Origin of the sequence: Mycobacterium colombiense (assembly GCF_001665835.1) — a bacterium.
GTDB lineage: Bacteria > Actinomycetota > Actinomycetes > Mycobacteriales > Mycobacteriaceae > Mycobacterium > Mycobacterium colombiense_A.
The window spans coordinates 1-56,516 of record NZ_LZSX01000003.1 but is presented as its reverse complement, the minus strand read 5'-3'; the positions used below and the strand labels follow the sequence as shown (position 1 = coordinate 56,516).

Here is a 56,516-nt window from a genome sequence, read left to right as displayed (position 1 = left end):
GCCGCCTCGCCCACTCCCGCCGATACCCCGGGGACGCCCGGGCCCGCACCCGAGCCCGAATTCACCAGAGCCGACCCGGAGGTGCCCGCTCCGGCAAGACCCGCCGCCGCGGCCGGTGGCGCGGAAAGCGAATTGACCAACGGGTTCCAGGCCGCGGCGACCGGCGGTGCGAGGGTCAGCAAGGTACCGGAGGCGTCGAAATTCAAACCCTCGGAAAGGATTTGGTAGCCGATGGTGTTCTCGCTGAAGTTGTTGAACAGATCCAGCAGCGAACCCGACCCGGAAGACCCTCCGGACGTCCCGGAGGCCGGGCCCGCCGTAACGTTCTGCAGCAGGTTGGGCACGCTGGACAGCGTCGATTGGGTGCTCTGGCCGGTTGCTGACGCGGCAGCCCTGTTGACCGCCATGCTCTGGTTGGTATTTGCCGTCGAGTTGGTGGTCTGGGGCGGTGAGGTGAACGGCGTCAACCTGGTGGCCGCCGCCGAGGCGCCCGCGTAGCCGTACATGGCTGCGGCGTCTTGAGCCCACATCTCGGAGTACTGCGCCTCGGTGGCCGCGATCGCCGGGGTGTTCTGCCCAAAAGCATTGGTGGACACCAGCGAAGACAACAGCGCGCGGTTGACCTCGATCTGCGCCGGGGGCACCGTGGCGGCGAAGGCCGCCTCATAGGCGGCCACCGCCGACGTGAGCTGGCTGGCCGCCTGCTGGGCCTGCGCGGCGGTGGTGTTCATCCACGCCACATACGGAGCCACCGCCGCCACCATCGCCCCCGACGACGGGCCCACCCACGGGTCAGCCGCAAGTTGCGACGTCACCGTTCGATAGGACGTTGCCGCCGAACTCAATTCGGCTGCCAATTTCTCCCAGGCCGCCGCGGCCGCAACCCACGGCTCCGACCCCGCACCCGCATACATCCGCGCGGAATTGACTTCGGGTGGCAGGCCTCCGAAATCCAAGGGCGCGGTCATAGCATGGCCTCCTTGATCAGGCGGGCCGCCGCATCGCGTTCGGTCGCCACTTCGGCGATCTCCTTGCGCAGCTTTTCGAGCTCGTCGCGCTCGCGTTCGCTCAATGCGCTGGCGACGTGCTTGCGGCTCTTTTGTGGCGCCGGTGCGGGCCGGGTCGCGACACCCTCGTCAGCGCCCTGCTCGCCAGGCATTGCCGGGACGACTCGCTGACCCGATCCGGAGCGGGTGCGCGACTGCTCACCCCTGGGCGCGTTGACCACGCTGCCCACCGGAGGAAGGCCACCGAAGAAGCCGGGACTTGCCGCCTCGGCCGGTGGTACACCGCCGAGTCCGGCGGCCGGCAAGGGCGACGCGCTCGCGGCCAGCCGAACGGCCGGGCCCTCCGCCCACGACTGCGGCACCGACAGCCCGCCGACGGCGGACGACCCGGCCAGGCTCGCCGAGACACCGGCATTGGCCGGGACTCCCGTCCCGCCTGGCGAGCTCACCAGGGTCCCCAGCCCAGCGTCCGCCGGTGACACGTCGCCGGCGACCGCCGCCGCCGTCGGCAATGCCAGCCCGTAGAGCCCGCCCAGCAGGGGAGTGATACCGGAAGCCGTGAACAAGGGGCCACTGATGACCAACGCCCAGTTACCGATGTTCTGCGTGAGCTCGTTGAGGCCCGTGGGGCTGCCGGCTGGTGGGTCGAACAGGCTTCCCAGCGCCGGATCCAAGTTCGATGAAGTGGCGAATGGTGTTGACGAAAGGTTTTGCAGCGTGTTCGGCACGACCGAGAGTGCGGACTGCGTGCTCGGCCCTGCCGAGGACGCGGCGGCCTGGTTGACGGAAGCGGCCTGCATCGCCTTGCCCGACGGGTTGGTGATCTGCGGCGGAGACGTGAATGCGGTCAATCTGGTGGCCGCCGCCGAGGCGCCGGCGTAGCCGTACATGGCCGCGGCGTCTTGGGCCCACATCTCGGCGTACTGCGCCTCGGTGGTCGCGATCGCCGGGGTGTTCTGCCCGAGGACGTTGGTCGCCACGAGTGAGGCCAACAGCGCGCGGTTGACCTCGATCTGCGCCGGGGGCACCGTGGCGGCGAAGGCCGCCTCGTAGGCGGCCACCGCCGACGTGAGCTGGCCGGCTGCCTGTTGGGCCTGCGCGGCGGTGGTGTTCATCCACGCCACATACGGAGCCACCGCCGCCACCATCGCCCCCGACGACGGGCCCACCCACGAGCCGCTCGTCAGCTCCGACAACACCGCCCGATAAGAGGCCGCCGCCGAACTCAACTCGGCAGCCAACGCATCCCAGGCGGCCGTGGCGGCGACCATGGAGCCCACCCCCGCGCCGGCATACATCCGCGCGGAATTGACCTCGGGCGGCAACGCCGCAAAATCCATTTCGCTAACCCCTGTCGAACCAGTCGTCCTAGACATCCCCGGGTCCACCCGCATGCCCTCGTAGATGGCTTGGCGCACGTTTAACAACACCAGCGACGGCTCACGGACCGTGGCCGCAGCACATGCCGAGATCGGCGAACCGACTACAAGAATGGATTACGTCTCTGCGACGGCGCTGATTGATTACTGAAAATCACCTGGCAAACCTTGGCCGACTTCCAGACAGCCGGCGCTCCTTTACCTCGTCGTGTGCTGATTCGGCGCCACAATAATTTCGTTTCCAGCAGCGGCGCTTCTGATAGCGGCGTCGCGGCGGCGCAGGTGCAATCAGGGCTGAGCCGAGCGGTGTCGGAGCTTGCGGCCCGCGCGGAACCCGGTATCTTACAACTCCTTTGTGATAAAGCGCGAAAGCTTTGGTGGCCTTGATGCCGCACCGGGCCAACCCTCCGACAAGGTGAGAACCAAGCGGATCAGCCCCATCTATCGGGACGCCTTTGATACGGCGCAAGGCCCCCAATATCGGCTATATCTCAGAGCACCGAAAATAGCGTAGCTATTTGCACAGTTCCTGTGCAGCAACCCTCGGCTTAACCCTCAAGGGAACGTTTCAAATAGCTGGAAGGATTTTGGCTCAGTCATACCTCGCGCATACAATCCTCTGCCGGCGCGGTGATTTTGGTTCCGCCTGAACAGTGCCGCTCGACAGACATACCCGGCTCTGTCTCGGGGCCGAACCGTCGTCACCGATTGCGGAAGCTTGCCGGCTCAATCGGTCGGCGCCGACGCACCGGTTGGCCCGGTACGCAATCGTTGATGGGATAGTCTTTAGCCCCGCCGTTAGACAGGAACATAAGGTGCGATGGTTCCCGCCATCATGGTCCATGACGGGTACGCGGCTGTGACTCGGGCCGGGCGCCCCCGGCTCAGCGATAAGCGGCGCCACGGGATCACGGCGCGCGATGAAATCCTCGATGCTGCCGGCGAATTGTTCACAACCACGGGCTACGCGGGTACCTCGACGCGCGCCATCGCGGACGCGGTCGGAATACGGCAGGCTTCGCTTTATCACTATTTCAAGACCAAGGACGAAATCCTGCGCGCGCTGTTGAGCCAGACGGTCAACCCGACGTTGTCGTTCGTCGCGCATCTGCTCAGCGCCGAGCCTGCCCTGACCGCCGGTGAGCACTTGCATGCTCTGGCGATGTTCGACGGCAGACAACTGCTGTCGAGTCGGTGGAATCTCGGCGCCCTGTACCTCATGCCAGAGTCCCGCGGTGCCGGTGTCGAGCCGTTTTGGTCCGACCGGGAGCGGCTGCGGCAGCAATACCTGGCAGATGGCCGGGCCATCGTTGCCGACACCGGTATCCACCCGGCGGCGGCCGACCTGCCGTTTCGGCTGGTGGAGTCGCTGGTGAGCGTGTGGTCGACGCCCCCGGGCCCGGAGCGGTCCGACCTACCGGCCCACGTCGCGGATGCCTGCCTGCGAGTGGTCGGGATTCCGGACAGCGCCATCCCGACGTTACGCATGCGCAGCCACGCTGAGCTGCAGCGTTACGAAGCTGACCATTTGGTGACTCCTTAGCCCGGTACAACGCCGACAACGGGTTCGGTAGCCGGCTGTTCCAGCGACCACAAATAGCTCGGCCAGTCTCCGTGACCGGAGATGTCCTCTCCTGCCTGCCAGGCATCGAGGGCGCAGCCGAATCCGACCACCTCGGTCCCGTCGGACAGGGTGACTGCGCCCAACGTCATGGGTGCGGGCAGGCTCGGCAAAAAGTCGCCCAGCATCGCGGTGCCCACCAGCCACAGTTCACCTCGGATTGCTACGCCGGTGCCGGCGCCGACCTTGGCCAGTCCAGGCTTGGGCGGCGAAGTGTTCAGACGCGCGAGCCGGTACAGCGGTGCGGTCATAGCGCGTCCCGTCCATCGGGCGCCACGGTCGGTGAGCTGATGCGCGAGCGGCTGGCCCCGCAGGTGTGCGCCCACGACAAAAAGCGGGGTCGCTGCCAGTCCGGTCCGAGTCGGCCATGGTGCGGGCGGAGCACCGTCCGGCGAAACCCCGAGAGAAACCGCGCCCGGCCTGGCCACGCCCGGTGTGGGCGCGGTGACCGCGCGGGCCAGGTCCAGCGCGACGGCGTCGGCTCCCATTCGCGCGACCACGGTGACGCCGAACTGCGAGCCGTCCGCGGTCCCGGAGGGCACCGCGACCGCGCACAGGTCCATGAGGTTGCAGAAGTTGGTGTAGGTGCCCAGCGCCGAGTTGGCGCCGACTGGGTCGGCTGCGACGTCCGCGATCGTGGGGTGCCCGGTGGTGGTCGGGATCAGCAGCGCATCGCAATCTCCCAGCGCCCCTAGTGCGATCGCGGTGAGCTCGGCCACCCGCACGCGGTCGGCGAGCAGACGGGTTGCCAACACCTGACCCGCGGCCGACACGATTTGTCCCACCGTCGGGTCGACCTCGGCAGGGTGGGCGTCGACGAACGTCCCGACGGCCTCGTGCCGTTCGGCGACCAGGCCGCCGTCGTAGAGCAGACGCGCGGCGTCGAGGAACGGGCCGAGGTCGATCTCTTGTAGTCGGACGCCGGTCGCGGCAAGACGATCACGCGCGTCGCGGAACGCGAACTGCCATGGCTTGGACAGCCCGGGCAGGTCGCGTGGGATCGCCACAGTCGGGTTCGGGGGCGCGGCCAGCGGCGCGTCCGGTGGGAACGGGCGCGCACCTCCAGCCATCACCCCCATCGCGGCGTCGGCCGTGTCGATGTCGCGCGCGAACACCGTTACGCAGTCGTAGGAGCGGCATGCCGGGACGACGCCGTCCGTCGGAACCACGCCGACAGTTGGCTTGATGCCGACGACACCCTGTAGCGCGGCCGGCACGCGGCCCGACCCCGCGGTGTCGGTGCCCACACCGATGTCGACGAGGCCGAGCGCGACCGCGACGGCTGACCCGGAACTGGACCCGCCCGAGATGTAGCCGGGGCGGCGGGCGTCGCGCACCGCGCCGTAGGGGCTGCGAGTTCCGACCAGGCCGGTTGCGAACTGGTCGAGGTTGGTCGCACCGAGTACGACGGCACCCGCCGCCCGCAACCGCGCGACGACGGTGGCATCGGCGGACGCGGGCGCCGTCGCGTAGCCGGGACACGCCGCCGTGGTCGGCAGACCCGCGACATCGATGTTGTTCTTCACCGCGGCGACGAGGCCGGCCAGCTGCAAATCCGCGCCCGCAGCGACCTGGGCGTCGACGGCGGCGGCTTCGGCCAGCGCATCGGCCATGGGCCGCAAGAAGATCCAGATCTCCGGGCGGTCGACCGCTTCGATTGCCGCGTACGCGGCACGCACGCGTTCGACGGCGCTCACGCAGAGGCCTCGGCGAGGTCGAGGTCTGCGGACGGCGGGGACTGGGTCTGTACCACCGCCAACGGCGTGCCGGGTTCGACCTGGTTGCCCGCCTCGACCAGCAGCCGGGTGACGACGCCGTCGGAGGGGGCCGCGATCACGGTCTCCATCTTCATGGCCTCGAGCGCGAGCAGCGGCTGGCCCGCCACTACGTGCTCGCCGACTTCGACGTCGACCTTCCACACGCTGGACGCAAACGGGGCGTCCACCCGCTGTTCGCCGTCGTCGAGCACCAGGTCGGCCGTCACCGCGACAGCCCTGGATTCGGCCCGCTCCGCGCGGTCGAACTCTCCCGCGGCCGCCCATGCCGCGCGTTCTGCCGCGAACGCCGCGCTCTGGGTGGCCCGGAAGTCGGCGATCGAGGCGGCGTTGTCGGCCAGGAACCGTTCGTGGTCGGCAAGCGAGAACGTGCCAGGGGTGATATCCACCGAGCCGCGGCCCGCGGCGAGGTCGGCGCGTAGGTCGAGCAGTTCCTCGCCGGATACCGGATACCAGCTGATACGGTCGAAAAACCTTAGCAGCCAAGGTGTTTCGGGCTCGAATGGTGCCGTGTGGGTGTAGCGGCTCCACACCTGCGTGGTCCGTCCGACGAACTGGTAGCCGCCGGGGCCCTCCATGCCGTAGATGCACAGGTACGCCCCACCGATGCCGACGGAGTTCTCCGCGGTCCACGTGCGCGCCGGGTTGTACTTGGTGGTGACCAGCCGGTGGCGGGGATCCAACGGCGTCGCCACGGGCGCGCCGAGGTAGACGTCGCCGAGCCCCAGGGTCAGGTACTCGGCCGCGAACACAATGTCCCTGACCTCGTCCTGCGACGCCAAACCGTTGACCCGCCTGATGAATTCGATGTTGGACGGGCACCACGGCGCGTCATCGCGCACGCCCGACATGTAGCGCGCGATGGCTTCGCGAGTGGCCGGGTCGTCCCAGCTGAGGGGCAGTCTCACCGACCTGCTGGGCACCACCACGTCCGCGGTCGCGGGCAAGGCGTCCTCGATTTCGTTGAGCAGCCCCAGCAGCCGGTCGATCGACAGCACGTCGGGGTCGACATGCACCTGCAGCGAGCGAATCCCTGGTGTCAGATCCACGATCCCGGATACACGGCCTTCGCGCAGTTCCTCCGCGAGCCGTTGGTGCAGGGCGTGGACGCGCACGCGCAGCGCGAGATCCAAGACGATGTCGCCGTACTCGACCAGGACATTGTCGTCGCCGCTGCGGCGGTAGGTGACCAACGGAACACCGTCACCAATGCGGCGGGCAAGCACGCCGTGGTCGCCGTCGCCACCGGTCCGCGGGACCGACCATGCCGCCCGACGAGCGACGCCCAGTTCGTTGCGCGACGGCACATCGGCGGCGCGCACCGGCACGAAACGCACGGTATCGCCCGGCCGTAGCTGACCCAGTTTCCACCGTTCGGCCGAGGTGACGGTGACGGGACACACGAAGCCGCCCAGGCTCGGGCCATCCGGACCCAGCAGGATCGGGGTGTCGCCCGTAAAGTCAAGCGAGCCAACCGAATACGCATTGTCGTGGATATTGGACGGGTGCAGTCCCGCCTCTCCGCCGTCGGACCGCGCCCACTGCGGCTTCGGGCCTTCCAGCCGCACCCCGGTGCGGGCGGAGTTGAAGTGCACGCGGTAGCGCGCGCTGAACAAGGTGTCGATGTCGGCCTGAGTGAAGAACTCGGGCGCGCCGTGTGGTCCCTCGGTGACGGCGAGTTCCCAATCCGACCGCATCGTGGGCCGTTCCTCGGCCGGTACCGGCGCGGTGGACGCGGGAGCGCCAGAGGCGTTGGCGCGCAAGACATCACCGACCACCAGCTGTCGTCCGCCGTGGCCGCCGAATCGGCCCAGCGTGAAAGTCGACGCGCTGCCCAGATAGGCCGGCACGTCGAGCCCGCCGGCGACGAGCACGTAGGTGCGCAGTCCTGTCGTCTCGGCGGCGCCGACGTCGAGCAGGCCGTCCGCCGGGATCTCGACCGGCTCCCACATCGGAACGGCCACCCCGTTGACCGTGACCGGGCACTCGGCCCCGGTGACGCAGACCGTGGTCGGATGGGTCACGTGCAGCGCCGGACCCGACGAGGTGCACTCGAGCCCGGGAGCCCCGTCGGCATTGCCGAGCGCGCGGTTGCCGAGCCGGAACGACAGGTCGTCCATCGGTCCGCTCGGCGGTACGCCGACATCCCATTTACCCACCCTGCCGGGCAGGTCCTGAACCGTGGTCAGCATGCCGGGGCGTTCGACGGTGATCCGAGGGCGGGGATCCTTGATGTCGGCCAATGTGGCGGTGCTGTGGCGCGCCTCGCGCACGTCGGGGTAATTCAGTGCGGCGCGCGCGGCGCCGATATTGACCTCGATGCCGTGTATGACCGTGGCGTCCAGCGCGAGGCTCAGTCGGTCGAATGCCACGTCCCGGCTCGGCCCTTCGGTGATGACCTTGGCGAGCAGCGGATCGTAGGACGCCGAGATCTCGGTGCCGTCTTGAACCCAAGTGTCGACGCGCACACTGGATCCGTCGTCGAGCCGGTCGGGGAACGTCACGGCGGTCAGCGTTCCCGTGCTCGGTCGGTAGTCCCGCGTGGGATCCTCGGCGTATACGCGCACCTCCACCGCATTGCCCGCAACGGGCACCGCGCCAGTGTTGGCGCCCGGCGCCAGGCGCTCGGCCACCATGTCCCGATCGCCGCACGCCAGCCGAAACATCCAGGCGGCCAGATCGATTCCGGTGATCGCTTCGGTTACCGGGTGTTCGACCTGCAGGCGCGCGTTTACCTCGAGGAACGACGCCTGGTGTCGTTTGGGGTCGTAGACGAATTCGACGGTGCCCGCCGACCGGTAACCCACGGACGCGGCCAAGGCGCGCGACGACGAGTGCAGGCGCTCGCGTAACCCGTCCGGAAGTGCCGGTGCGGGCGCCTCCTCGATCACCTTTTGGTTACGGCGCTGCAGTGAGCAGTCGCGGTCGCCGAGCGACAGCACCCGACCGGTGCCGTCGCCGAAGATCTGCACCTCGAGGTGGCGCGCGTGGTCGATGAACCGTTCGACGAAGACACCCGCCGAGCCGAAGCTGCGCTCGGCCAGCCGAGCCACGCGATCGAACGCGGAGCGCAGCTCCTGAGCGTCCCGGCAGACCTGCATGCCGATCCCGCCGCCACCGCCGGTGGCCTTGAGCATCACCGGATAGCCGATGTCCTCAGCCGCACCGATCGCGGCCGCGGCGCTGTCCAGCAAAGCGGAGCCGGGGGACACGGGCACGCCGGCAGCGATTGCGGCCTCGCGCGCCGTGTGCTTGCTGCCGAACACGCGCAGCTGATGCGGGGTCGGGCCGACGAATGCGATGCCGGCTTGTTCGACAGCAGTGGCGAATTCGGCGTTCTCGGAAAGGAATCCGTAACCCGGATGGATCATGCCGGCGCCGGTCGCCGCTGCCGCCTCCAGGACCGCGTCGACCCTCAGATAGCTTTCGCTCGGCGCGGCCGGGCCCAGGCGTACCGCTTCGTCGGCCAGCCGGACGTGGGGCGCCCCGCGGTCGGCATCGGAGAACACCGCGACCGTGCGGAGGCCGAGCTGCTGCGCAGACCGCAGCAGCCGAACGGCTATCTCCCCGCGATTGGCGACCAGGACCGTGTCGAGCGGGTTCATGCGCCGCCCGCCTGGGCCGGCCGGGTCACGATCATCTGGACCGGGGTGGGGTCGAACCCGTTGCACGGGTTGTTGATCTGCGGACAGTTCGACACCAGGACCAGCGTGTCTACGTCGGCGCGGAGCGCGATTCGCTTGCCCGGCGCGGACAGACCATCGACGATCCCCAACGCGCCGTCGGGGTCGACGGGCACGTTCATGAACCAGTTGATGTTGCTCGACAGGTCCCGCGCGCCGAGGCCATGACGGGCACCTTCGATCAGGAAATTCTCTTTGCATCCGTGCTGGGCCCAGGTGTGCGGGCCGTAGCGCAACGTATTGGATTCCTTGGAGCAGGCTCCGCCCAGCGTGTCGTGCGCGCCGACCTCGTCGTCGACGACGGTCATCAACGCGATCCCGGTGTCGGCGCGCAGCACTGACCCGGTGGTCAGGGTGATACGGCCCTGCCGCCTGATGGTCTCTGGCGCGGAGTAGCGGACCGAGGTGTCCGCCGCCGAGTAGAGCAGACAGTCGACGGCCTGGTTGCCGTAGAGGTCGACGACGGTCAATACGTCTCCGGCGGCGACCACTGAGGACCACGATGCGCGTGCGGCGACGGTCTGGTCGAGGATCACGGCCCCGGGAACTAGGGCGGAGGTGGCGGCGGTAGTCACAGGACTCCTCGGGCTGCGAGGTCGGCGTTGGTATTCGCGATGGCTTGGCGGTGTTCGGGACCCAGCGGTCCGACCAGTTCGCCGGCGGCCAGCAGGTCAAGTTCGCCCGCGGCGGGCCAGGCGTGAATTCGAAAGGGAGAGCATGTGAATTCGGGCCGGGGATCCAGCGGGTGGGCTGTGTTGGCGAGAAGAACGATGCAGTCGATATGCAACAGGAGGTCGATGTGAGTACCCGGGCCTTTGGACCCCTGCCACTGGAAAGTGCCGTCGGACTTCACGCGAACTCCCTGGAAGAAGGAGAGTGAGGGTGGCAGGTCGCGTTGGCCGAGATCGTGCTTGAGTGCCCCCAGCGCAAGAAGTTGGCGTCCGGCCGGGGATGGCGACTCGGGCGTGCCCGCCCCATACTTCTCCACGTTCCCCGCCAGCGTGGTGGTGCCGGTGAGGGCGTCGTGGGCCCCGGAGGTGTCGGCGACGACCGTCGCCAGCACCCGGCCGAAACCGCTCAATAACGGGTGCCCGGTGGTGACATAGGCCTGCCAGGGCACCTTGACCGTGTCAGCGATGTTGAGCCGTTCATGGGTGGCGCCGGCGCGGTGCAGCAACAGACTCGCGCAGGCATTGCCGTCCGGATCGGACAATCGGACGCGTGTGCCGCGAGCCAAAGCGGCGGTCGTGTATCCGCCCGGCGCCACGGTCTCCGACCAGACCAGACGCTCGGCGGGCACGTCATCGGGAGCGGTCGGGCTGCTGGCCGCGGGCACGTGCCGCATGTACTGCGCAGATCGCCCGTGTTGGGCTCGTGCGTGGGCCCGGGCTCCCGCCGTGGTGGCGGTATCTGAGCTGGTCGCTTCAGCGGTCACGAGAACCCCCATTCAATAACTCAGTAGGGCCAATTTCTATCAAACGACAGATTCAACGCGCAAGCTGTCCTCGTCGCGCCTCGGTAACCCGGCCGGCCTCGACGGCCGCCACTCCGCCATCGGCCCGAGAGTGGGCGAGAACCATGGCGCGTCGCGTCCCGTCCGAGCGGACAGATGATCACGTATTTGTCGACGGCGGTGCTGTGTTCGCCTGCCGCGGATGAAACGTCGCCCTGCAGCGCCGTCGGTCCGGGCTCGGGTCAACAGCTCGATTCCGGACACCGAGCCTAAGCGCGCAGATCCGCGGTGATCGCGCCGGTGAGGCGGATCAGATCCCGCGGCGCCACCGCGACCTCCCAACCTCGACGGCCGGCGCTGCAGAACACCCGCTCCCACTTCAGCGCACCGGAATCGACGACCGTCGGCAGCTTCCTGCGCTGACCGAACGGCGACACCGCACCGACGACGTAGCCGGTCGCCCGCTCGGCGACCGGGGCGTCGGCCATGGACGCCTTGGCAACGCCCAGCGCCGCGGCGGCCGCCTTCAGCGAGAGCCGCGCGGTGGCCGGCACGATGGCGACCGCCAATCCGCCGGGCACCGCGATGATCAGCGTCTTGTAGATCTGCCCGGGTTCGATTCCGGCGGCCTCGGTGAGCGCCGTGACCGCCTCCGCGCCGAACGATTGCTCCCGCCGGTCGTGATCGAAGGTCAGGACGTCGTGCGGCACACCGGCTTTCACCAACGCCGCAATGCCCGGTGTGGCGGCCACCGTAATGCCTTAGCGCGGTTAGGGACCCGTGTACCCCGGCGGGTTGACGCCGTCCACCCAGAAGTCGACGCCCAGCTTCGAGCCGGGAATGCAGTCGTAGGTCGACAGGTCGGTGACGCCGGAGTCCACCAGCACGTCCTCGCACAGCAGCATGTTGCCGGTGAACTCCTTGGACGGCTTGTTGAGAACTACGTAGGCGGCGTCGGAGTAGATCTCGGGCTTGCGGGCGCGTCCCATCGCCTCCTCACCGCCGAGCAGGTTCTGCACCGCCGCGGTGGCCACCAGCGTGCGCGGCCACAACGTGTTGGATGCGATGCCCTCCTCGCGCATCTCCTGCGCAATGCCCAACGCGCACAACGTCATACCGAACTTGGCCATCATGTACGCCGTCGGCTTCAGCCACTCCTGGCCCAGCAGCACCGGCGGGGACAGCGTCAGGACGTGGGGATTCTCCCGGCCCTTCATGTGCGGCAGACACGCCTGGGACACCGCGTACGTGCCGCGCACCTGAATGCCGTTCATCAGGTCGAACCGCTTCATCGGCACCTCGGAAATGGATCCCAGGTTGATCGCCGACGCGTTGTTGACGCAGATGTCGATGCCCCCGAACTGCTCGACGGTCTTGGCCACGGCCGCCTCCACCGAATCCGGGTCGCGGACGTCCCCGACGATCGGCAGGGCCTGACCACCCGCCTCCTCGAGCTCTTTGGCCGCCGTGAACACCGTGCCCGGCAGCTTCGGGTGCGGTTCGGCGGTCTTGGCGATCAGCGCGACGTTCGCGCCGTCCTGCGCGGCACGCTTGGCGATCGCCAGGCCGATACCGCGGCTGGCGCCGGAGATGAACATGGTCTTGCCTTGGAGAGACTTGGCATGGGACATGGCGTCACACTAACGCCACGCCCGAATCGGCCGGATCGGGGCCCGATCGGCCGGCCGGGGCCGGCATCCGGCCGAATCGCGCTGCGGAAATAGCGCCGTCACCCACGGTGTTGATCCAATCGGTCTCACATGCGGTGGAGTGGACCCGGACGGACGGTGTCGGGGTCAGCCTTTAGATTGGGAGGAGCAGCGTGGTGTCAACGGCGACGAGCCTGTTAGGCGAGGAGCGGTTGGCTGGCTTCCTTGCGAGTCCGGTGGCGCTTTCGATGCTCTCCGGTAATACCGCCGCAGAAGGGACCGGGTTGATCGACATGGCCGACTCCGAAGATGGCCGCGAAGGCGCGACAGGGCCCGAGATTCCCGAGCCCGCAGCGCACGAAGAGACGGACGCGGAATTAACGGCGCGATTCGAACGCGACGCGATTCCCATGCTGGACCAGCTCTACGGCGGCGCGCTGCGCATGACGCGCAATCCCGCCGACGCCGAGGACCTGCTGCAAGAGACCATGGTGAAGGCCTACGCGGGATTCCGTTCGTTTCGGGCCGGCACCAACCTCAAGGCGTGGCTGTACCGGATCCTGACGAACACCTACATCAACAGCTACCGCAAGAAGCAGCGCCAACCCGCGGAGTATCCGACCGAGGAGATCACCGACTGGCAGCTGGCCGCCAACGCCGAGCATTCGTCCACCGGGCTGCGATCGGCCGAGGTGGAGGCCCTGGAGGCGCTGCCGGACTCGGAGATCAAAGAGGCGCTGGCGGCGTTGCCGGAGGAATTCCGGATGGCGGTCTATTACGCCGACGTCGAAGGCTTCCCGTACAAGGAAATCGCCGAGATCATGGATACGCCGATCGGAACGGTAATGTCACGGCTGCACCGCGGCCGACGGCAGCTACGCGGCCTGTTGGCCGACGTTGCCAAGGAGCGCGGCTTCAACCGCGGTCAGCAGACGCACGAGGAGGTGTCGTCATGAGCGAGCTCTCCGGCCAGAGCGGTGCCTCGCCCGACGCCTGCCCCAACGACGAGTCCCACGGCAGCGTCGGCTGCGCGGAGGTCATCCGCCAGGTATGGCTGCTGCTCGACGGCGAATGCGGCCCGGACACCCGCGAGCAGCTGCGCCAGCACCTCGAGGCGTGCCCCGGCTGCTTCAAGCACTACGGGCTCGAAGAGCGGATCAAGGCGTTGATCGCCACCAAATGCAGGGGCGAGAAGGCCCCCGAGGGGTTGCGCGAGCGGCTACGGCTCGAGATCCGGCGCACCACGATCATCCGGGGCACGCAGTAGCGTCCGTCAGGCGTTGGGGCGCTTGCCGTGGTTGGCCTTGCTGTGCTTGCGGTCGCGCTTCTTACGGCCTCGTTTGGCCATGATGTAAAACCTCCGTGATTGCTTGTCGAACGAGGCGCCCGGCGCCCGTCGGCTTGACGGCCATTCTCTCACGAGACGTCCTATGCAGTGTCTTCGCCCTCGTCCGGACCACTCGGGGCACGTGGGCCGCGGCCCCGAGTGGTCCTGTGGTTCGATGTATCCGAGCCTGATGGGCCTGATAGAACCGTGATGACCAGCAGCCAGCCTGCGCGAAGGCCGAGACGAGTGGGGTGAAGATGGCGGAGGATGTGCGTGCCGAGATCGTGGCCAGCGTGCTCGAAGTCGTAGTGAACGAGGGTGACCAGATCGGCAAAGGCGACATCGTGGTGCTGCTGGAGTCGATGAAGATGGAGATCCCCGTCCTGGCCGAAATCGGCGGCACCGTCAGCAAGGTCAGCGTGTCGGTGGGCGACGTCATTCAGGCGGGCGACCTCATCGCGGTGATCAGCTAGCCGTCGGGCCGTCTCGATCAGCCGCCGGGGAACGACCCGGGGAGTAAGCGATGTCAACTCTCGGTGATCTGCTCGCCGAACACACCATGCTGCCGGGCAACGCGGTGGACCACCTGCACGCGGTGGTCGGGGAGTGGCAGCTGCTGGCGGACCTGTCGTTCGCCGACTACCTGATGTGGGTTCGGCGCGACGACGGCGTGCTGGTCTGTGTGGCGCAGTGCCGGCCCAACACAGCGCCCACGGCGCTGCAGACCGACGCGGTCGGCACCGCCGTCGGATCCGACCGGCTGGAGCTCGTCGCCGAGACGTTCGCGTCGGGCACCGCCAAGCGCAATAACGTTGCGGGACCTGAAGATTCGTGGTTGCCCGGCACGCACGTCGAGGCGTCTCCGGTGCGCTACGGCGGCCAGGTGGTGGCGGTGCTCACCCATCATCAGACCGCGTTGGCCGCCGACCGTGCGTCCGGTCAGCTGGAGATCGCCTACCGGGACTGCGCCACCGATCTGGTCCACATGCTCGCCGAGGGGACCTTTCCCGACGTGGGCGACGTGGTCATGTCGCGCTCGACCCCGCGCGCCGGCGATGGCTTCATCCGCCTCGACGTGCACGGCGTCGTCGACTACGCCAGTCCCAATGCGCTGTCGGCCTACCACCGGATGGGCCTGACCACCGAGCTGGAGGGGCACAACCTGATCGAGGTCACCCGCCCGCTGATCTCCGACCCGTTCGAGGCGCAGGAAGTGGCCGAGCACGTGCGCGACCTTATCGCCGGCGGGCGCAGCATGCGCATGGAGGTCGATGCCGGGGGAGCCACCGTGCTGCTGCGCACGCTGCCGCTGATGGTCGACGGCGTCAGCGCTGGTGCGGCGGTGCTGATCCGCGACGTCACCGAGGTCAAGCGCCGTGACCGGGCCCTGATATCCAAGGACGCCACCATCCGGGAGATCCACCACCGGGTGAAGAACAACCTGCAAACCGTGGCGGCGCTGTTGCGCCTGCAGGCCCGCCGGACCGTCAACGCGGAGGGGCGGGAGGCCCTGATCGAGTCCGTACGCCGGGTGTCGTCGATCGCGCTGGTGCACGACGCGCTGTCGATGTCGGTGGACGAGCAGGTCAACCTCGACGAGGTGATCGACCGGATCCTGCCGATCATGAACGACGTGGCGTCGGTGGACCGGCCGATCCGCATCAACCGGGTCGGCGACCTTGGTGTGCTGGACTCCGACCGGGCCACCGCGCTCATCATGGTCATCACCGAACTGGTGCAGAACGCGATCGAACACGCCTTTGACCCGGCGGTCGCCGAAGGTTCGGTGACGATTCGCGCCGAGCGCTCCGCGCGCTGGCTCGACGTGGTGGTGCACGACGACGGTCGCGGGCTGCCGGAAGGATTCAGCCTGGAGACCTCGGACAGCCTCGGTCTGCAGATCGTGCGGACCCTGGTGTCGGCCGAGCTGGACGGCACCCTGGGCATGCGTCAGGCGCCGGTCACCGGCACCGACGTCGTGCTACGGGTACCGATCGGCCGGCGAACCCGATTGCTGTTGTAGGCGCCCGTCGTGCTGAATCCGCGCGCAAAAGTGCGACCCCGACTTTCGTCGAGGCCGCACTGTCTGCGTTATGTGGGTTATACCCCGCTGCGGGCCTTCGTCCGGGCGTTGCGACGCTTCAGTGCACGCCGCTCGTCTTCGCTCATGCCGCCCCAGACGCCCGAGTCCTGGCCCGTGTTCAGGGCCCAACCGAGGCACTCTGTGGTCACCGGGCACCGATTGCAGACCAGTTTCGCGTCAGCGATCTGCGCGAGAGCCGGGCCGCTGTTCCCTACCGGGAAGAACAGCTCCGGGTCTTCGTCACGACAGACCGCCTTGTGGCGCCAATCCATACGTCTTTACTCCTCACTAAGTGCGCAGCAAGGCGCACGGCCATTTTCTTCGGCTGTTTAATGCGTGCAGGAGAAAAGGAGTCCGCACTCCTACGTCAAACTCTGCATGCAACCTTTTGATCGTTTCACAGGCTCAACAGATGTCAATAGTGTGAGTTCGCTCGTGGGCTATCTCACTTTGATCGTCTCGTAGCCAAGCCCTTACTCCGTTGTACTACACTGCACGGGCTCCTCCCGAAATGTTTTCCCGGCACGCGCCCCGCCGCGCATCATTGCCGCAGGTCAGCGCCATTTCTGCTGAGGGGGAGCGACCACGGCCAGCGCATCCGGGACCGCCCGGAACGTCATAGTTTCGCGCACGCCGAGGTAGTCGCCGTCGAACTGGCAGGCGACGGCGCCTCCGGTGGAGGTAATTCGCAGGCAGGGCAGGTCGTCCTCGGTGATGAGGTGCTTGAAGTTGAATGTGGGCCGTTTGGCGAACATCTGCCGCACGATTCGCAGGGTGGGGATCGTCTTCATGGTGGTGGGCGCGAACACCCCGAGGCCCGACTCGAAGCTGCAGCCGGGGTTGGTCCAAACCGGCCGCTCGTTGGCGAACGTCCATGGGCTGGAGTTCGACACGAACGCGAAGCTGACCCCGGTAACGGGTTCGCGGCCGGGCAGTTCGAGTGTCAGCATCGGCTCGCGGCGGGTGTAGGCCCAGACGGCGGGCACCGACGCGCGGATGTAGCGCCACGCCGAAACTTTGCCGCCCTTGTCGCGTTCGGCCTCGACCGCGGCCACCACCTCCGCGTCAACGCCCATGCCGGTGTTGAACACGGCCCAGCGCTCGCCGCAGTCGATCAGCCCGATCCGCCGCCAGCTGCGGCGCCGTTGGTAGTCGTCGAGCAACTGGATGAGCTGGTTGGTGGCCGCGACCGGATCCGCGGAGATGCCCAGGGACCGCGCCAGCACGTTCGCCGAACCGCCGGGCACCACGGCCACCGCCGGAACCGGACCGCTCGGCAGCGGTCCCGGCCGGCCGAGCAGGCCATTGACCACCCCGCTCACCGTGCCGTCGCCGCCGTGCACCACCACCAGATCGATACCGTCGGCGACGGCCTTCTCCGCGAGCTCGGTGCCATGGCCGCGGTGGTTGGTGTGTTCGACAGTGAGGTGCAGGCGGCTTTTGAGCGCGTGGGCCAGCAGGTCGCGACCGGCCGGGGTGGTGGAAGTGGCTGTGGGGTTGACGATCAGCACGGCCCGCATGAGGCACGAGCTTATGCGGGCCGCCTAAGCCCGCGCTGTGGGGGAACCGCCGGGGGGCGGGCGGCCGCCCTGACTACGCTGACGCTGTGACACCGCCAGCCGTCCCGACCGCCGTTCGCCGCGCCGGCCAGATCGTTGTGGTGCAGGGGATTGTGGCGCTGATCGTGGCAGTGGTGTTGGTGGTGCGGGGGATCGCCGGGGCCGACCAGCAGGTGGTCAACGGCCTGGCGACGGCGGGCTGGTTCGTCCTGGTCGGCGCCGGGGTGATCGCCGCGGGCCGCGCGCTGATCCTCGGCAAGCGCTGGGGCCGCGGGCTGGCCGTCATCACCCAGCTGCTGTTGCTGCCGGTGGCCTGGTACCTCGCGGTCGGATCACACCAGCCGGGCTTCGGGATTCCGGCGGGTGCGGTAGCGCTGATCGTGCTCGGATTGCTGTTCAGTCCCGCCGCGGTGCGCTGGGCCGCAGGCGATCAGGGCGATTCCGCCAGTCCCGCCAGCGGCGCGCCGGACAGCCGGTAGGTCGTCCATTCGTTCTGCGGCTCACCGCCGATGCGGTCGTAGAGCGTGATGGCGTCGGCGTTCCAGTTCAGCACCGCCCAGGACAGCCGGGTGTAGCCCCGCTGCAGGCATTCGGATGCCAGCTCGGCCAGCAGCGCCCGGGCCAGCCCGCGCCGGCGGAACTCCGGACACACGAACAGGTCTTCCAGATAGATGCCCGCCACGCCGTCCCAGGTGGAGAAGTTGACGAACCACAGTGCCATCGCCGCGATCTCTCCGTCCACCTCGGCGACGTGCCCGTACACCGTCGGCACGGCACCGAAAAGCGCTGCCGAGATTTCCGTTTCGGTCACCGTGCACTGATCGGCGGCGTGCTCGAATTCGGCCAGCGCGTAGATCATTTCGGTGATCGCCGCGGCGTCTTCCGGCGCGGCGCGACGGATGTGCCGGCTCATTGCTCCACTCCCAGGGCGTTGAGGATCGTGCCGAATTTCGTTGTGGTTTCGGCGACTTCCTCGTCGGGGTCGGACTCGGCGACGATGCCGCCGCCGGCCCGCGCCAGCGCGCCGCGCCGGTCGGCCGACAACTGGGCGCAGCGCAGCGACACCACCCAGCGGCCGTCGCCGCGGGCGTCGCACCAGCCCACCGCCCCGGCGTAGAACCCGCGGTCGCCTTCCAGTTCGGTGATCAGTCCCATCGCGGCCTTGGTCGGTACCCCGCCGACCGCCGGGGTGGGATGCAGCGCCAGCGCCAAATCCATTGCGGTGCTTGATATGTCACGCAGGCGCCCGGTGATCGGCGTGCACAGATGCCAGACGGTCGCGGTGCTGCTCAGCTGCGGTTCGGCGGCGATGGACAGGTCGTCGCAGAGCGGTTCCAGGGCGGCCCTGATGGTCTCGATGACCAGCTGGTGCTCGTGCCGGTTCTTGGCCGAGGCGGCCAAGGCGGCGCCGTTGGCGGCGTCGGTCTGCGGGTCGGCGGCGCGCGGGGCCGAGCCGGCGAACGGCCGGCACTCCACGCGGTCGCCGCTGCGCGCCACCAGAAGTTCGGGGCTGGCGCCCACCAGCGCCGTACCCGCGTACTCGTCGCCGGCGGCGGTCAGGTCGACGAGATAGCCGTAGGCCGCCGGGTCCGCGGCAATGAGCCGGCGCAGGATCACGCGCGCATCCAGGGGGGCGTCGGCGACCAGCCGCAGCGCGCGGGCCAGCACCACCTTGTCCAGCGGGTTATCGGCCGCGGCGAGCTGCTCGCACGCCCGGCGGATCCGGTCCCGGTAGTCCGCCGGCGGCGGCACGGCTTCGGCCACCCGCACCGGCGGCAGCCCGTCGGCCGGCCAGTCCGGCGGCCCATCCGTGGCGTTCACCGCCTCCGGCGTCAGCAACGCGGCTGGCCTGGTGATATCAAAAGGCAACGCGCCCAACACAATCGGCGCCTCCCCGGACCGCAATGCCGCCTGCGCGGCGCCCACGTCGTCGTAGCGCCGCCGCACGCCGTCGGCAATCAGGGTTCCGGTCGGCCCGCACAGCGCGAACGGCGGTTCGCCGCTCACTGACCGGTCAATCCGAGCGCGACCAGCTGCCGCACCCCGTGCTCGAACCCGCAGACCGCGATCGACGCGGTGATCATGCCGAACCGGCTGCCGTCGACCAGCGGCAGCTCGACCCAGCGCGTGATCACCGCGCGGGAGAAGTGGCCGTGGCTGACGAAGACCACGTCGCGCGACTCCATGTGCTGCAGCGCCATCGCGACGGCCGCGTCCGCGCGCCCACTGACCTGGGCGACAGTCTCACCGCCCGGGCAGCCGTGCGTCCACACCAGCCAATCGGGCACCGTCTCCCGGATCTGCGCGGTGGTCAGGCCCTCATAGGAGCCGTAATCCCACTCCGCCAGCAGCTCGGACACCTCGTCCACGGGCAGCCCGGCCAGCTCCGCGGTGGTCAGGGAACGCCGCCGCGGGCTGCTGATCACCAGCGGGTCAACGAGTTTGAGTTCCCCGAGCACCCCGCCGGCCAGCTTGGCCTGCGTTCGGCCGGCCTCGGTCAGCTCGACCTCGGTGCGGCCGGTGTGCTGGCCCGATTTCGACCACTCGGTCTCGCCGTGGCGCAGCAGCACCAGCCGGTGATTGTGCAAGCCCATATCGACTGATTCTGCCGGAAGACTCGCGGCGGTTGCTCAGGCCGAAGCGCACGGCGGGCGAACATGCCAGGATGGCACTGTAAACCGCACGCGACGATGCAGTGGGGAGGCAGCGATGAGGTGGCGGCGCCGGTGAGTAAGACACGGGTATTGGCGGTGGCCAACCAAAAGGGCGGTGTCGCCAAGACGACCACGGTCGCGTCGCTGGGGGCGGCGTTGGTGGACGAGAAAAAACGGGTGCTGCTGGTCGACCTCGACCCGCAGGGCTGCCTGACCTTCTCGCTGGGCCAGGATCCGGACAAGCTACCCGTGTCCGTGCACGAGGTGCTGCTCGGCGAGGTCGAGCCCAACGCTGCCCTGGTCGAGACGGCCGAGGGAATGACGCTGCTGCCGGCCAACATTGACCTGGCCGGCGCGGAGGCGATGCTGCTGATGCGGGCCGGGCGCGAATACGCGCTCAAGCGCGCCCTGGCCAAGCTCGGCGACCAGTTCGACGTGGTGATCATCGACTGCCCCCCGTCGCTGGGCGTGCTCACCCTCAACGGGCTGACGGCGGCGGACGAGGTCATCGTGCCGCTGCAGTGCGAGACGCTCGCGCATCGCGGGGTCGGCCAGTTCCTGCGCACGGTCGCCGATGTCCAGCAGATCACCAACCCCGAGCTGCGCATGCTCGGCGCCCTGCCGACGCTGTACGACTCGCGGACTACCCACACCCGCGACGTCCTGCTCGACGTCGCCGACCGGTACAACCTGTCGGTGCTGGCTCCGCCGATCCCGCGCACCGTGCGATTCGCCGAGGCCAGCGCCTCGGGCTCGTCGGTGATGGCCGGTCGCAAGAACAAGGGCGCGGCGGCCTACGGCGATCTGGCGGCGGCGCTGCTCAAGCACTGGAAGAGCGGCAAGCCGCTGCCGACGTTCGCCGTCGAGGTCTAGTGGCGATCGCAAGCGCGGCGGAGTCGGGCGCAGCGGGTCGCCACCATCAGGTGTAGCTAACCCAGCGCGACCAAGGCGTCGCCGCGCTGCTCGAGGACGTGCGACCCGATCACGGCGGGGAACACCGGTTTGCCGGCGGGCGGGGCGCTCGTCGAGCGGTCCACCGGAATGTAGCGTTCGTTGGCGCCGCTGAGCGGGTCGTAGACCCCGATCGCGCTGGTGACCGGCACCAGCAGCCGGCCCGCCATCATCACCCCGGGCCCCAACGGCGCCGTCCGGTCGCCCGCGGCGATGGTGTAGCGCAGCGCCAGCGTGTTCGCATCGAAGACCATCAGCGAATCGCCCGTCCACCAGGTGATCTGGCTTCCCGGATGGGAGACCACCGCCGAGCGTGACGGCGGCTTGGGCAGCGGGGTGCTCGACACCGTCGCCCCGGTTTGGTCGATGACGTCGACCCGGGGCTGCGGCGCCGGCAGGTACACAGCGGTGGTGTTCTCCGCGACGGTCAGCACCCGGGCGCCCGAATCCGGCGCGATCCCCGGTTCGGCCACGATGTGTTGCTGGGGTTCGTCGTCGTCTTTGCCCGGACGCAGCAGCACCAGCCGCAGGTCGGCCTGGTTCGCGCAGCTCTCCAGCACCGACACCGCCTGCGAGCTGGCCGCGGCCGAGATCAGCTTGCATCCGGAGTGCAGTCCGCGCGTCGACGGCTTCACCCGGGCATCGGTCTCGCCGTAGGCCAGCATCCGGACCATGTCCGAACGCCACAGCTCCAGCCGGGTGTCGCCGACCGACAACACCGTCATGCCGTCGGAGGAGAGCCGCACCCGCGGATCGGCGTAGCCGCTGCGGGCGGGCCCCCGGCGACCGGTGGAGCCGTCCAGGGTGCTCACCTGCCCGCAGCCGCGGTCGTCGCGGTAGACCCCGACGGCGTAGCGGTACAGCCAGGTGACCCCGCACAGGTCGGTGTCGCGGGCGTAGCTCCAGCGGGATTGGCCGGTGTCGGGATCGCGCCCGTCGATCCGGCGGCCCGCCGCGGTGACGACCTCGCCGCCGGCGACCACCGGGGCGGTGGTGGCCGAACTGGCGGCGCTCCACAGCTGCTTCAGTCCGGCCGGCACCTGCTTGGCCGGTGCCGGGTTGGGTGCGGGCACGGCCGCGGGCCGGCTGCTGGTGGCCCGGGCGTCGCTGCTCCACCAGATCAGCGCCGCGACCGAGGCGACGACGACCGCGATGGCCGCCGCGGCGAGCATGTCGCCCTTGGTGCGGCGCTCGGGTCTGACCATGCGGCGGCGCGGGCCGTTAGTTGCTCTGCGTGGCGGCGGCCTGCCCCTCGGCGGGCTTGCGACGCCGGCGGCGGCGCCGGGTGGAGCCGGCGTTGCCCGGGGGTGAGCCGGCCGGGGTTTCCGCGGCGGCCTCGCCGTTGGCGCTTGCGGCGCCGTTGCCCGACGGGTGCGCGGTGACGGGCTGGCCGCCCCGCGTGCGCCGCCGGGTGCCGGAGCGGCGGGCGGGCCTCTCCGACTTCTGCTCCGGCTTCTTGCCGTCGCGGTCGCTGCTGCGGCGCTGGCCTTGCGGCTTGCGGGCCGCGCCCACCGTGCCGGCGACCTCGGCGGGGATGCCGAGCTCGGCGTGGAGATGCGGAGAATTGGAGTAGGTCTCCGCGGGCTCGGGGCAGTCCAGACCGAGCGCCTTGTCGATCAGTGACCAGCGGGGTAGCTCGTCCCAGTCCACCAGGGTGACCGCGATACCGGTCTTACCGGCGCGGCCGGTCCGGCCGATGCGGTGCACGTAGGCCTGCTCGTCCTCGGGGATCTGGTAGTTGATGACGTGGGTGATGTCATCGATGTCGATGCCGCGGGCGGCGACGTCGGTGGCGACCAGCACGTCGATCTCGCCGGTCCGGAAGGCCTTGAGCGCCTTCTCGCGCGCCGCCTGGCCCAGGTCGCCGTGGACCGCGCCCACCGCGAAACCGCGCTCGGCCAGCTCGTCGGCCACCTTCTGGGCGGTGCGCTTGGTGCGGGTGAAGATCATCGTCGCGCCGCGGCCCTCGGCCTGCAGCACCCGGCTGACCAGCTCCACCTTGTCCAGGGCGTGGGCCCGGTAGACGTACTGGACGGTGGTGTCGTGGGTGGCCGCCGAGTGGGGCGCCTCCGCCCGGATGTGGGTGGGCTGGTTCATGAAGGTGCGGGCCAGCGTGATGATCGGGTCCGGCATGGTGGCCGAGAACAGCATGGATTGCCGGTCGGTCGGGATCTGGCGCAGGATGCGCTCGATGTCGGGCAAAAAGCCCAGGTCGAGCATCTCGTCGGCTTCGTCGAGCACCAGCACCGACAGCCCGCCCAGTTGCAGGTGGTTCTGTTGGCTCAGGTCGAGCAGCCGTCCTGGCGTGCCGACCACGACATCGGCGCCGGCGCGCAGCGCCTCGATCTGCGGCTCGTAGGGGCGCCCGCCGTAGATGGGCACCACCGACAGTCGCCGGTGGCCATCGGCGATCAGGTGCTTGGCGGCCAGCGTCAGGTCATCGGTGACCTGCAGGCACAGCTCGCGGGTGGGCACCACGATCAGCGCCCGCGGTGTTCCGTTCAGCGGCCGGGCGGCGGTGCCGGACGTGATGCGCTGCAGCAGCGGCACGCCGAAGGCGAAGGTCTTGCCCATCCCGGTGCGGGCCTGGCCGATCAGATCGTCGCCGGCGAGCGCCATCGGCAGGGTCAGTTCCTGGATGGCAAAAGGGCTTTCGATCCCTTTTTCGGCGAGCGCGCGCACGATTTCGTCGCGGACGCCGAGTTGCGCAAAGGTCAGTTCAGTTGTGCTGGTGAGTGTGGTCATGCGTGGGTAGGTAGCCTCTCGGTGACGTTCGGTTTGTGTCGGTATTTCTCTGTCGCGGTCACGCGCGCACGAGTTCCGACTCCGAATACGTCGCCGAGTCGCCGGCCCTGGCTCAGTCTGGGAGAGCCCAGTCAGGGCGGGCCAGCTGTGCACGCACATTTCGCCGATAGCGGCTTGAAAAAACAGTTACGGCATAGATACAGCCGCCATCTAACAACATGATAGCTGGTCGACAGCTGGCTCCCATTTTGCGCTACGTCAGCCGACTACAGTGTTGCCATGACCCGGCCCTCCTGCGAGCCCTCCGAAGCCGATCTCGCCGCCGACCAAATCGACGATTCACCCGCCCCGCGGCTGTCGGCCGATCACCCGGGCGTCAACGAGTTGTTCGCGGTCCTGGCCTACGGCGAGATCGCCGCGTTCTACCGGCTCACCGACGAGGCGCGGATGGCCCCCGACCTGCGCGGACGGATCTCGATGGCCAGCATGGCCGCCGCCGAGATGCAGCACTACGAGCAGCTGCGCGACGCGCTGGAAAACCGCGGTGTCGATGTGGTGTCGGCGATGTCCAAGTACGTCTCGGCGCTGGAGAATTATCACCGGCTGACGATGCCCAGCACGTGGCTGGAGGCCTTGGTGAAGACCTATGTGGGCGACGCCCTGGCGGCCGATCTGTACCTGGAGATCGCCCACGGCCTGCCCGGCGAGGTTGCCGACGTGGTGCGCGCGGCGCTGTCGGAAACCGGGCACTCGCAGTTCGTCGTCGCCGAGGTGCGCGCCGCGGTGACGTCCAGTGGCAAGCAGCGCAGCCGCCTGGCGCTGTGGTCACGCCGCCTGTTCGGCGAAGCGATCACGCAGGCCCAGTACCTGCTGGCCGACCACGACGAGCTGGTCGACCTGGTGATGTCGGGCGCCGGCGGGCTGGGCCAGCTCAACGCGTTCTTCGACCGGATGCAGCAGACGCACGACCGGCGCATGCACGAACTGGGCCTGAGCTGAGCCTCAGCGGGTCACGGCGATGGGACTGCTCGCCGTGATCGCAAGCGCGGCGCAGCCGGGCGCAGCGGGTCACGGCCATGGACTCAGCGCGCGCAGGTCGCCATGTTCGAGGCGTTGGTCGACGCGATGACTCGCTGACCGGCGGCGTTGAAGATCGAGCAGCTGAGCTGGCCGTAGAAGCTGGTCGCGACGACCGATTCGGTCTGCACGCCGGGGTTCAGCACCACGAGCTTCGACCACGGCAGCGACACGTTGAACTCGGTCTGCGGCACGCCCCGCGCGTCGGTGTAGACGATGTTCACCAGGTCCAGCAGCTGCTTGGTCCCGTTCACGCTGTAGAGCACGGTGCGCGGATTCAGCGCGGCCGTCGGCGGCGCCGCAGCGAGTGGCGGCGCGACGGTGGGCGCGGCTGCCGCCGGCGGTGCGACGGGCGCGGCGCTGGGCGTGGTGACCGTGGTGAAGGTCTCGGCGGGCAGCTGGGAGGGGCCGGGGGCGGCCTTGGGCGGCACCGAGGCCTTGGTCGTCGCGGGCGCCGAGGTCACCGGGTGGGGAGCGGGTGCACCCAGCGTGGCCTTCGTCGACGCGCTGTCGCCGCTGTTGATGATGACGGCGGTGGCGATGGCGCCCAGGGCAACCACCACGCCCACCACCGCCGTGGCGGGACGCCAGCGCGAGTCGGCCGGCCAGCCCGTCCAGTTGTAGTCGGCGTTCAGGTAGGGGTCGGTATCGCAGGCGTCGTCAACGTCGTCGTCGGGGTAGTCCCGGATCCTGTCGTCAAGGTGCGGCAGTGTGGTACCCATGGTGCCGAAGTTAGCCATGTGAAAACACGGATCGGGTATCGCGCGGGTGCGTGAGACAACCTGCAAGCGAATCGTTACCGCGCTGCGACCGCGGTTTCGCTGACCGCGAAGTGGGGGGACGCGGGGAGGTGGGGGTCAGCCGCGTCAACTAGCCTGCTGCTGACAGGGCCGGGACTGGAAACACCTGCGCAAGACTGCAAGACCCATGGAAGGGGTGACCGTGGAGGTCAAGATCGGTATCACGGATAGTCCGCGCGAGCTGGTCCTTGCCAGCACCCAGACGCCCGCTGAGGTCGAAGAACTGGTCAGCGCCGCGCTGAGCGACGGTTCGGGCCTGCTGCGCCTGAGCGACGAGCGGGGCCGCCGCTTCCTGATTCACACCAGCAACATCGCCTACGTCGAGATCGGCGTCGCCGACGCGCGCCGGGTGGGCTTCGGGATCAGCGCCGAATCCGGCAAGCACGCCGGCAAGGGGCGCTAAGAGCGGGTCAGCGGCACGTGTGACAGTCCGCCCCAGGCGAACTGGACGGTGCCGTCGACGGCGTCCGCCTTGGAGATCGGGCGGTCCGAGTCCAGCCAGTACCTGGCGCAGTCGACGCTGATGCCGACCAGTCCGACCGCGATCATCCGGGCCCGGTGCGGGTCCAGCCCGGAATCCTCGCTGATCAAAGCGAAGACCGCGTCGATGCAGGATTCGGTGGCGACGCGCACCTGGGCGGCCACCTCGGGTTCGGTGACGTAGTCGTTCTCGAAGATCAGCCGGTAACCCTGGCTGTCGTGCTCGATGAAATCGAAGAACGCCTGCACCGCGGAGTGCAACCGGCGCCGGTTGTCGGTCGTGGTGCTCAAAGCATTCTGAACACCCGAGACCAGGTTCTCCACGTGCCGCGCCAGCACCGCCAGGTACAGCTCGAGCTTGCTCGAAAAGTGTTGATACAGCACTGGTTTGCTGACCCCGGCGCGGTCGGCGATCTCGTCCATGCCGGCCGCGTGGTAGCCGCGGTCGACGAATACGTCGCTGGCCACGATGAGCAATTGACCGCGCCGCTCGTCGCGGGGCAACCGGTTGCCCCGCCGGTTGGAAACCGCTGATCCGTCCGCCGGCCGACCGCGGTCAGCCGATCTGACGGCGCGGCGCGCCGGCACCTTGGCGAGTTCGCTCATCGAATCCTCATCTGATTATCGGCGGCCGGCCATCGGTAAACCGGGTCAGCCGCTCGCAGCCCGTGGAAAAGACCTTACTACTCGCCCGCTCGTTGCGACCGTCATCGCGGTCGTCGCCGCAGGCAGAAGCGGTGTCAGACGGTGGATTCGGGCGCGCCACGGACGGCGCGGGTACCGGGCTGTGTAATCCTGGGGAAATGACGTCCCCGCGGCCCCCGCGCAGCACAGGTCGCGTGCCGGTGCTGCGCGACGAGTGGCGCGAGCCCCTGCGGGCGCTGCGCGACCCCCTGGCGAGGGAGGCCGGACGGGTCCGGGCCGACCGTGAGCGGCCGCGCCAATGGCGCAAACAGACCTGGCTGGGGCGGTTCGTCTCCACCTACGGGTGGCGCGCGTACGCCCTGCCCGTCCTGGTGGTGCTCACCGCGGTCGTGATGTACCAGACGGTGACCGGCACCGGCGCGCCGAAGCCGACGGCGAGCCAGCCCATCCAGAGTCCGACGGCGATCGGCACGGTGGGCACCACGATCATCGACGCCCCGCCGCGCGGGCTTGCCGCGTTCGACGCCAACCTGCCGGCCGGGACCCTGCCCGACGGCGGACCGTTCACCGAAGCCGGCGACAAGACCTGGCACGTCGTCCCGGGCGCCACACCGCAGACCGGCCAGGGCACCGCAAAGGTGTTCAGGTACACCGTCGAAGTCGAGAACGGCATCGACCCGACCATGTTCGGCGGCGACGACGCCTTCGCCGAGATGGTCGAGCAGACGCTGGGCAATCCGAAGGGCTGGACGCACAACCCGCAGTTCGCGTTCATCCGGATCGACAACGGCAAACCCGACTTTCGGATCTCGCTGGTGTCGCCGGTGACGGTGCGCGAGGGGTGCGGCTACGAGTTCCGGCTCGAGACCTCTTGCTACAACCCGGTGTTCGGCGCCAACCGCGAGGCGCGGGTCTTCCTCAACGAGGCGCGCTGGGTACGGGGAGCCGTGCCGTTCGAGGGCGACATCGGCTCCTACCGGCAGTACGTGATCAACCACGAGGTCGGCCACGCCATCGGATACCTGCATCACGAGCCGTGCGAGCAGCAGGGCGCCCTGGCGCCGGTGATGATGCAGCAGACGTTCTCGACCGCGAACAACGACGCCGCCCAGTTCGATCCCGACGTCGTCAAGGCCGACGGGAAGACCTGTCGGTTCAATCCCTGGCCGTACCCGATCGCCTAACGGACCGCCGCCTCGTTGCCGCGCCCGCAAAGGGCTGCTGTGATGGTTGGTAGACGACGCTTACCGCCAGGCCGACCGAGGAGATGTTTCGCAGTGCCGACGCCGCTGCCGCCTCTGGTGGCACCCGCAGACCACCTCAGTGGCGACGAGGTGGCCCGCTACAGCCGGCACCTGATCATTCCCGGCCTGGGCCCCGACGGGCAGAAGCGGCTCAAGAACGCCCGGGTGCTGGTGATCGGCGCGGGCGGGCTGGGCGCGCCGACGTTGCTCTACCTGGCGGCGGCCGGCGTGGGCACCATCGGCATCATCGATTTCGACGTGGTCGATGAGTCGAACCTGCACCGCCAGATCATCCACGGGGTGGCCGACGTCGGACGATCCAAGGCCCAATCGGCGCGCGACTCCATCGCCGCGATCAACCCGCTGGTCGACGTGCGGCTGCACGAATTCCGCCTGGACTCCACCAACGCCGTCGAGCTGTTCGGCCACTACGACCTGATCGTCGACGGCACCGACAACTTCGCGACCCGATATCTGGTCAACGACGCGGCCGTGCTGGCGAAGAAGCCCTACGTGTGGGGGTCGATCTACCGCTTCGAAGGCCAGGTCTCGGTGTGCTGGGAGGACGCCCCGGACGGACGCGGACTCAACTATCGCGACCTCTACCCTGAGCCGCCGCCGGCCGGCTCCGTCCCCTCCTGCGCCGAGGGCGGCGTGCTGGGCATCGTCTGCGCCTCCATCGCGTCGGTGATGAGCACAGAAGTGATCAAACTCATTACCGGGATCGGCGACTCGCTGCTGGGCCGGCTGATGATCTACGACGCCCTGGAGATGACCTACCGCACCATCGCGATCCGTCGCGATCCGTCGGACGCGTCGAGGCCGAAGATCACCGAGCTCGTCGACTACGAGCAGTTGTGCGGCGCGGTGCCGGCGCCCGCCGCCCACGACGACGCGTCAGCCATCACCCCGCGGGAATTGCGCGACTGGCTGGATTCCGGCAAGAAGTTTGCCCTGATCGACGTGCGTGAGCCGGTGGAGTTCGACATCGTGCACATCGACGGGGCCCAGCTGATTCCGCAGTCGTTGATCAATTCCGGCGAGGGTCTGGCAAAGCTGCCGCAGGACCGCCTGCCGGTGCTGTACTGCAAAACCGGGGTGCGCTCGGCCCAGGCGCTGGCGGTGCTGCGCAAGGCCGGATTCGCCGACGCGGTGCATTTGCAGGGCGGGATCGTGGCATGGGCGCAGCAGATGCAACCCGACATGATCATGTACTGACCCGGAACGCTTGTTGGACTGCGGCGACCCGCCGCTGTTCAGGCTGGCGGCGACCCGCCGCTGTGCTAGCGATCGCCGCCTGTTGGACTCGTTTAGAGTACCGGTGTGACAGTCGAGCCACCGCCGGATCATGTGCTGTCGGCGTTTGGTTTGGCCGGCGTTAAACCCGTCTATCTGGGGGCCAGCTGGGAGGGTGGCTGGCGGTGCGGCGAAGTCGTCCTGTCGCTGGTGGCCGACAACGCACGCGCGGCCTGGTCCGCGCGGGTCCGCGAGACCCTGTTCGTCGACGGCGTCCGGCTGGCCCGGCCGGTCCGTTCCACCGACGGGCGCTACGTCGTTTCCGGTTGGCGGGCGGACACCTTCGTGGCCGGGACGCCGGAGCCCCGCCATGACGAAGTCGTCTCCGCCGCGGTGCGGCTGCACGAGGCGACGGGCAAACTGGACCGGCCCCGCTTCCTGACCCAGGGGCCCACGGCGCCGTGGGGCGACGTCGACATCTTCATCGCCGCCGATCGTGCGGCCTGGGAGGAACGGCCTCTGGCCTCGGTGCCGCCGGGCGCGCGGGTGGCCCCGCCGACAGCGGACGCCGAGCGGTCGGTCGAGCTGCTCCACCAGCTCGCCACCCTGCGTAAGCCGACGAAGAGCCCCAACCAGCTGGTGCACGGGGACCTTTACGGCACAGTGCTTTTCGTCGGCACCGCGGCGCCGGGAATCACCGACATCACCCCGTACTGGCGGCCGGCCTCATGGGCGGCCGGCGTCGTCGTCATCGACGCGCTGTCCTGGGGGGAGGCCGACGACGGCCTGATCGAGCGCTGGAACGCCCTGCCGGAGTGGCCCCAGATGTTGTTGCGGGCGTTGATGTTCCGCCTCGCGGTGCACGCGCTGCACCCGCGGTCCACGGCCGAGGCCTTCCCCGGCCTGGCCCGCACCGCGGCGCTGGTCCGGCTGGTGCTCTAACTAGCCGCGTGTCGACCCGCTGCGCCCGGTTTTCCGCGCTGGCGATCGCCACTAACCCAGCCGGGGAACTCGTAGCGAACCTCGCGCAGCGCGATTCTGCCGTCGGTCGCCAGCACGCCTTCGGCGCGCAACAACTCCAGCTGCCGGGTGCTCAGGTGCCGCGCCGGGCGCCCGGAGGCGGTGATCACTCGGTGCCAGGGCAGGTCGGAGGAGTCGGTCCGCATGATCCAGCCGACGATGCGCGGACTAAAAAGCCCTGCGACAGTGGCGATGTCGCCGTAGGTGGCCACCCGGCCGGACGGGATCGCGGCGACCAGCGCACGCACCCGCTCGACCTGCTCGTCGGTCACCGGCGCCATCCTCAGCGCGCTTCCAGCAGTTCGCGGGTCAACGCGGCGACCTCGTCGGGCTTGGCGTAGGGCACCATGTGGTTGCAGTCGAAATCCAGCAGCCGGAAGTCCGATCCCAGCCGCCGCGCCAAGCCGTCGATGAGCTTGTCGCTGACATAGGGCGGGGTGGTGCGCTTGGCTCGCACCAGGACGGTCGGGGTCTTCGCCGGCGGCAGCACGGTGTCGCGGGCCAACTCGCTCCAGTAGGCCATCATCGCCGGCAGGCTGACCCGCCAGCCGTAGCGCCCGCCCGGCAGCGCGATCAGATGCTCGTCGACCTCGGCGTCCAGCAGGGCGGGCTCGACATCCGACCACGAGCCGTGCACCTTCTCCAGGCGCGCCTCCTCGGCGTCCGGATAGTCGGGCGAGGACAGCATCGCCTCGGCGATCTCGCGCATCCAGTCGCCGTCCAGCCCGACCGCCGGGTCGAGCAGCAGCAGCCCCGCCACCCGGTCGGGGCGGGCCGCGGCCAGGTGCATCGCCAGCCCGCCGCCGAACGAGTGGCCAACGATCACCACCGGAGTGTCGGGCTGCTCGTCGAGCAGCGCGGCCAGCGCCGCGACATTGGCGTCGATGGTCCACGGCGCGGCCCACGAGGACCGGCCGTGGCCGACCAGATCCGGTGCGGCGATGCCGATTCCGGGCAGAAAGCCGGACAGATGCTGCCAACGCTGGCCGTGGCCGGTCAACCCGTGCAGCGCCAGGATCTGCACCGGACCGGACGGGCCGTAGCGGTGCACATGCAACTTCGCGGTCACCCGTCGATGGTGCCAGCCGCCACGATCACGACGTGCGGGCGGTCCTCACCGGTCGTCATCTCGATCGTCCTCGGTGGGGACAATGTAGGCCTGCTCGATCACGTCGGCCTCGTTGGCTTCCCGGTCCCCGGCGGCCACGTAGTCGGTATCCAGGCCGGTCTCGTCGTCGGAATCCACGGCCCGCGATTGTTCCACCGCGTCGCCTTCGGGCGCCTCGTCGACGGGAAAGCCGCGTTCGTCGTCCTGCATGGTCTTGCACCCCTCCTTCCGGTCTGCTCCTCGCTCTGGCCTCCAGGGTAGGTGCCGGTGCCGCTGCCGGTCGGACGAAACTTGTCACACCCTGGTGATTGCATGCAGCCATGTCACACACCTGGGACACCGACGCGGATGCTCTGCTGGCGCCCGGTTCGCGCGGGGTCGTTCGGGTCCTCGGTGGGCCCGGCACCGGCAAGAGCAGCCTGCTGATCGACGCCGCGGTCGCCCAGATTGACGCTGGGGTCAACCCGGAATCGGTTCTGCTGCTTACCGGTTCCGGCCGGATCGGGATGGCCGAGCGCAGCGCGCTGACGACGGCGTTGCTGCGCTCGCGATCCACCGGCGGAGGCCGGGCCGCCGTGAGCGAGCCCCTGGTGCGGACCGTGCACGGGTACGCGTACGCGCTCTTGCGGCGCGCGGCAGAGCGCGCCGGCGAGGCGCCCCCGCGGCTGGTCACCAGCGCCGAACAGGACGCCATCATCCGGGAGCTGCTGGCCGGAGACATCGAGGACGGACCGCGCGCCGCGACGGCCTGGCCGGCCCAGCTGCGGCCGGCGCTGAGCACCGCCGGCTTCGCCACCGAACTGCGAAACCTGTTGGCCCGCTGCGCCGAACGCGGCGTGGATCCCCAGGAACTGGAGCGGCTGGGCCGTCGCTGCCGACGGCCGGAGTGGACCGCCGCCGGCCAATTCGCGCGCCAGTACGAGCAGGTGATGTTGCTGCGCGCCGCGGTGGGCACGGCCGCGCCGGAGGCCACCACACCCGCGCTGGGCGCCGCCGAATTGGTCGGCGCCGCACTGGAAGCGTTCGCCGTCGACCCCGAATTGCTGTCCGCCGAACGCGGCCGGATCCGCGTCCTGCTGGTTGACGACGCCCAACAACTCGACGCGCAGGCCGCCCGCCTGGTTCGGGTGCTCGCGGCGGGCGCCGAGCTGGCGCTGATCGCCGGGGATCCCAACCAGGCGGTCTTCGGCTTCCGGGGTGGCGAACCCGCCGGGTTGCTCGGCGGCGAAGCGCCCTCGGTGACGCTGACGACGTCGCACCGCTGCGCCCCCGCCGTCGCGCGCGCGGTGAGCGGTATCGCCGGCCGGTTACCGGGCGGCAGCGGCGGCCGGCAGATCGACGGCGCCGGGACCGGGGAGGGGTCGGTGACCGTGCGGCTGGCCGCGTCGGCGCACGCCGAGGCGGCGACCATCGCCGACGCGCTGCGGCGCGCACACCTGGTCGACGGCGTGCCCTGGTCGCAGATGGCGGTCATCGTCCGGTCGGTGCCGCGGGCCGGCGCTCGATTGCCGCGCGCGTTGGCCGCCGCCGGGGTGCCGGTGGCCGCACCGGCCGCCCCCGGGCCGTTGTCCGAGGAGCCGGCCGCGCGCGCCCTGCTCACCGTGCTGCTGGCCACCGCCGACGGGCTCGACGGGCAGCAGGCGCTGGCGCTGCTGACCGGCCCCATCGGCCGTGTCGATCCGGTTTCGCTCCGTCAGCTGCGCCGAACACTGCAGCGCGCCAACCCCGATCGCGCACCGGCGGATTTCGCCGACCTGTTGGTCGAGGCGCTGTCCGGTGACGCGACGCCGCCGGGTCCGCGGTTCGCCCCGCTGCGCAAGGTCCGCGCGGTGCTGGACGCGGCCGCGCGCTCGCACCGTGCCGGTGACGACCCGCGCTACACCCTGTGGGCCGCCTGGCATCGGTCCGGGTTGCAGCGCCGCTGGCTGTCGGTGAGCGAGCGCGGCGGTCCCGCCGCGCCCCAGGCCACCCGTGACCTCGAGTCGGTGACCGCGTTGTTCGACGTCACCGACGACTACGTGTCGCGCACCTCGGGTGCGTCGCTGCGCGGTCTGGTCGAGCACATCGCCGCGCTGGCGCTGCCGAGCGCCACCCCCGAGCCCGTCGCCGCGGCCGAGCAGGTCAGGGTGCTCAGCGCGCACGCCGCGCTGGGGCACGAATGGGATTTCGTGGTCATCGCCGGATTGCAGGACGGCTTGTGGCCCAACACCGTTCCGCGCGGCGGCGTGCTGGCCACCCAGCGGCTCCTGGACGTGCTGGACGGGATCGGCGCGGAGGCATCGGTGCGCGCGCCGCTGCTGGCCGAGGAGCGCAGGCTGCTGGTGGCGGCGATGGGCCGGGCCCGGAGCCGGTTGCTGGTGACGGCCGTCGATAGCGACACCGGCGGTGCCGGTCTACAGGCCGCGCTGCCGTCGGTGTTCTTCGCCGAAATCGCGCAGTGGGCCGACGACGACGCCGATAGCGCCGGCGTGCAACCGGTCTCGGCGCCGCGGGTGTTGTCCGCGGCCGCGCTGGTGGGCCGGCTGCGTGGCGTGGTGTGCGCTCCCCAGGGCGCGGTGGACGAGCTCACCCGCGCTTGCGCGGCAACGCAATTGGCGCGGCTCGCCAAAGCCGGCGTGCCCGGCGCCGACCCGGCCGGGTGGCACGGCCTGACGCCGGTCAGCACCAGCGAACCGCTGCGTGGCAGCGGCGACGTGGTCACCCTGACGCCGTCGAACCTGCAGACCCTCAACGACTGCCCGCTGCGCTGGCTCGCCGAGCGGCACGGCGGTTCCGGCCCGCGCGACGTGCGCTCGGCGATCGGGTCGGTGGTGCACGCCCTGATCGCCGAACCGGACCGGAGCGAATCGGAATTGCTGGCCGAGCTGGACCGCGCCTGGAAACACCTTCCCTTCGCGGCGCAATGGCATTCGGACAACGAGCTGGCCCGGCACCGCGCCATGCTGGAGGCGTTCATCGAGTGGCGCGCGCAGACCCGGGGTGCATTGACCGAGGTCGGCGTCGAGGTCGAGATCGAGGGAACCGTGGCCACCGGCGACGGAGGCGAGGTGCGGCTGCGCGGCCGGGTCGACCGGCTGGAGCGCGATGCCGCCGGCCGGCTCGTGATCGTCGACATCAAAACCGGCAAGTCACCGGTCAGCAAGGACGATGCGCAACAACACGCCCAGCTCGCCATGTATCAGCTGGCGGTGGCAGAGGGATTGGTGGGCAACGGGACCGACAATGTCGAGCCCGGCGGCGCGCGGCTGGTCTACGTCGGCAAGACCGGGGCGTCCGGAGTGGCCGAACGCGAACAGGATCCGCTGACCGCCGCCGCCGGCGACGAATGGCGCGAGGTCATCGGGCGCGCGGCCGGCGCGACGTCGGGCCCGCAGTTCATCGCGCGGCGCAACGACGGCTGCGCCCATTGCCCGATCCGGCCCAACTGCCCGGCCCACGCCGAGGGGGCGCAGCGATGACCCCGCCGCGCTACAGCCCCGCCGAATTGGCCGGCGCGCTAGGGCTTTTTCCGCCGACCGACGAGCAGGCCGCCGTCATCGCCGCGCCGCCGGGGCCGCTGGTGGTGATCGCCGGCGCCGGCGCCGGCAAGACCGAAACCATGGCGGCGCGGGTGGTGTGGCTGATCGCCAACGGCTACGCCGAACCCGGTCAGGTGCTGGGCTTGACGTTCACCCGCAAGGCCGCCGGCCAGCTGCTGCGCCGGGTCCGGTCCCGACTGGCCCGGCTGGCCGGCGTCGGCCTGGGCGCGTCGGGTACGGCCTGCGACTCCGAGGGTGCTCCGACGGTCAGCACCTACCACGCCTTCGCGGGCTCGCTGCTGCGCGACTACGGGCTGCTGTTGCCCGTCGAGCCCGACACCCGGCTGCTCAGCGAAACCGAGTTGTGGCAGCTGGCTTTCGACGTGGTGAACGGCTATCCGGGCGAACTGCGGACCGACAAGACCCCGGCGACCGTCACTTCGATGGTGCTGCGGCTGTGGGGGCAGCTGGCCGAACACCTGGTGGACACCGGCCAGCTGCGCGACACCCACGTCGAGCTGGAGCGGCTGATCCACTGCCTGCCCGCGGGCCCCTACCAACGGGATCGCGGCCCCAGCCAATGGCTGCTGCGGCTGCTGGCCACCCAGACCGAACGCACCGAACTCGTGCCACTGCTCGACGCGCTCAACGGCCGCATGCGTGCCGCGAAGGTGATGGACTTCGGGATGCAGATGGCCTCGGCGGCCAGGCTGGCGGCGACGTTCCCGCAAGTCGGCGAGGACCTGCGCGGCCGCTACCGGGTGGTGCTGCTCGACGAGTACCAGGACACCGGCCACGCCCAACGCATCGCGCTCTCAGCACTATTCGGCGGCGGGGTCGACGACGGGCTGGCGCTCACCGCCGTCGGAGACCCGATTCAGTCGATCTACGGCTGGCGCGGCGCCTCGGCGACTAACCTGCCGCGGTTCACCACCGACTTCCCCCGATCCGACGGCACCCCCGCCCCGATCCTGGAGTTGCGGACCAGCTGGCGCAATCCGCCCCGGACGCTGCGGGTGGCCAACGCGGTGTCGGCGGAGGCGCGGCGGCGATCGGTGGCCGTGCACGCGCTGCGCCCGCGCCCGGACGCCCCGCCCGGCACCGTCCGCTGCGCACTGCTGCCCGATGTGACGGCCGAGCGTGAGTGGATCGCCGATCACCTCGACGCGCGGTACCGGCAGGCCCGCGACGAGGGCGTCGGTCCGCCGACGGCCGCGGTGTTGGTGCGCCGCAACGCGGATGCCGCGCCCATCGCCGACGCGCTGCGCGCCCGCGGCATCCCCGTCGAGGTCGTCGGGCTGGCCGGGCTGCTGGCCATCCCGGAGGTCGCCGAGGTGGTGGCCATGCTGCGGCTGGTCGCCGATCCGACGGCAGGCGCGGCGGCGATGCGGGTGCTCACCGGTTCACGCTGGCGCCTCGGCGCCCGCGACCTCACGGCGCTGTGGCAGCGGGCGCGTGCGCTCGGCGGGGCGGCGCAGCCCGCCGAAGCGTCCTCGCCCGAGTCGATCGCGAGTGCGGCCGGCCCCGACGCGGACACCGTGTGCCTGGCCGACGCGATCGCCGATCCCGGTGCGGCCGGGGCGTATTCGGCTGCGGGATACCAGCGCATTACCGCGCTGGCCGCCGAACTGAGCGCCCTGCGCGCCCACCTGGGCCATCCGCTCCCGGACTTGGTCGCCGAGGTGCGCCGGGTGCTGGGCATCGATTGTGAAGTCCGGGCCGCGGCGTGGGTCGGGGCCGGCTGGGCCGGCACCGAGCACCTGGATGCGTTCGCCGACGTTGTCGCGGGCTACGCCGAACGCACCGGCACCGCGACCGGGCCGGCGGACGGATCGGCAACCACCTCGGTGACCGGCCTGCTGGCTTTTCTGGACGTCGCCGAGTCGGTCGAGAACGGTTTGGCGCCCGCACCATTGGCGGTCGCGCGCGACCGCGTCCAGGTGCTCACCGTGCACTCCGCGAAGGGGCTGGAATGGCAGGTCGTGGCGGTGGCCCACCTGTCCGGCGGTACCTTCCCATCGACGGCGTCGAAGAGCACCTGGCTGACCGACGCCGCCGAGCTGCCGCCGCTCTTGCGCGGCGACCGCGCCGCCGCGGGAGCGCTGGGCATCCCGGTGATGGACACCTCGGACGTCACCAACCGAAAGCAGCTGTCGGACAAGATCTCCGAGCATCGTCGCCAGCTCGAGCAGCGCCGCATCGACGAGGAGCGCCGGTTGCTGTATGTCGCCATCACCCGCGCCGAGGACACGCTGCTGGTGTCCGGGCACCACTGGGCGGCCACCGGCATCAAGCCGCGCGGCCCGTCGGACTTCCTGTGCGAGATCAAGGCCGTGATCGACGATTCGGCCGCGGCCGGCGACCCCTGCGGATCGGTGGAGCACTGGGCCCCGGCGCCCGCCGATGGCGAGCGAAACCCGCTGCGCGACAACGTCGTCGAAGCGGTGTGGCCGCCGGACCCGCTGGCGGCGCGGCGTGATGACGTCGAGCACGGCGCCGCGCTGGTGGCGCAGGCGTTGCGGGCCGATGCGACCGAGGCGTACGTCGATGTGGACGGTTGGGCCGCCGACGTCGACGCACTGCTGGCCGAGCGCGCCCGGCTGGTGCAGCCGCCGGCCGCCGTCCTGCCGGGTCAGTTGTCGGTCAGCTCGCTGGTCGGCCTGGCGCGCGACCCGGCGGGCACCGCGCAGCGGTTGAGGCACCGGCTGCCGTCGCGGCCGGAGCCGCATGCGTTGCTGGGCAATGCCTTTCACGCGTGGGTCCAGAAATTCTACGGCGCCGAGTGTTTGTTCGATCTCGGCGATCTGCCGGGCGCGGCGGACTCCGCCGTCGGCGATACCGCGGAACTGACCGCGTTGCAGGATGCCTTCACCGAATCACCCTGGGCCGCAAGAACTCCCGTGGCCATCGAGGTACCGTTCGAGATGCCGATCGGCGACACGCTGGTGCGCGGACGCATCGACGCGGTCTTCACCGATCCCGACGGCGGCGCCACCGTGGTGGACTGGAAAACCGGCGAACCGCCGCGCGGGCCGGAAGCGATGCGGCAGGCCGCCGTCCAGCTCGCCGTGTACCGCGTGGCCTGGGCGGCGTTGGCCGGCATCCCGGAATCCTCGGTGCGCACCGCCTTCCACTACGTGCGCGCCCGCACCACCGTGATCCCCGAGGAACTGCCGAGCGCCGCCGAGGTCGCGGGGCTGCTGACGGATCCGGCCGGCGACCGTCGCGCCCGGGTGTGACCTGCGCCGCCCGAGTATTGGGGAAGCTGTGGCCGTGGTTACATAAGACGGTGCGTGTCTCGTGCGCAGAAGGTAAGCCGATGACGGACCGCCGTGGGCAACGGTAGGTCCCGAAGGCTGAGCGGTCTGGACGAAACCCTGACGGCTCAGCGCGGTCACCAGCTGATCGGCGTGGTGCGTATCCCCGAGGAGCACGCTAGTCCCATCCGCGTCATCACCCGGCGCCTGGCCATCGCGCTGGTGGTGCTGTTCGCCGCGGCCGTCATCGTCTACCTGGATCGCAGCGGTTACCGCGACGTGCGCAACCAACCGCTGACCTTTTTGGACTGCGTGTATTTCTCCGCGGTGTCCCTCTCGACCACCGGATACGGCGACATCACGCCGTACACCGAAACCGCGCGTCTGGTGCACACCCTGATCTTCACCGCGCTGCGGATCGCGTTCCTGGCCGTGTTGGTCGGCACCACGCTCGAGGTGCTCTCCGAGCGGTCTCGCCAAGGGTGGAAGATTCAGCGTTGGAGGAGCAGAGTGCGCAACCACACCATCGTGATCGGCTATGGCACAAAGGGGAAGACCGCGGTCGCGGCCATCCTCGGTGACGAGACCGTGCAGACCGAGGTCGTCGTCGTCGACACCGATCGCAGCACGCTCGAGCACGCCGAAAGTGCCGGCCTGGTCACCCTGCATGGCGATGCCACCAAGGCCGACGTGCTGCGGCTGGCCGGCGCCCAGCATGCGGCGTCCATCATCGTTGCCACCAGCCGCGACGACACCGCGGTGTTGGTGACGCTGACGGCGCGCGAACTCGCGCCCCACGCCAAGATCGTCGCCTCCATCCGGGAGACCGAGAACCAGCACCTGCTGCAGCAGTCGGGCGCGAACTCGGTGGTGGTGTCCTCGGCCACCGCGGGCCGGCTCCTCGGGCTGGCCACCACCACCCCCAGCGTCGTGGAGATGATCGAGGATCTGCTGACACCCGACGCCGGGTTGGCCATCGCCGAGCGTGAAGTGGAGCAGGCCGAAGTCGGCGGGTCGCCGCGGCACCTGCGCGACACCGTGCTCGGTGTGGTGCGCGACGGCCACCTGCTGCGCATCGGCGCACCGGAAGTGGATGCCATCGAGGCCAATGACCGGCTGCTCTACATCCGGAACGCCGACCACTGATGGCGATCGCGGACTTTCAGCTGCGCAGCGTGCCGTTGCTATCGCGGGTGGGTGCCGACCGCGCCGATCAGCTGCGCACCGACGTCGAGGCGGCCACCGCAGGCTGGGCGGATGCGGCGCTGTTGCGGGTGGATTCGCGCAACCAGGTGCTGGCCGCCAACGGCCGGGTGGTGCTCGGCGCCGCCGCCGAAGTGGGCGACAAGCCGCCGTCGGAGGCGGTGTTTCTGGGGCGCATCGAGGACGGCCGCCACGTCTGGGGCATCCGCGGCGCGCTGCAGGCTCCGGACGACCCCGCCGCGCATGCCGAGGTGGTGAACCTGCGCAGTCTCGGCCCGATCTTCGACGACACCAGCAGCCAGCTGGTGTCCGCGGCCGTCGCGCTGCTGAATTGGCATGAGAAGGCACGCTTCAGCTCCGTGGACGGTTCGCCGACGAGGCCGGCCCGGGCGGGCTGGTCGCGCATCAACCCGGTGACCGGTCACGAGGAGTTCCCGCGTATCGACCCGGCGGTGATCTGCCTGGTCCACGATGGCGGTGACCGCGCGGTGCTGGCCCGTCAGGCGGTATGGCCCGAGCGGATGTTCTCGTTGCTGGCCGGATTCGTCGAGGCCGGTGAGTCTTTCGAGGGGTGCGTCGCCCGGGAGATCCGCGAGGAGATCGGGCTGACCGTCCGCGACGTGCGATACCTGGGCAGTCAGCCGTGGCCGTTCCCGCGTTCGCTGATGGTCGGCTTCCACGCCGTCGCCGACCCGGCCGAGGAATTCGCGTTCAACGACGGCGAGATTGGCGAGGCCGCGTGGTTCACGCGCGACGAGGTGCGCACCGCACTGGCGGCCGGGGACTGGTCCAGCTCGTCGGAGTCGAATCTGCTTCTGCCCGGGTCGATCTCGATCGCCCGCGTGATCATCGAATCCTGGGCCGCGATCGACTGACCGGCGCCTAGTTGCCGGCGTTGGCCAGCTTTGCCTTCACCTCGGCGGCGCTCGGATTGGTCAGCGTCGAGCCGTCGGCGAATTTCACCGTCGGAACCGTCCTGTTGCCGCCGTTGACCGAGCTGACGAAATCAGCGGCCGCCGCGTCGTGCTCGATGTCGACCGCCTCGTACGGGATGCCGTTGGACTTAAGCACGGTCATCAGCCGATGGCAGTAGCCACACCAGGAGGTCGTGTAGACGGTGAGCGGGGCAGAGGTCATGGTTGGTTAACGTAGCCCGGCGACGATGCATTCCGCGAAGCGGGATGCGGAGGAGTGGGCGATCGGGTGTAGCCCGGCGACGATGCATTCCGCGCCGGGGGTAGCGCCCGGCCGCGCCGCGGGATCCGCCGACTCGCCGGGGCGACACGCCAAGCCCGTCGATTAAGGCGTGGCGATGCCGAGGGTTTGTCGGCGACCGCTGCCAAGATGGACGCCATGCCGACGGTCGCCGATCCTTTGACAGCCGGGCTGGACGACGAGCAGCGCGAGGCCGTGCTGGCTCCCCGCGGCCCGGTCTGCGTGCTCGCCGGTGCCGGAACGGGAAAGACCCGCACCATCACGCATCGGATCGCCCAGCTGGTCGCCAGCGGTCACGTCGCGGCCGGTCAGGTGCTGGCCGTCACGTTCACCCAGCGGGCGGCGGGGGAGATGCGCTCGAGATTGCGGATGATCGACTCCGCCGCGGGCGTGGACACCACCGTCGGCGCGGTCTCGGCACTGACGTTCCACGCGGCCGCCCACCGGCAGCTGCGGTATTTCTGGCCGCGGGTGGTCGGCGACACCGGGTGGCAGCTGCTGGACAGCAAGTTCGCCGTCGTCGCCCGGGCGGCCAGCCGCGCCCGGATCAACGCCAGCACCGACGACGTGCGCGACCTGGCCGGCGAGATCGAGTGGGCCAAAGCGTCGCTGATCGGGCCCGAGGAATACCCGGCCGCGGTGGCCGACGCCGCGCGCGACATCCCGTTGGACGCCGCCCGCGTCGCCACCGTCTACGCCGCCTACGAGGCGCTCAAGGCGCGCGGCGACAACGTCACCCTGCTCGACTTCGACGACCTGCTGCTGCACACCGCGGCCGCGATCGAGAACGATCCCGCTGTGGCCGAGGAGTTCCGGGACCGCTACCGCTGCTTCGTCGTCGACGAATACCAGGACGTCACGCCGTTGCAGCAGCGGGTGCTCGCGGCGTGGCTCGGCGATCGCGATGACCTGACCGTGGTGGGCGACGCCAACCAGACCATCTATTCGTTCACCGGGGCCTCGCCGCGGTTCCTGCTCGACTTCTCCCGCCGGTTCCCCGACGCCACCGTGGTGCGCCTCGAGCGCGACTACCGCTCCACCCCGCAGGTGGTGTCGTTGGCCAACCAGGTGATCGCCGCGGCGCGCGGCCGGGTCGCCGGCAGCAAGCTGCACCTGGTGGGTCAGCGGGCGCCGGGCCCGGCGCCGACGTTCCACGAGCATCCCGACGAACTGGCCGAGGCCGCCGCGGTCGCGGCGTCGATCAAGCGGCTCATCGAATCCGGCACCCCGCCGTCGGAGATCGCGGTGCTGTACCGGGTCAACGCGCAATCGGAGATCTACGAGGAAGCGTTGACCGAGGCCGGCATCGCCTATCAGGTTCGCGGCGGCGAGGGCTTCTTCAACCGCCAGGAGATCAAGCAGGCCCTGCTGGCGCTGCATCGGGCCGCCGAGCGCGGTGCCGAAGGGCCGTTACCCGACGCGGTCCGCACGATCCTGGAACCGCTGGGGCTGACGGCCGAGGAACCCGTCGGCACCCGCGCCCGGGAGCGCTGGGAGGCGCTGACCGCGCTGGCCGAGCTGGCCGACGACGAAGTTGCGCAGCGTCCGCAGCTGGAACTCCCGGGACTGGTGGCCGAGCTGCGGACGCGGGCCGACTCGCGGCACCCACCGGTGGTGCAGGGCGTCGCGCTGGCGTCGCTGCACGCCGCCAAGGGACTCGAGTGGGACGCGGTGTTTCTGGTCGGCCTGGCCGACGGCACGCTGCCCATCTCGCACGCGTTGGCGCACGGCGCCGAGAGCGAAGCGGTCGAAGAGGAGCGGCGGCTGCTCTACGTCGGAATCACCAGGGCCCGAATACATCTGGGGCTCAGTTGGGCGCTGGCCCGCAGCCCGGGTGGCCGCCAGGGCCGCAAGCCGTCGCGCTTCCTCAACGGCATCGCGCCCCAGGCGCGTGCCGACGCGGCGCCGAACAAGTCCCGGCGCAACCGGGGCACGGCGACCCGCTGCCGGATCTGCAACAACAACCTGACCACCCCGGCGGCCGTCATGCTGCGCCGCTGCGAGACCTGCGCCGGCGACGTCGACGAGGACCTGTTGCTGCGGCTCAAGGCGTGGCGGCTGGACATCGCCAAGGAGCAGAAGGTGCCCGCCTACGTGGTCTTCACCGACAACACCCTGATCGCCATCGCCGAGCTGCGGCCCGGCGACGAGGCTGCGCTGATCGCGATTCCGGGCATCGGCGCCCGCAAGCTGGAGCAGTACGGCCCCGACGTGCTGGAACTGGTCCGCGGGCGCTGACCGGTAAACCCGCTGGTCAGAAAATCGGTTGTGGTCACGGGCGGTGACCGTTTACCCTCGAAACCGCAACTCGGCACTACGGAGAAGGAGGGTGGCCACGATGCTCAGCGACGCGTTCGGTGTAGGCGTGGTCCGCGCGGCGCTTGCCGCGGGTACCTCCCATGCCGCACACGCCGCCTCGGCGGCCGCGCGTAAGCATCGCGCCGCCGCCGCGACCGACGCGTCCGTAGATGTCGGGGGCCCACCGAAGGCAAGGTAAGCACCAGCCCGGTTTTCTCCCAAATGGCCACGGACCCGAAGTCGCAAGGATCCGTGGCCATAGTTGTAGGGTCGGCACTTCTTCGACCTGGTCCGGATCACTGCCAAGGACAGCAACCAGACCAGGAAGTAGGTGGTAGGACATGTCGGCACCGACAGTCCCCAGACAAGCCCTGCCGTGTCACGTCGGCGATCCCGACCTGTGGTTCGCCGACACCCCGGCCGAGCTGGAGCGGGCTAAGACGCTCTGCACCAGCTGCCCGGTCCGCCGTCAGTGCCTGGCGGCCGCGTTGGAACGCGCCGAACCCTGGGGCGTGTGGGGCGGCGAAATCATCGACCGCGGTTCGGTTTTGAGCTTCAAACGGCCCCGCGGGCGTCCCCGCAAGGACAGCAGGCAAGACGAGGCGGCCGCGTAGGGCGCCGGAGCTAGATGACGGCGTTGTCGGGTTCGGCGAAGCCGGGCACCAGCTCTTCCGACAGCGCCTTGATCGGCACGTGCGCATCCAGCTGGCACAGGATCGCGGCCACCGACATGATGACCCGCATCGGGATGACCAGTTTGGGCGGCAGGTCCATTTGCCGCGCGGTCCGGATCTGCGACACCGACCGATCGATCTCGATGGCCGACATCTTCTGCAGCCACTTACGGGTGTAGTGGAAGACCTCGACCTCGACCGGTTCGACGTACTGGCGCAGCATGTCGTCGATGTCGCGCACCGACACCTGCTGGCCCTTCTGGATGAAGCCGGCCTTCTCCATAGTCGGCAGCAGTAAGTCGTAGTTCTTGTCGCGGGCCAGCCGGATGCTCATACCGAGCTCGATCGGCAAGCCGCCGGGCAGCGCGGCCACGGCGCCGAAGTCGATCACGCCCATACGACCGTCGGGAAGCAGCATGAAGTTGCCCGGGTGGGCGTCGCCGTGCAGCATGCCCAGCCGGCGCGGCGCGTCGAAGGTGAGTTCGAGCAGCCGGGTGCCCATCAGGTCGCGCTGCTCGGCGGTGCCGTGCCGGATGATCTCGGCCATCGGGGTGCCCTGCATCCACTCCTGGATCACCACCTTCGGCGCGCTGGCCACGATGCGCGGCACCGCGAAGTGCGGGTGATCGTGATAGGCCTTGGCGAAGGCGCGCTGATTCTCGGCCTCCAGCCGGTAGTCCAGCTCCATCTCGGTGCGCTCGATCAGTTCGTCGACGACCCCCTCGACGTCGGCGCCCGGCGCGAGCTGCTTGAACACTCCGACCAGCCGCTGCATGGTCTTGAGGTCGGCCCGCAGTGCCTCGTCGGCGCCGGGGTACTGGATCTTGACGGCCACCTCGCGGCCGTCGGACCAGACGCCCTTGTGGACCTGGCCGATGCTCGCCGAGGCCACCGGGATGTCGTCGAAGGAGCTGAACCGTGCGCGCCACTTGGTGCCCAGCTGGGCGTCGAGCACCCGGTGCACCTTGGCGGCGGGCAGCGGCGGGGCGTCCTTTTGCAGCTTGGTCAGCGCTTCGCGGTACGGCTCGCCGAATTCCTCGGGAATGGCGGCTTCGAGCACCGACAGTGCCTGGCCCACCTTCATTGCGCCGCCCTTGAGCTCACCCAAGACGGTGAACAGCTGGTGGGCGGCCTTTTCCAGAAGCTCGGCCTGGACCTCGTCCCTGGACTTTCCGGTCAGCCGTTTACCGAATCCGATCGCCGCCCGGCCGGCGAATCCGACCGGAATGCTGGCCAGCTTCGCGTTCCGCGCAGCACGGCCCCGTTTGATGTCAGACACGTACCCATCATCCATGATGGTCAGCGCGATGTGGAGCGATGTGGACAACGCACGTTGTCACACTAATTAACGGGCTGGTCAACGGGACTCGATCGTGAATGTGGCCTTCACTACAGCTCGTCGAATCGCCCACCGGGTCAGCACGAGCACAGCGGGTGTTTGGCCCACGGCCGCGTGACGATAGCGCTGGAATGCAGGTCGAATTCCAGGGTCGCGTTCAGCGTCTGGGGCGGCGCCGGTCCGGCCCCCGCCTCCTGCCCGTGCACCGCCGCGATCACCCGGTTCACCTGGCTGAGCGCGAGCGCCGCCGTCGCCAGCACGGTGGCGCGATCGGCGACGCCGACGGTCTCGCGCAGCTGCGCGCAGATGGCCGGCCACGCCGCATCGCGGTCCCGGCGGTGCAGGTCCGCGCAGCCCAGGCAGCTGGTCACGCCGGGAATCACCAGGGGGCCCACCAGCCCGATGCCGTCGCGCACCCGCACCAACAGATGCGCGACGCCCTGGTGGTGCAGGTCGCGCACCATGCGCGGGTCGGCGACCAGGAAGTCCGACAACACCACCAGATCAACATCGCTGGCCGATACCGCGGCGTGCGGTTGGCTGCTGTGTGCGATCCGGGCACCCGAGCAGCGCAACGTCTCCAGCATCAGCTCGGACAGCGGCCCGCGGCCGTGGATCCGCACCGAGGCCGCCCGGGCGCGCGGCTGACCGCATTCGGTGGCCACCCCGGCATCGACCAATCGCGCGACCAGGTTTCGCAGGCCGTCGGCGTCGGTCAGGCCGAAATCGAGCGCGCGGTGCTGCAACTCGGCCAGCGGGGTCGGCGACCACATGGTCCGCAACAGCGTGGCCAGCTCGGCGGCGGCCAGGCCGCCGGGAGGGCGGACCAGCACCGCGCGACGGGGGTCCCAGCCCACCTGGACCGCGCCGTCGGGACGGAGCAGCACCGGCAGCGCCGGGTCCAGCGCATAGGTGGAAAGGAGGGCCTGGCACCGCTGAGTCACCGCGCAACTGTGGCACGCCGGCGGCGAGGGCTTCGGTCAGTTATCCACAGAACCGGGGCCGGGGTCCTCAGGGTTTTGACCCTCACGCTCGAGTTTGGCGATGGCCTCGTCGATTCCGCTGGTGTCGCCGCCGATGACGCGGTCGATGAAGCCCGCCGGCTCGTCGAGGTCCTCGGCGTCGGGCAACAGATCGGGGTGTTGCCAGATGCCGTCGCGGGCGTCGACCCCGGCGGCTTCCGTCAGGCGCTCCCAGAACGCGGCGGCCTCACGCATCTTGCGGGGCCGCAGCTCCAGCCCGACCAGTGTGGCGAAGGTCTGCTCGGCGGGGCCGCTGCTGGCCCGGCGCCGGCGCATCGTCTCGCCCAGCGCGGCCGCGCCGGGAATCCGGTCGCCCAGCGCGCCGCCCACCACCACCTGCACCCAGCCCTCGATCAGGGCGAGCAGCGTTTCCAGGCGCTCGAGCGCCTGCATCTGCGCGGGCGTCGCCTTGGGCTCGAAAACGCCCTGCCCGAGCAGGTTTTCGATCGCCGCCGGGTCCGACAGCGACGCCGGGTTGAAGTCCCGCGCCAGCTCCTCGATCCCGGACATGTCGATCTGCATGCCCATCGCGTAGGCCTCGACGGCGCCCAGCAGCTGACTCGACAGCCACGGCACGTGACTGAACAGCCGGTGATGGGCGGCCTCACGCGCGGCCAGGAACGTCATGACCTCGCTGCGCGGCCGCTCCAGGCCGGAGGCGAAAGGTTCGACGGCCTCGGGCATGATCGCCGCAATTCCCTTGGGCCCCAACGGCAAACCGATGTCCGTCGACGTCAGCACCTCGCGGGACAATCGGCCCAGTGCCTGCCCGAGCTGCGAGCCGAACGCCATACCGCCCATCTGCGACATCATCTGCAGCAGCGGACCGGCCATGCTCTTGGCCTCTTCGGGCAACGACGCCGCCCACACCGTCGAAATCTGTTGTGCCATCGGGTCACACAGGCGCTTCCACGTCTCCAGCGTGTTGTCGACCCAGTCGCCGGGAGTCCAGCCCACCGCCTTGGTGGTGCCCGCGGGCAGGGCAGTGGCGCCGTCCAGCCAGGTTTCCGCCAGGTGCACCGCGTCGGCGATCGCCGAGTTGGTGGTGTCCGGAACCGGCGCCACGAAGCCGATCGAATTCGTCGCGACCCGCCGCGCCAGTTCGTAATTGACCGGTCCCGAGGCGGCTCCGCCGGGCCCGACAGTGCCCGCGCTGCTGAACATCTGACCCAGTTGAGTGAAGATCTGCCCCAAATCGCCCATCCCGAATTCACCGCTCATGCCGAAGGCGGCGAACGGGTCGGGCGGGTTCGAGCCCGAATCGGGATCTTTTTTCCCGTGCTTGTCGGGGTCGTCTCCAGACGAGAAGCCGAAAGGCAGGTCAGCCATACCCTCAACGGTACTCACCACAAGGTCAGGCGGCGCGACCTCGGGTCAGCTTGTAGCTGAACCCTCCTAACCGAACGTTGTGGCTGAACACCGCGCCGCGGCCGCCGTCTAGTGTGATCGGCGTGAACAGGCGCATCCTGACCCTGATGGTCGCGCTGGTGCCGATCGTCGTGTTCGGCGTGTTGCTGGCGGTGGTGACGGTGCCGTTCGTGTCGCTGGGGCCCGGCCCGACCTTCGACACGCTCGGCGAGGTCGACGGCAAGCAGGTGGTGGCGATCGAGGGCACCCAGACGCACCCGACGACCGGCCACCTCAACATGACGACGGTGTCCCAGCGCGACGACCTGACGCTGGGCGAGGCGCTGACGCTGTGGCTTTCGGACCAGGAACAGCTGGTGCCGCGCGACCTCATCTATCCGCCCGGTAAGTCGCGGGAGGACGTCGACAAGGCCAACAACGCGGACTTCAAGCAATCTGAGGACAGCGCGGCCTATGCGGCCCTGGGTTACCTCAAGTACCCGGCGGCGGTGACGGTCGCCAAGGTTCCCGAGCCGGGTCCGTCGGTGGGCAAGCTGAAGGTCGGCGACGCCATCGACGCGGTCAACGGCGTCCCGGTGGCCACCGTCGACGAGTTCACCGGATTGCTGAAGAACACCAAGCCGGGCCAGCTGGTGACGGTCGATTATCGCCGCAAGAACGAGCCGGCCGGTGTGGCACAGATCACGCTGGGCGCCAACAAAGACCGCGCCTATGGCTTTCTCGGCGTCGCGGTGCTCGACGCGCCGTGGGCGCCGTTCACCGTGGACTTCAACCTGGCCAACGTGGGCGGGCCGTCCGCCGGGTTGATGTTCAGCCTGGCGGTGGTCGACAAATTGACCACCGGCGACCTGGCCAAGTCGAACTTCATCGCGGGCACCGGGACCATCGCGTCCGACGGCAAGGTCGGCCAGATCGGCGGCATCACCCACAAGATGGTGGCCGCGCACGCGGCCGGCGCCACGGTCTTTCTGGTGCCCGCGAAGAACTGCTACGAGGCCAGCTCGGACAATCCGTCCGGCCTGCGATTGGTCAAGGTCGAGACGCTCGGTCAGGCAGTGGATGCGCTGCATGCGATCGGGTCGGGCGGGCAGCCGCCAAGCTGCTAGCGAACCTTGGCGATCACGGGCAAGGCCATGCGTAGAGTTGTCACCGTCTAGCAATCGATCAGGGAGCGTAGCCAGTGGGGATGCGGCCCACCGCACGGATGCCGAAGCTGACTCGGCGTAGCCGGATTCTGATCCTGATCGCACTGGGTGTGATCGTGCTGCTGCTCGCGGGTCCGCGGCTGATCGACGCCTACGTCGACTGGCTGTGGTTCGGCGAGCTCGGCTACCGCTCGGTGTTCTCCACCGTGCTGGTCACCCGGTTCGTCGTCTTCTTGATCGCCGGGCTGCTGGTGGGCGGCATCGTGTTCGCCGGCCTCGCGGTGGCCTACCGCACCCGCCCGGTGTTCGTGCCGAGCAACGACAACGATCCGGTGGCGCGCTACCGCGCCCTGGTGCTGTCCCGGTTGCGATTGGTGAGCGCCGGGATCCCGGTGGCGGTCGGCCTGCTGGCCGGCATCATCGCCCAAAGCTATTGGGTGCGCATCCAACTGTTCCTGCATGGCGCCGACTTCGGCATCAAGGACCCGCAGTTCGGCAAGGACCTCGGTTTCTACGCCTTCGAGCTGCCGTTCTACCGGCTGCTGCTCAGCTACCTGTTCGTCGCGGTCTTCCTGGCGTTCGTCGCCAACCTGTTGGCCCACTACATCTTTGGCGGGATCCGGCTGTCCGGTCGCACGGGCGCGCTGAGCCGTTCGGCGCGGATACAGCTGGTCACCCTGGTCGGGCTGCTGGTTGTGCTCAAGGCGATTGCGTACTGGCTGGACCGCTATGAGTTGTTGTCGCACACCCGCGGCGGCAAGCCCTTCACCGGGGCGGGCTACACCGACATCAACGCGGTGCTGCCGGCGAAACTGATCCTGATGGCGATCGCGCTCATCTGCGCGGCCGCGGTGTTCTCCGCGGTCGTGCTCAAGGACTTGAGGATTCCGGCGATCGGGCTGGTCCTGTTGCTGCTGTCGTCGCTGATCGTAGGCGCCGGGTGGCCGTTGATCGTCGAGCAGATCAGCGTCAAACCCAATGCCGCGCAAAAGGAAAGCGAATACATCAGCCGCAGCATCGCCGCGACCCGGCAGGCCTATGGCCTGACCTCCGACCAGGTCACCTATCGCAACTACACCGGCGACGCGCAGGCCACCGCCCAGCAGGTCGCCGACGACCGCGCGACCACGTCGAACATCCGACTGCTCGACCCGACCATCGTCAGCCCGGCGTTCACCCAGTTCCAGCAGGGCAAGAACTTCTACTACTTCCCGGACCAGCTGTCCATCGACCGGTACCAGGACCGCAACGGGGCGTTGCGTGACTACGTGGTGGCAGCGCGTGAACTCAACCCGGACCGGCTGATCGACAACCAGCGCGACTGGATCAACCGGCACACCGTCTACACCCACGGCAACGGCTTCATCGCGTCGCCGGCCAACACGGTCCGCGGAATCGCCAACGACCCCAACCAGAACGGCGGCTACCCCGAGTTCCTTGTCAATGTGGTAGGCGCCAACGGCGGCGTGGTGTCCGACGGTCCGGCGCCACTCGACCAGCCGCGCGTCTACTACGGGCCGGTCATCTCCAACACGTCGGCCGACTACGCGATCGTCGGGCGCAACGGCACCGATCGCGAATACGACTACGAGACCAGCAACGAGACGAAGAACTACACCTACACCGGCCTGGGTGGCGTCCCGCTCGGTGACTGGTTGTCGCGCAGCGTGTTCGCCGCGAAATTCGCCGAGCGAAACTTCTTGTTCTCCAACGTGATCGGCTCGAACAGCAAGATCCTGTTCAACCGTGACCCGGCGCGGCGGGTGGAGGCGGTGGCGCCGTGGCTGACCACCGACAGCTCGGTGTACCCGGCGATCGTCAACAAGCGACTGGTGTGGATCATCGACGGCTACACCACGCTGGACAACTACCCGTATTCCGAACTCACGTCGCTGGAATCGGCGACCGCGGACTCCAACGAGGTGGCGTTCAACAAGCTGGCGCCCGACAAGCGGGTCTCCTACATCCGCAACTCGGTGAAGGCGACCGTCGACGCCTACGACGGCACCGTCACGCTGTACCAGCAGGACGAGCAGGACCCGGTGCTCAGGGCCTGGATGCAGGTCTTCCCGGGCACCGTGAAGCCCAAGAGCGACATCAGCCCGGAGCTGGCCGAGCACCTGCGCTATCCCGAGGACCTGTTCAAGGTGCAGCGGATGCTGCTGGCGAAATACCACGTCAACGATCCGGTGACGTTCTTCTCCACCTCGGATTTCTGGGACGTGCCGCTGGATCCCAACCCGACGGCCAGCAGCTACCAGCCGCCGTACTACATCGTCGCGAAAAACATTGCGAAGAACGACAATACGGCGTCGTATCAGCTGACCAGCGCGATGAACCGGTTCAAGCGTGACTATCTGGCCGCCTACATCAGCGCCAGCTCCGACCCTGCGACGTACGGCAGGATCACCGTGCTGACCATCCCGGGTCAGGTCAACGGACCGAAGCTGGCCAACAACGCGATCACCACCGACCCGGCGGTGTCGCAGGACCTCGGCGTGATCGGGCGCGACAACCAGAACCGGATCCGGTGGGGCAACCTGCTCACCCTGCCGGTGGGGCAGGGCGGGCTGCTCTACGTCGAACCCGTGTATGCCTCGCCGGGGGCCAGCGATGCGGCGTCGTCCTACCCGCGGCTGATCCGGGTGGCGATGATGTACAACGACAAGATCGGCTACGGCCCCACCGTGCGTGACGCGCTGACCGGGCTGTTCGGGCCGGGCGCGGGCGCAGCGGCCACGAGCATCCAGCCCACCGATTCCGGGACACCCGCGGCGAGTCCGCCGGCCAGCGCGCCGGCGCCCGCCGTGACGCCCGGATCGGCGCCGCCGGCCGCCGCACCGCCGGTGGCCGACGGGTCCGTGACGCTGTCACCCGCCAAATCCGCTGCCCTCCAAGAGATTCAGGCGGCACTCGGCGCGGCGAAAGACGCGCAGAAGAAGGGCGATTTCGCCGGCTACGGTGCCGCGTTGCAGCGCCTGGACGACGCGATCACCAAGTACAACAGCACGAAATAGCTTTCAGGCGTAGGCCGTTCGGAACCTGTCCCGATAGGCCTTCGGGCTGATGCCCAGGTGATTGACGAATACCCGTCGCAGCGTTTCGATGCTGCCGAAGCCGGCCATGCCCGCGGTCTCGGTGACCGACCGGCCGGATTCCAGCGCATTGCGGGCGAAATCGATTCGAACCAGTTCGACGTAGCGCGCCGGGGTCATCCCGAGCTCGGATTGAAACAGCCGGGTCAGCTGGCGGGTGCTCAAAGATGCCAGGGCCGCAAGCCTTTTCACGCTGTAGTCGGCGCCGGGGTCGGCCGCGATCGCATCGGTGACCGGGCGCAGCGGCGACTGTGGCGGGGGATCGGCCTCGAGCAGCACCGAGAATTGCGATTGGCCGCCCGCGCGTTTGAGGTAGACGACCAGCCACCGGGCCACGTCGCGGACCAGTTCGGTCCCGTGATCCATTTCGACCAACGCCAGCGCCAGGTCGATGCCCGACGAGATGCCCGCGGAGGTGAAGATGTCGCCGTCGCGGACGAAGATCGCGTCCGGCTCGACGGTGATATCGGGGAACGCCCGGCCCAGCAACCGGGTGTCGTGCCAGTGCGTGGTGGCGCGCCGGCCGCTGAGCACGCCGGCCTGCGCGAGGATGAACGACCCCGTGCAGATGGACGCCAGACGACGGGTCCGTGTTGACATCGATCGGACGGCCTCGACCAGGGCGGGGTCGATGGGTCGCCCCGGCAGGTCGTCGCTGCCGGCGATCATGACCGTATCGGCGGACTCGATGGCCGAAATGCTGTCGGTCACGCCCAATCGGGCCCCGATCGAGCTGGTCACGTCAGACCCGTCCAACGACGCGATTTTGAGTTGGTAGTCGGCACCGAAGCGGTTGGCCTCGGCGAACACTTCGCCCGCCCCCGCGACGTCCAACAACGTCACCCCGTCGAAAACGACGATCACCACCACCCGCGAACGCGCTCCGGCTGCAGCCACGCAACCCATTCTGTCGCTTTCTGAGGACTTGACGGCCCGAACGGCCAGGGTCGATTCGTCCGCGCCGGCGCACACTCATACCAACAGTCACTTGGAGGGAGACGAGAACATGACCACCAGCTCAATCGACACCGTCGCCGGCATCGATGTGCCCGACACCGCCCTGGCGCGCGAGGCGACCGAGTTCATCCGCGACACCGAGGACGAATTGCTCTTCAACCACTCCCGGCGGGTGTTCTTCTTCGGTGCGCTGCAGGGCATGCGCCGCGGGCTGAAGCCGGATGCGGAGCTGCTCTACGTGGGTGCGATGTTCCACGACCTCGGCCTGACCGAGCGCTATCGCGGCTCCGCCGTCCGTTTCGAGGTCGACGGCGCCGACGCCGCCAGGGACTTCTTGACGGCTCATGGCGTCGACAAAGCCGAAGCCGACAAGGTGTGGCTGGGCATCGCCTTGCACACCACCCCCGGCGTGCCCGAGTTCATGGCTCCCGAAGTGGCGCTGCTGCAGGCCGGTGTGGAAGTCGACGTGGTCGGCGTCGGGCGCGATCAGTTGGCTCCCGAGGCGCTGGCCGCGGTGACCGCCGCCCACCCGCGCCCACAGTTCAAGCAGCGCATCCTGGCGGCGTTCAACGACGGAATGAAGCACCGGCCGCGGACCACCGACGGCACCATGAACGCCGATGTGCTGGCGCACTTCGATCCCACTTTCGAGCGCGTCGACTTCGTCGACCACATCCTCAACAACAGCTGGCCCGAGTAGCGGAAGGGAGCAGAACAATGGACATTTACGAAGGCCTTTACACCACCAGGATGATGCGGCGGTTGCGGCCGGACCCGATTCCGCTGGACACACAGGCCCGCATCCTCGATGCGGCGGTTCGCGCCCCCAACGGGGGCAACACCCAGCGCTGGCACTTCGTGGCCGTTGACGATCCAAAACTCATCCGCGAGTTCGGCAAGCTGTTCCGGCAGGCCCGGGCGCTGGAATACGAGAAGTTCAGTTCTGGGACGGGACCGATGGTCGTGCCGGCGCCCGGCGCGGATCCGGCCGCTCACGCCGAAACGATGCGCCGAATGAAAGGCTCGGGGGATTACCTGGCGGACCATTTCGAAGAAATTCCCTTGTTGCTCTTCGTGTTCGCCATCGACGACCTCGGCGGCGCCAACATCTACCCGGCGATCTGGAGCGTGTTGCTCGCCGCCCGTGCCGAGGGCGTCGGCGGCGTGATGACGATGGTGCTTCGCAATTTCGAGGACGAGGTGAACGAGTTACTGGGCGTACCGGTCGAGGAAGGCTGGAAGATGTCGGCCATGCTGACCCTGGGTTACCCATTGGGCAGGTGGGGCGTCGCGGCGAATCGCCATCCAGTACACGAGGTTTCGTCCCGGAACGGCTGGGACAAGCCGTTCGGCGTCGAAGTGCCGCAGCCACTGTGGCCGCCGCACGACGAGCTGACGCCGGGGCTGGCCGCGGCGGGCTGATTAAACCTTGCGGCGCAACGGATTTGCGAGGAAGGTATGTCACATGAGTGGTCCAGACCCAATCGGCGTCACGGTGGTGCAGCCGGGGGAGGGCGACGTCGTCGCCCTCCCGGGCTTCGGAGCCGTGTTGAAACTGTCGGGCAAAACCAACGGCGGTGAGGTGTCCATCGTCGAGCATCCGTTCGCGGTCGGCCTGCTCACCGCGGCGCACCGGCACACCCGCGAGGACGAGCATTCGATCGTGCTGGCCGGCGAGATCGGCTTCCGCTCCGACGACAGCGAGGTGGTCCTGGGTCCCGGCGGCTACATCACCAAGCCGCGCGGGCAGATGCACGCGATGTGGAATGCCGGCAGCGAGCCGGGCCGCATCGTCGAGATCATTACCCCGGGCGGATTCGAGAACTATTTCCGGGAACTCGGCGAGCTGCTCGTCGAGCACGCCGACGACCCGTCGGGCAAGCCGCTGCACGAGCTGCCCGAGTTCGGCGAGCTCGCCGAGAAGTACGGGCTGACGTATGGGTCGCCGGAGTGGATGGACGACATCGCACAGCGATACGGGCTGAACCCGCCATCGCACTGAGGCGGGCACTGACCCGGATCTCAGCCTTGATGGCCGCTGACCGCGCGATTTGGTCGCCGAGAGGCCGGTTCGGTAACCTGGCATTCACCAACGCGGGGTGGAGCAGCTCGGTAGCTCGCTGGGCTCATAACCCAGAGGTCGCAGGTTCGAATCCTGTCCCCGCTACCAGGTAAAACGGCCCCCGGAGAATCTTCGGGGGCCGTTTTCATGCCTAGCGGGGCAGCACGTCCTCGATGGCGCTGATGACCTCGGGGGCGTCGGGCTCGGTGCGGGGCCGGAACCGCTGGACAACCTCACCGCCGGGGCCGAGCAGGAACTTTTCGAAGTTCCACTGGATGTCTCCGGCCTGGCCGTCGGCGTCGGGGGTTTTGGTCAGCTCGGCGTACAGCGGGTGACGGTCGTCGCCGTTGACGTCGGTCTTCGCCAACAGCGGGAACGTCACCCCGTAGGTCGTCGAGCAGAACTCCTGGATCTCGTCGGCCGTGCCCGGCTCCTGGCCCATGAACTGGTTGCAGGGAACGCCGACGACGGTCAGGCCGCGGTCGCCGTAATCCTTGGCCAGCTTCTCCAGCGCGGTGTATTGCGGAGTCAGCCCGCATTTGGACGCTACGTTGACGACCAGCGTTGCGCCGTCGGACAATTCGGCCAGCGTGGTCGGCCGGCCGTCGAGGGTGGTCAGGGCGATGTTGTTGAGGGTCACGCCCACGACGCTAACGCAACTCAGAGCCAGCCGGTGCGGGCGGCGGCAACCGGCTCCGCGGGGGCCGGAGCCAATTCGCCGTTGCGCACGCCGTCGAGCAACCGCTTCACCGCGGCGACGATCTCCGGGGCCGCCGCCGCGAGTCCGGTGGTGTCGGCTTTGCTGACCTCGTCGGCGTCGACGCCCGCGCGGGCCAGGATGGCGGCCGGGTCGGCCAGCTGTTCGGTCAGCCAGGCCAGTGGGTCGGCGGACAGCTCGGGGACGAAGTGCCGGCTACTGGGTTCCCAACCGTTGAACCGCGGATGGTGGTGGGCCCGGTCCAGCGTCCCGGGCGGGCTCTCCGTGGACCCGAAAAGATCCACCCGCCACACAGGGCGGGTGAAGGCGATCGGGACGCCGGCGTAGATCGAGCCCCGGGGCTGGGCCCGGTCGACGAGGCGCAGTTCCAGCCGGACTCCCCGCTCCGGGGTCTCCTGACCCTCGAGCGGGAACGGGTCGATGAAGTACATGTCCCCGACCACCACACCCAGGGATTCGAATCCGAATGCTGCGAGCATCGCGCACCTTTCCTCGTACTTCACGAGGGTAGACCCGCACCGGAATAGGGGATCGTCATCACGGATGCGTCGACGACTTCCGGCTTGGGATTGTGAGTTGCCTCTCTCCAGGCGAGGCGCCCGTCCATTTTGTGAACGGCGGTTCGCACAAGCGCGCCCGTCACGGTACATTTCACTGGTCTTGTGTACGGAACCCCCTGGCGGAGACAGGGGGATGATCTGCCGCTGCGGCGCGAGGCGCCGACGCGGACGTGAGGGGCAGCGACGGTATGTCGACACATCCAAGTGCCGGCTCACCTGTGCAGATCAACTCGCAACGAACCCCGCCGTACAAGTGGATCGCCGTCGCCGTGCTAGTTGTGTGCGCGCTGATTTTGGCGTTGATATACGGGCAATTCCGGGGGGCCTTCACCGACAAGACGCAGCTGACCATGTTGGCGTCGCGGGCCGGGTTGGTGATGGATCCGGGTTCGAAGGTGACCTATAACGGGGTGGAGATCGGCCGGGTGGGGTCGATCGCGGAGACGGTGCGTGATGGCAAGCCGGCGGCGAAGTTCACGTTGGAGGTGTATCCGCGGTATTTGGCGTTGATCCCGTCGAATGTGAATGCTGATATCAAGGCGACGACGGTGTTCGGCGGTAAGTATGTGTCGTTGACGACGCCGGCCAA

General features: G+C 69.1%; 53 protein-coding genes and 1 tRNA gene (1 of these 54 running past the window's edge). 26 read left to right on the top strand and 28 right to left on the bottom strand.

Annotated elements, in window-relative coordinates; translation table 11 throughout:
• Together A5760_RS27500 and A5760_RS27495 are read right to left on the bottom strand one after the other, a co-directional pair.
• Positions 1-968: the 5' portion of a PPE family protein gene (locus A5760_RS27500; protein ID WP_064877117.1), read on the bottom strand. 436 nt of this gene lie to the left of the window's left edge; 968 of the gene's 1,404 nt are visible here — the first part of the coding sequence; its start codon is at positions 966-968; its stop codon lies beyond the left edge, outside the window.
• Complete coding sequence (locus A5760_RS27495; protein WP_064877116.1) at positions 965-2,347, bottom strand: PPE family protein; 1,383 nt, start codon at positions 2,345-2,347, stop codon at positions 965-967. The genes A5760_RS27500 and A5760_RS27495 overlap by 4 nt, the downstream gene beginning before the upstream one ends.
• An 859-nt stretch (positions 2,348-3,206) precedes the next feature.
• On the opposite strand from A5760_RS27495, the gene A5760_RS00440 reads away from it, so the two are divergent.
• Positions 3,207-3,929, top strand: coding sequence for a TetR/AcrR family transcriptional regulator (locus tag A5760_RS00440; RefSeq protein WP_231122504.1), 723 nt, complete (start codon positions 3,207-3,209; stop codon positions 3,927-3,929).
• Here A5760_RS00440 and atzF read toward each other — a convergent pair.
• From atzF to A5760_RS00410, 6 genes are all read right to left on the bottom strand, one after another.
• Complete coding sequence (gene atzF, locus A5760_RS00435; protein WP_064877115.1) at positions 3,926-5,704, bottom strand: allophanate hydrolase; 1,779 nt, start codon at positions 5,702-5,704, stop codon at positions 3,926-3,928. The two genes, A5760_RS00440 and atzF, sit on opposite strands and share 4 nt — an antisense overlap.
• The gene (gene uca, locus A5760_RS00430; RefSeq protein WP_064877114.1) at positions 5,701-9,387 is read right to left on the bottom strand and encodes an urea carboxylase; all 3,687 of its coding nucleotides are present in this window, start codon (positions 9,385-9,387) and stop codon (positions 5,701-5,703) included. Before uca ends, atzF begins: the two co-directional genes overlap by 4 nt.
• A complete protein-coding gene (locus A5760_RS00425; protein WP_064877113.1) occupies positions 9,384-10,040 on the bottom strand; it encodes an urea amidolyase associated protein UAAP2 in 657 nt (218 codons plus the stop codon). Before A5760_RS00425 ends, uca begins: the two co-directional genes overlap by 4 nt.
• Positions 10,037-10,900: an urea amidolyase associated protein UAAP1 gene (locus A5760_RS00420; RefSeq protein WP_419538203.1), complete on the bottom strand. Its 864-nt coding sequence runs from the start codon at positions 10,898-10,900 to the stop codon at positions 10,037-10,039. The genes A5760_RS00425 and A5760_RS00420 overlap by 4 nt, the downstream gene beginning before the upstream one ends.
• A 287-nt stretch (positions 10,901-11,187) precedes the next feature.
• On the bottom strand, positions 11,188-11,676 hold the full coding sequence (locus A5760_RS00415) for a YbaK/EbsC family protein (protein WP_196771933.1): 489 nt from the start codon (positions 11,674-11,676) through the stop codon (positions 11,188-11,190).
• A gap of 12 nt (positions 11,677-11,688) precedes the next feature.
• Complete coding sequence (locus A5760_RS00410) at positions 11,689-12,549, bottom strand: SDR family oxidoreductase (RefSeq protein WP_064877110.1); 861 nt, start codon at positions 12,547-12,549, stop codon at positions 11,689-11,691.
• A gap of 311 nt (positions 12,550-12,860) precedes the next feature.
• Here A5760_RS00410 and A5760_RS00405 point away from each other — a divergent pair, with 311 nt between their 5' ends.
• On the top strand, positions 12,861-13,523 hold the full coding sequence (locus tag A5760_RS00405; protein ID WP_064877171.1) for a sigma-70 family RNA polymerase sigma factor: 663 nt from the start codon (positions 12,861-12,863) through the stop codon (positions 13,521-13,523).
• Positions 13,520-13,834 carry a mycothiol system anti-sigma-R factor gene (rsrA, locus tag A5760_RS00400; RefSeq protein WP_064877109.1) on the top strand — a complete coding sequence of 105 codons (315 nt, stop codon included), beginning with the start codon at positions 13,520-13,522 and terminating at the stop codon, positions 13,832-13,834. Before A5760_RS00405 ends, rsrA begins: the two co-directional genes overlap by 4 nt.
• A gap of 6 nt (positions 13,835-13,840) precedes the next feature.
• On the opposite strand, the gene A5760_RS27715 is transcribed toward rsrA, so the two are convergent.
• Positions 13,841-13,915 (bottom strand): 50S ribosomal protein bL37, encoded by a 75-nt coding sequence (locus A5760_RS27715; protein ID WP_011728008.1) that lies wholly within the window; start codon positions 13,913-13,915, stop codon positions 13,841-13,843.
• Between the two features lie 236 nt (positions 13,916-14,151).
• Between A5760_RS27715 and A5760_RS00395 the strand changes: the two genes are divergently transcribed.
• Together A5760_RS00395 and A5760_RS00390 are read left to right on the top strand one after the other, a co-directional pair.
• A complete protein-coding gene (locus A5760_RS00395; RefSeq protein WP_064877108.1) occupies positions 14,152-14,367 on the top strand; it encodes a biotin/lipoyl-binding carrier protein in 216 nt (71 codons plus the stop codon).
• Between the two features lie 50 nt (positions 14,368-14,417).
• The gene (locus A5760_RS00390; RefSeq protein ID WP_064877107.1) at positions 14,418-15,917 is read left to right on the top strand and encodes a sensor histidine kinase; all 1,500 of its coding nucleotides are present in this window, start codon (positions 14,418-14,420) and stop codon (positions 15,915-15,917) included.
• 77 nt (positions 15,918-15,994) lie between these two features.
• Here the strand turns inward: A5760_RS00390 and whiB1 are convergent, their stop codons facing one another.
• Entirely contained in the window at positions 15,995-16,249 is a 255-nt protein-coding gene (gene whiB1, locus A5760_RS00385; protein WP_003874607.1) for a transcriptional regulator WhiB1, read from the bottom strand.
• A gap of 282 nt (positions 16,250-16,531) precedes the next feature.
• Positions 16,532-17,497, bottom strand: coding sequence for a diacylglycerol/lipid kinase family protein (locus tag A5760_RS00380; protein WP_064877106.1), 966 nt, complete (start codon positions 17,495-17,497; stop codon positions 16,532-16,534).
• 86 nt (positions 17,498-17,583) lie between these two features.
• Between A5760_RS00380 and A5760_RS00375 the strand changes: the two genes are divergently transcribed.
• Positions 17,584-18,015 carry a hypothetical protein gene (locus tag A5760_RS00375; RefSeq protein ID WP_064877105.1) on the top strand — a complete coding sequence of 144 codons (432 nt, stop codon included), beginning with the start codon at positions 17,584-17,586 and terminating at the stop codon, positions 18,013-18,015.
• Here A5760_RS00375 and A5760_RS00370 read toward each other — a convergent pair.
• Genes A5760_RS00370 through A5760_RS00360 form a run of 3 tightly spaced genes read right to left on the bottom strand, consistent with a single transcriptional unit; the run spans position 17,967 to position 20,130 of the window.
• Positions 17,967-18,449 carry a GNAT family N-acetyltransferase gene (locus tag A5760_RS00370; protein ID WP_064877104.1) on the bottom strand — a complete coding sequence of 161 codons (483 nt, stop codon included), beginning with the start codon at positions 18,447-18,449 and terminating at the stop codon, positions 17,967-17,969. The genes A5760_RS00375 and A5760_RS00370 overlap by 49 nt on opposite strands.
• Positions 18,446-19,543 carry an isochorismate synthase gene (locus A5760_RS00365; RefSeq protein ID WP_064877103.1) on the bottom strand — a complete coding sequence of 366 codons (1,098 nt, stop codon included), beginning with the start codon at positions 19,541-19,543 and terminating at the stop codon, positions 18,446-18,448. The genes A5760_RS00370 and A5760_RS00365 overlap by 4 nt, the downstream gene beginning before the upstream one ends.
• Positions 19,540-20,130: an acid phosphatase gene (locus A5760_RS00360; protein ID WP_064877102.1), complete on the bottom strand. Its 591-nt coding sequence runs from the start codon at positions 20,128-20,130 to the stop codon at positions 19,540-19,542. The genes A5760_RS00365 and A5760_RS00360 overlap by 4 nt, the downstream gene beginning before the upstream one ends.
• Positions 20,131-20,262: 132 nt before the next feature.
• Here A5760_RS00360 and A5760_RS00355 point away from each other — a divergent pair, with 132 nt between their 5' ends.
• On the top strand, positions 20,263-21,063 hold the full coding sequence (locus tag A5760_RS00355) for a ParA family protein (protein ID WP_082279271.1): 801 nt from the start codon (positions 20,263-20,265) through the stop codon (positions 21,061-21,063).
• A 56-nt stretch (positions 21,064-21,119) separates the two neighbouring features.
• On the opposite strand, the gene A5760_RS00350 is transcribed toward A5760_RS00355, so the two are convergent.
• Together A5760_RS00350 and A5760_RS00345 are read right to left on the bottom strand one after the other, a co-directional pair.
• Positions 21,120-22,346: a hypothetical protein gene (locus A5760_RS00350; RefSeq protein ID WP_064877100.1), complete on the bottom strand. Its 1,227-nt coding sequence runs from the start codon at positions 22,344-22,346 to the stop codon at positions 21,120-21,122.
• Positions 22,347-22,362: 16 nt separating this feature from the next.
• Positions 22,363-23,886: a DEAD/DEAH box helicase gene (locus A5760_RS00345; protein ID WP_064877099.1), complete on the bottom strand. Its 1,524-nt coding sequence runs from the start codon at positions 23,884-23,886 to the stop codon at positions 22,363-22,365.
• Positions 23,887-24,165: 279 nt separating this feature from the next.
• Between A5760_RS00345 and A5760_RS00340 the strand changes: the two genes are divergently transcribed.
• Positions 24,166-24,885: a ferritin-like fold-containing protein gene (locus tag A5760_RS00340; protein ID WP_064877098.1), complete on the top strand. Its 720-nt coding sequence runs from the start codon at positions 24,166-24,168 to the stop codon at positions 24,883-24,885.
• Between the two features lie 83 nt (positions 24,886-24,968).
• Here the strand turns inward: A5760_RS00340 and A5760_RS00335 are convergent, their stop codons facing one another.
• Complete coding sequence (locus A5760_RS00335) at positions 24,969-25,685, bottom strand: MmpS family transport accessory protein (protein WP_064877097.1); 717 nt, start codon at positions 25,683-25,685, stop codon at positions 24,969-24,971.
• A gap of 220 nt (positions 25,686-25,905) precedes the next feature.
• Here A5760_RS00335 and A5760_RS00330 point away from each other — a divergent pair, with 220 nt between their 5' ends.
• On the top strand, positions 25,906-26,166 hold the full coding sequence (locus A5760_RS00330) for a DUF3107 domain-containing protein (protein ID WP_155764149.1): 261 nt from the start codon (positions 25,906-25,908) through the stop codon (positions 26,164-26,166).
• Here the strand turns inward: A5760_RS00330 and A5760_RS00325 are convergent.
• Positions 26,163-26,849: a TetR/AcrR family transcriptional regulator gene (locus A5760_RS00325; protein WP_044484275.1), complete on the bottom strand. Its 687-nt coding sequence runs from the start codon at positions 26,847-26,849 to the stop codon at positions 26,163-26,165. The genes A5760_RS00330 and A5760_RS00325 overlap by 4 nt on opposite strands.
• Before the next feature lie 197 nt (positions 26,850-27,046).
• Here A5760_RS00325 and A5760_RS00320 point away from each other — a divergent pair, with 197 nt between their 5' ends.
• From A5760_RS00320 to A5760_RS00310, 3 genes are all read left to right on the top strand, one after another.
• Positions 27,047-28,072, top strand: a complete 1,026-nt coding sequence (locus A5760_RS00320; protein ID WP_231122502.1) for a DUF3152 domain-containing protein — start codon at positions 27,047-27,049, stop codon at positions 28,070-28,072.
• Between the two features lie 93 nt (positions 28,073-28,165).
• On the top strand, positions 28,166-29,350 hold the full coding sequence (gene moeZ, locus A5760_RS00315) for an adenylyltransferase/sulfurtransferase MoeZ (RefSeq protein WP_064877095.1): 1,185 nt from the start codon (positions 28,166-28,168) through the stop codon (positions 29,348-29,350).
• 105 nt (positions 29,351-29,455) lie between these two features.
• Entirely contained in the window at positions 29,456-30,310 is an 855-nt protein-coding gene (locus A5760_RS00310; protein ID WP_064877094.1) for a TIGR02569 family protein, read from the top strand.
• On the opposite strand, the gene A5760_RS00305 is transcribed toward A5760_RS00310, so the two are convergent.
• The 3 genes from A5760_RS00305 to A5760_RS00295 are packed head-to-tail and all read right to left on the bottom strand — an operon-like array spanning position 30,307 to position 31,706.
• A complete protein-coding gene (locus tag A5760_RS00305) occupies positions 30,307-30,669 on the bottom strand; it encodes an MGMT family protein (RefSeq protein WP_064877093.1) in 363 nt (120 codons plus the stop codon). The two genes, A5760_RS00310 and A5760_RS00305, sit on opposite strands and share 4 nt — an antisense overlap.
• A 2-nt stretch (positions 30,670-30,671) precedes the next feature.
• On the bottom strand, positions 30,672-31,457 hold the full coding sequence (locus A5760_RS00300) for an alpha/beta fold hydrolase (RefSeq protein WP_064877092.1): 786 nt from the start codon (positions 31,455-31,457) through the stop codon (positions 30,672-30,674).
• Positions 31,458-31,502: 45 nt separating this feature from the next.
• Positions 31,503-31,706, bottom strand: a complete 204-nt coding sequence (locus A5760_RS00295) for a hypothetical protein (RefSeq protein WP_064877091.1) — start codon at positions 31,704-31,706, stop codon at positions 31,503-31,505.
• A 110-nt stretch (positions 31,707-31,816) separates the two neighbouring features.
• Here A5760_RS00295 and A5760_RS00290 point away from each other — a divergent pair, with 110 nt between their 5' ends.
• From A5760_RS00290 to nudC, 4 genes are all read left to right on the top strand, one after another.
• The gene (locus tag A5760_RS00290) at positions 31,817-34,954 is read left to right on the top strand and encodes an ATP-dependent helicase (RefSeq protein WP_064877090.1); all 3,138 of its coding nucleotides are present in this window, start codon (positions 31,817-31,819) and stop codon (positions 34,952-34,954) included.
• Entirely contained in the window at positions 34,951-38,253 is a 3,303-nt protein-coding gene (locus tag A5760_RS00285) for an ATP-dependent helicase (RefSeq protein ID WP_064877089.1), read from the top strand. Before A5760_RS00290 ends, A5760_RS00285 begins: the two co-directional genes overlap by 4 nt.
• Positions 38,254-38,346: 93 nt before the next feature.
• Complete coding sequence (locus A5760_RS00280; RefSeq protein ID WP_064877088.1) at positions 38,347-39,417, top strand: potassium channel family protein; 1,071 nt, start codon at positions 38,347-38,349, stop codon at positions 39,415-39,417.
• On the top strand, positions 39,417-40,349 hold the full coding sequence (nudC, locus tag A5760_RS00275) for an NAD(+) diphosphatase (protein ID WP_064877087.1): 933 nt from the start codon (positions 39,417-39,419) through the stop codon (positions 40,347-40,349). Before A5760_RS00280 ends, nudC begins: the two co-directional genes overlap by 1 nt.
• 7 nt (positions 40,350-40,356) lie before the next feature.
• Here nudC and mrx1 read toward each other — a convergent pair whose 3' ends face one another.
• Positions 40,357-40,611, bottom strand: a complete 255-nt coding sequence (gene mrx1, locus A5760_RS00270; RefSeq protein ID WP_064877086.1) for a mycoredoxin Mrx1 — start codon at positions 40,609-40,611, stop codon at positions 40,357-40,359.
• Positions 40,612-40,827: 216 nt separating this feature from the next.
• On the opposite strand from mrx1, the gene A5760_RS00265 reads away from it, so the two are divergent.
• The 3 genes from A5760_RS00265 to A5760_RS00260 all read left to right on the top strand — a co-directional run bounded on the left by A5760_RS00265 (position 40,828) and on the right by A5760_RS00260 (position 43,601).
• A complete protein-coding gene (locus A5760_RS00265) occupies positions 40,828-42,927 on the top strand; it encodes an ATP-dependent DNA helicase UvrD2 (RefSeq protein WP_196771925.1) in 2,100 nt (699 codons plus the stop codon).
• A gap of 91 nt (positions 42,928-43,018) precedes the next feature.
• On the top strand, positions 43,019-43,186 hold the full coding sequence (locus A5760_RS26880; RefSeq protein WP_171975106.1) for a hypothetical protein: 168 nt from the start codon (positions 43,019-43,021) through the stop codon (positions 43,184-43,186).
• 142 nt (positions 43,187-43,328) lie between these two features.
• On the top strand, positions 43,329-43,601 hold the full coding sequence (locus A5760_RS00260) for a WhiB family transcriptional regulator (RefSeq protein ID WP_064877085.1): 273 nt from the start codon (positions 43,329-43,331) through the stop codon (positions 43,599-43,601).
• Positions 43,602-43,611: 10 nt separating this feature from the next.
• Here the strand turns inward: A5760_RS00260 and A5760_RS00255 are convergent, their stop codons facing one another.
• The 3 genes from A5760_RS00255 to A5760_RS00245 form a co-directional block, all read right to left on the bottom strand.
• Complete coding sequence (locus tag A5760_RS00255) at positions 43,612-44,955, bottom strand: ABC1 kinase family protein (RefSeq protein ID WP_064877168.1); 1,344 nt, start codon at positions 44,953-44,955, stop codon at positions 43,612-43,614.
• Positions 44,956-45,077: 122 nt separating this feature from the next.
• Positions 45,078-45,944 carry a hypothetical protein gene (locus A5760_RS00250; RefSeq protein WP_064877084.1) on the bottom strand — a complete coding sequence of 289 codons (867 nt, stop codon included), beginning with the start codon at positions 45,942-45,944 and terminating at the stop codon, positions 45,078-45,080.
• 36 nt (positions 45,945-45,980) lie between these two features.
• Positions 45,981-47,369 (bottom strand): zinc-dependent metalloprotease, encoded by a 1,389-nt coding sequence (locus A5760_RS00245; RefSeq protein ID WP_196771924.1) that lies wholly within the window; start codon positions 47,367-47,369, stop codon positions 45,981-45,983.
• A 104-nt stretch (positions 47,370-47,473) separates the two neighbouring features.
• On the opposite strand from A5760_RS00245, the gene A5760_RS00240 reads away from it, so the two are divergent.
• Both A5760_RS00240 and A5760_RS00235 read left to right on the top strand, forming a co-directional pair.
• Positions 47,474-48,496, top strand: a complete 1,023-nt coding sequence (locus tag A5760_RS00240) for a PDZ domain-containing protein (protein WP_064877167.1) — start codon at positions 47,474-47,476, stop codon at positions 48,494-48,496.
• A 74-nt stretch (positions 48,497-48,570) separates the two neighbouring features.
• Positions 48,571-51,552 (top strand): UPF0182 family protein, encoded by a 2,982-nt coding sequence (locus A5760_RS00235; RefSeq protein ID WP_064877082.1) that lies wholly within the window; start codon positions 48,571-48,573, stop codon positions 51,550-51,552.
• A gap of 3 nt (positions 51,553-51,555) precedes the next feature.
• Here A5760_RS00235 and A5760_RS00230 read toward each other — a convergent pair whose 3' ends face one another.
• Positions 51,556-52,536, bottom strand: a complete 981-nt coding sequence (locus A5760_RS00230) for a DJ-1/PfpI family protein (RefSeq protein WP_196771923.1) — start codon at positions 52,534-52,536, stop codon at positions 51,556-51,558.
• A 100-nt stretch (positions 52,537-52,636) separates the two neighbouring features.
• Between A5760_RS00230 and A5760_RS00225 the strand changes: the two genes are divergently transcribed.
• The 4 genes from A5760_RS00225 to A5760_RS00210 all read left to right on the top strand — a co-directional run bounded on the left by A5760_RS00225 (position 52,637) and on the right by A5760_RS00210 (position 54,757).
• A complete protein-coding gene (locus A5760_RS00225; protein WP_064877166.1) occupies positions 52,637-53,287 on the top strand; it encodes an HD domain-containing protein in 651 nt (216 codons plus the stop codon).
• Positions 53,288-53,304: 17 nt separating this feature from the next.
• Positions 53,305-54,009: a nitroreductase family protein gene (locus tag A5760_RS00220; RefSeq protein WP_064877080.1), complete on the top strand. Its 705-nt coding sequence runs from the start codon at positions 53,305-53,307 to the stop codon at positions 54,007-54,009.
• A gap of 43 nt (positions 54,010-54,052) precedes the next feature.
• Positions 54,053-54,589, top strand: a complete 537-nt coding sequence (locus A5760_RS00215) for a cupin domain-containing protein (protein WP_064877079.1) — start codon at positions 54,053-54,055, stop codon at positions 54,587-54,589.
• A gap of 91 nt (positions 54,590-54,680) precedes the next feature.
• Positions 54,681-54,757, top strand: a tRNA-Met gene (locus A5760_RS00210).
• 43 nt (positions 54,758-54,800) lie between these two features.
• Here A5760_RS00210 and A5760_RS00205 read toward each other — a convergent pair.
• Positions 54,801-55,289, bottom strand: coding sequence for a glutathione peroxidase (locus A5760_RS00205; protein WP_064877165.1), 489 nt, complete (start codon positions 55,287-55,289; stop codon positions 54,801-54,803).
• A gap of 20 nt (positions 55,290-55,309) precedes the next feature.
• Positions 55,310-55,846 carry a hypothetical protein gene (locus A5760_RS00200; RefSeq protein WP_064877164.1) on the bottom strand — a complete coding sequence of 179 codons (537 nt, stop codon included), beginning with the start codon at positions 55,844-55,846 and terminating at the stop codon, positions 55,310-55,312.
• A 269-nt stretch (positions 55,847-56,115) separates the two neighbouring features.
• Between A5760_RS00200 and A5760_RS00195 the strand changes: the two genes are divergently transcribed.
• On the top strand, positions 56,116-56,516 hold a 401-nt coding region (locus A5760_RS00195; protein WP_155764148.1), incomplete at its 3' end, for an MlaD family protein.

What these genes read in the sequence shown, in the direction of transcription:
- A5760_RS27495 (WP_064877116.1), bottom strand. Translation starts at nt 2,347, where the DNA reads ATGGATTTTGCGGCGTTGCCGCCCGAGGTCAATTCCGCGCGGATGTAT.
- A5760_RS00440 (WP_231122504.1), top strand. Translation starts at nt 3,207, where the DNA reads ATGGTTCCCGCCATCATGGTCCATGACGGGTACGCGGCTGTGACTCGG.
- uca (WP_064877114.1), bottom strand. Translation starts at nt 9,387, where the DNA reads ATGAACCCGCTCGACACGGTCCTGGTCGCCAATCGCGGGGAGATAGCC.
- A5760_RS00410 (WP_064877110.1), bottom strand. Translation starts at nt 12,549, where the DNA reads ATGTCCCATGCCAAGTCTCTCCAAGGCAAGACCATGTTCATCTCCGGC.
- A5760_RS00405 (WP_064877171.1), top strand. Translation starts at nt 12,861, where the DNA reads ATGGCCGACTCCGAAGATGGCCGCGAAGGCGCGACAGGGCCCGAGATT.
- rsrA (WP_064877109.1), top strand. Translation starts at nt 13,520, where the DNA reads ATGAGCGAGCTCTCCGGCCAGAGCGGTGCCTCGCCCGACGCCTGCCCC.
- A5760_RS00395 (WP_064877108.1), top strand. Translation starts at nt 14,152, where the DNA reads ATGGCGGAGGATGTGCGTGCCGAGATCGTGGCCAGCGTGCTCGAAGTC.
- A5760_RS00390 (WP_064877107.1), top strand. Translation starts at nt 14,418, where the DNA reads ATGTCAACTCTCGGTGATCTGCTCGCCGAACACACCATGCTGCCGGGC.
- whiB1 (WP_003874607.1), bottom strand. Translation starts at nt 16,249, where the DNA reads ATGGATTGGCGCCACAAGGCGGTCTGTCGTGACGAAGACCCGGAGCTG.
- A5760_RS00380 (WP_064877106.1), bottom strand. Translation starts at nt 17,497, where the DNA reads ATGCGGGCCGTGCTGATCGTCAACCCCACAGCCACTTCCACCACCCCG.
- A5760_RS00370 (WP_064877104.1), bottom strand. Translation starts at nt 18,449, where the DNA reads ATGAGCCGGCACATCCGTCGCGCCGCGCCGGAAGACGCCGCGGCGATC.
- A5760_RS00360 (WP_064877102.1), bottom strand. Translation starts at nt 20,130, where the DNA reads ATGGGCTTGCACAATCACCGGCTGGTGCTGCTGCGCCACGGCGAGACC.
- A5760_RS00350 (WP_064877100.1), bottom strand. Translation starts at nt 22,346, where the DNA reads ATGGTCAGACCCGAGCGCCGCACCAAGGGCGACATGCTCGCCGCGGCG.
- A5760_RS00345 (WP_064877099.1), bottom strand. Translation starts at nt 23,886, where the DNA reads ATGACCACACTCACCAGCACAACTGAACTGACCTTTGCGCAACTCGGC.
- A5760_RS00340 (WP_064877098.1), top strand. Translation starts at nt 24,166, where the DNA reads ATGACCCGGCCCTCCTGCGAGCCCTCCGAAGCCGATCTCGCCGCCGAC.
- A5760_RS00335 (WP_064877097.1), bottom strand. Translation starts at nt 25,685, where the DNA reads ATGGGTACCACACTGCCGCACCTTGACGACAGGATCCGGGACTACCCC.
- A5760_RS00325 (WP_044484275.1), bottom strand. Translation starts at nt 26,849, where the DNA reads ATGAGCGAACTCGCCAAGGTGCCGGCGCGCCGCGCCGTCAGATCGGCT.
- A5760_RS00320 (WP_231122502.1), top strand. Translation starts at nt 27,047, where the DNA reads ATGACGTCCCCGCGGCCCCCGCGCAGCACAGGTCGCGTGCCGGTGCTG.
- A5760_RS00305 (WP_064877093.1), bottom strand. Translation starts at nt 30,669, where the DNA reads ATGGCGCCGGTGACCGACGAGCAGGTCGAGCGGGTGCGTGCGCTGGTC.
- A5760_RS00295 (WP_064877091.1), bottom strand. Translation starts at nt 31,706, where the DNA reads ATGCAGGACGACGAACGCGGCTTTCCCGTCGACGAGGCGCCCGAAGGC.
- A5760_RS00290 (WP_064877090.1), top strand. Translation starts at nt 31,817, where the DNA reads ATGTCACACACCTGGGACACCGACGCGGATGCTCTGCTGGCGCCCGGT.
- A5760_RS00285 (WP_064877089.1), top strand. Translation starts at nt 34,951, where the DNA reads ATGACCCCGCCGCGCTACAGCCCCGCCGAATTGGCCGGCGCGCTAGGG.
- nudC (WP_064877087.1), top strand. Translation starts at nt 39,417, where the DNA reads ATGGCGATCGCGGACTTTCAGCTGCGCAGCGTGCCGTTGCTATCGCGG.
- mrx1 (WP_064877086.1), bottom strand. Translation starts at nt 40,611, where the DNA reads ATGACCTCTGCCCCGCTCACCGTCTACACGACCTCCTGGTGTGGCTAC.
- A5760_RS00265 (WP_196771925.1), top strand. Translation starts at nt 40,828, where the DNA reads ATGCCGACGGTCGCCGATCCTTTGACAGCCGGGCTGGACGACGAGCAG.
- A5760_RS00260 (WP_064877085.1), top strand. Translation starts at nt 43,329, where the DNA reads ATGTCGGCACCGACAGTCCCCAGACAAGCCCTGCCGTGTCACGTCGGC.
- A5760_RS00255 (WP_064877168.1), bottom strand. Translation starts at nt 44,955, where the DNA reads ATGGATGATGGGTACGTGTCTGACATCAAACGGGGCCGTGCTGCGCGG.
- A5760_RS00230 (WP_196771923.1), bottom strand. Translation starts at nt 52,536, where the DNA reads ATGGGTTGCGTGGCTGCAGCCGGAGCGCGTTCGCGGGTGGTGGTGATC.
- A5760_RS00225 (WP_064877166.1), top strand. Translation starts at nt 52,637, where the DNA reads ATGACCACCAGCTCAATCGACACCGTCGCCGGCATCGATGTGCCCGAC.
- A5760_RS00220 (WP_064877080.1), top strand. Translation starts at nt 53,305, where the DNA reads ATGGACATTTACGAAGGCCTTTACACCACCAGGATGATGCGGCGGTTG.
- A5760_RS00215 (WP_064877079.1), top strand. Translation starts at nt 54,053, where the DNA reads ATGAGTGGTCCAGACCCAATCGGCGTCACGGTGGTGCAGCCGGGGGAG.
- A5760_RS00200 (WP_064877164.1), bottom strand. Translation starts at nt 55,846, where the DNA reads ATGCTCGCAGCATTCGGATTCGAATCCCTGGGTGTGGTGGTCGGGGAC.